This window comes from Micromonospora sp. RTGN7 (assembly GCF_033804645.1).
GTDB lineage: Bacteria > Actinomycetota > Actinomycetes > Mycobacteriales > Micromonosporaceae > Micromonospora.
Genome location: NZ_JAPZLF010000014.1, coordinates 115,344 through 169,637 on the forward strand (window position 1 = coordinate 115,344; position 54,294 = coordinate 169,637).

Here is a 54,294-nt window from a genome sequence, read left to right on the forward strand (position 1 = left end):
CACCGCCAAACCAGCGAACACACGGCTGTCCATCGTCGGCGCTGGCGGGATAACCTTGACCTGCATCTTCGTACTCCTTCGCTGGGAGATCCGTTGCTGCGCTGGCCTCGGCGGGGGTAGGAGCCCGCCGGGGCTGCTTGTTGAGCCATACGGTAGCCGGCTACCGGCTAGCTGTCTAGACGTGGCGCGTCTGGCCGCCCCGCGTCTACGCTTGTAAACATGACGACCCTTGAAGATCTGCGTGCGCTTGCAGAGCGCGTCAGGGAAGCCAGTAAGACACTGGATGCGCTGCGGTCAGAGCGTGATAAAGCGATTCGCGTTGTGCGTGGATCGACCAGCCACACCGTGCCAGAGATAGCGGATGCCGCAGGAGTTTCCCAAGCCACCGTCAAGACCGTTGTTCGCGGCATGCGGTGAGTGTGTGGAGGGATGTCGGTAGCGAGTGACTGCCATGCATCAAGAGAATCCGACAACGGTTGATGTCGACAGGTGTCACCGTGGGGACAACTGTTCGTCACCAGCGGTTGTCACCGGCTAGAGACGGAAGGTTGGTTGCGCATGGCGCCAGGAGAGGGACGGGATACTGATGACCGGCCGGTGTGGTCGCGTCGGATTAGGTCTGAACGGGCCGCCCGCCGTTGGTCACAGTCGGATGCCCTAGAAGCGCTTCGTGCCCACGCTGGCGACCAGCAGTTGCCAGGCCGATCAAGTCTGCTTCGGAACTGGAAGCGATGGGAGTCCGGCGAGACTGAGCCTGATGATTTCTACAAGGCGCTTATCTCGAAAACCTTCGGCACGGTAACCGCAGCGTTCTTTCCGCCGAGTCGGCCAGAACTCGAATCGCATTTCATTGCGGGCACCGGGCTGGATACCTTGGAGATTGTCTCTCGGTTGCAGGCATCCGACGTTTCTGCCAGTATCATCGAAGCGCTGCGTATCACTGCGGAACGGTTGAGTTGCGACTACTCTCACGTCCAATCAGAAGTGTTGCTAGTTGAGGGACGGGAATGGTTGCGTCGAATTACCGCATTGCGCGATAGTCGACTCACGCTGACACAACACCGCGAAGTCTTGTCACTCGCCGGGCAGGTGGCGCTGTTGGTGGGCTGTGTCGAGTACGACATGGGTCTACGGCAGGCGGCGGAAGCTACTCGCAAGGCGGCGTTATCGCTGGGAGCCGAGTCCGGCAACAGCGACGTTGTGGGCTGGGCTCACGAGATGCGCAGTTGGTATGCACTTACGCAAGGCCAATACCGATCTGCGATCGTGGCAGCCCAAGCAGGGCTGGAGGCGGTGGGACCGGCACACAGCGTGGTCGTTCAACTTGCGGCCCACCAAGCAAAGGCGTGGGCGCGCATTGGTGATAGGCGGCAGGTAGAAGTCATGCTGAATCACGGGCGTGACGTGCTGGAGGGACTGCCGTACCCGGATAATCTCGATAATCACTTCGTGGTCGATCCGTCGAAGTGGGACTTCTACACGATGGATTGCTATCGGCACGTCGGAGAGGATCAGATGGCCGCGACGTACGCCGCTGCGGTCATCGGCTCATCGACAGACCCGGACGGAACCGTGCGGAAGCCTATGAGAGTAGCGGAAGCGCATGTGACGTTGGGTGTCGTTGCTGCCCGTGCTGGTGACTTGGAGAAAGCGATTGGCGAGGGTAGGGCTGCTCTCGCCGGCGTGCGGCGCTCTATTCCTTCGCTTGCGATGCACACCCGCGAACTTGTCCACGTCCTTCGCGAGCGGTTTCCCCATGAGTCCGCCGTCGCTCAGTACGAGGACGAGTTGCGGGCGTTGCGTGCCTAGACCTGCGCGGAAGTGGGGCAGACCTATCAACGACAAACGTCGCGTAGCGCAGGGCGGGCTGGAGGGGCAGAGCGTTGGCACCCTGCCCCTCAGCCGTTAGGCGCCGAACAGCGCTGCGACAGTCGCGATGGCACCGGCGAGAGTTGCCAGTGCTGTGACCAGGGCAGTTGCGGCCGTGAGGTAACCAATTCGGCGAGCGTGCTGGTCGTCGCTTCGCTTGGTCCGTCCGTGTCGGGTTGCTAACCTGGGCACTCGATCTCCCTACCTGATTCCGTTGCACGCGGAGCAACACGGAGTTCGCTGCGGCACCCGTTCCTAGGCGGGTGCCGCTCCGTGTCTCTGGAGGTTGTACACGGCTTCAAGTCACGTCCTAGCGGCCAGGGGTGTCCGAACAAGTTCAGCCGTGTAGATCCTCCCGGCGCTGATCGAAGCACTCAACCGCCAGGCATTCAACCGCGCGGGTGGACGAGTTTCGGGACAACCTGTGGACACCGGTGGACGAACGTGTGTGCTAGCTGTGGATACGCAGGCAGAGCAAGGTAGGAACGTCGGGCGTGGCTCGTCCGCGACGTGGCCCTGTGTAGGTGAAGTGTTAACTACCCTTCGGGCGAGTGTGTCGCTATATAAGCCACGGAGCCGTCGCTTACCGTTTCCAGCGATACTTTCTCTGGGCGGCCTGTGCTGAAACTCCTAGGTCATTGCCTATCTCGTGCCAGGTAGGACCTGTTGATGGCAGCATCTTTTCTCCACCGCCTTCTGGCACTCGGTCTAGCAGCCCCTCAGCACCGCCGCTGATCTCAGCCCAGATGTTCCGCTCGACGGCCGCCTTGATGTCGGCAAGGGCCCTCAATGGAGTCCCACCGCTGTCCCTGACTATGCGAAGCGCTAGGCGTTCGATCGCAACCAGCAAGGTGGTTCCTTCTACTGGACGGTCCGGATCGGGTCTGCGGCGCGTCATCAACACATGTTGAACCGATGCTGGTCGATGGCGCAAGACGTGCAGGTCAGAGGCCAGGGACACTAGCTGCCAGGTTCACTACTGTCCCCGCCATGACGAACCATGAGTCCTCGGAGAGCCGCCCCAAGCCCCTCCTCACCCAGCGCTCTGCCTTGATCTTGATGACGGCTGCATGCTGCGGCGTCGTAGTCGGCGTGCTTACGGCGATGTCGGAAGTCAGTGAACCGACCGCCATTCTTGCTGGTCTCGCTGCTGGTGGAAGCGCCACCGTGGGCCTGAACAGCCTGATCGGCCCGTGAGTCAGCGAGAAGTCAGCGAAACCCTCAGCAAGGGCTGACAGGTAGCAACACCCGACGCCACTGTGAAAAAGACAACGGCACCCGCCCACACGGGCTGGGTGCCGTTGCTATGTCCGATCCGCCTTTGCAAGGCAGGGGTTAGGGGTTCGAGTCCCCTGGGCTCCACTCTTACCGCCTCTGAACAGGCGGTTTGTGCGAACAAGATCAGCGGGCACAAGTAGGGCACAGCTCAGCTTTGATCTTGTACCCGGCTGGTGGCCTTATCGGCACGTTGCGCCGCTGAACTCAGGACCGAGCCAACGACGCCGCTAGGCCGGTCTCGCTTCGGCAGCCAGTGCACGGATTGCCAGGAATGATCTTGTCGGCTACCGCGGGTCTGTATCGGCGATCTGCGCGTACGGCGCCAAGACCGGCATTCGGGCGGTCGCCGGATCCGCCCGGCACGATCACGGCGAGGATGATGTCCGCCCCGCGCCCGTGTGGTGTCCGGCTGCGGCGCCTGTCCGCAGACGGGCGCCGCAGGTCAGATAGCGCGATGGTGGCGGATAGCCGCCGGGCGGCCGCCTGTGATCAGTGCGCTACCGCCGGGCGGCGGCGGCCCGCTGGCGTGCCGATTCGTACAGCACGACAGTCGCGGCGGTCGCCGCGTTCAGGGAGCTGGCGGACCCGAACATGGGGATCCGGACGAGCTGGTCGCATGCCTCGCGCCAGCCGGAGCTGAGGCCGGTGGTCTCGTTGCCGATCAACGTCAGGGTGGGTTGTGTGAAGTCGTACTCGGCGGCGTCCAGGATGCCGCGCTCATCGGTTCCCATGATGCTCATGCCGATGCCGTCGGCGCGGACGTCGGCGACCCAGGATAGAACGGCCTGGTGGGAGGGCACCCGGACCACGGGCAAGGCGAACAGCGAGCCGGTGCTCGCCCGGACCGCCTTCGGGTCGTACACGTCGGCGGCGTGGCCGGTGACGATGACGCCGCCGGCGCCGAAGGCGTCCGCCGACCGAACGAGGGTCCCGATATTGCCGGGGCTGGTGGGCCGATCGAACACGACGGTGAGCATGGTCGGACCGATCGGGATACGGCGCAGGTTGTCCTCCGGCAGCGCGACCACGGCCAGCAGCTCTGGAACCGTGTCTGCCTTACCTCCCAGTTCGTGCATCAGTTCACGCGAGACGGCGAACTTCTCGGCCCGGACTGTATCCAGGGCCTCGCGTGCCCAGCCGGACAGCTGAGCGCTGGTGTCGTAGAGCAGCTCCCGGATCTGCCAGCCGTGTTCGACGGCCATGGTGATCGGGCGCACCCCCTGCACGAGGAACTCGCCGCGTCGCTGCCGCTTGGTCCGATTGCCGAGGAGAGCTTTCCATTGCTGGAACCGCGCATTGCGGCCACTCACTCGCAGAACCACTACCAACCCCGCCTCCGTCGCACGTAGCCCGCCCCTGCCCTGCCTGCCACACTTCACCGGCCTCGGGGCGCTGTGCTGGATGCCGGCCGGGATCCGCCGCGCACGCCTTCTTCCGGCACCGCACTGGCGACGGCAACCTCACCGGCGCCGCGCCTTGGACCTCACCCTGGCTCCCCGAGGTTTCCGACAGACCTTCGGCCAGGTGCTCAGGAACGGACGGAGCAAGTCGCCCCGGCGCCGCGGTCGGTGCCGTCCCCGTCCAGACCGAGGGCGTCCTGTCCGAGACCCCGACGGATCGCGATCTCTACGGGTGAGTACGCGCCGTCGGCCCGCTCCAGTTCGTACGGTGCGGCTGGCATCAGCGGCGGTTGGGCCATGAAGCGAGGCCGCGCTCCGCGGTGCGGTTGCGCCGCGTGCACCAGGAATGGGTGGCACAGGAAGACGTCGCCCGGAGATCCGGTGGCGAGGGCGAGCGGCCGGTGCTCGGACGCTGCCACCAGGTCGGGCGCAAGGGCCAGTCCGCTCGCTCCGTCCTCCCCGTACTTCTCCAGCACCTTCGGCACGTCGAGGTGTGAGCCGACCCGGATCCGGGTCGGGGCGTCCTTCTCACCGACCTCACTGAACAGGAACAGCATCAGCAGTGCCCGGCCCCGGGAGCGCACATTGGTGAAGTACCAGCTCTCGCCCTCCGGCAGATAGCTGCCCTCGATGTGCCAGCCCGCGTCGTCCGGCTCCTCTTCGTGCGGGAAGCGCAGCGGGAACGTGCCCAGCGAGTAGCGCGGCTCCCAGCGTCCCGTGCCGACGAGCAGGTCGTACGCGTGATGGAGGAACGGGGAGTTGGGAGCGGCGGCGAACGGCCCCTGCGCCATGCCGGGCACCCAGTGCACGGGCTGCGTCCACGTCGCTGGATCGTCCGGGTCGCAGCCCGTCTCCCCCCACAGCAGCCGCGCGCAGTCCGCTGCCACGCGCGGCGCGACGGCGCCCTCCAGCTTTACGAAGCCGTCGCGAAGAAAGCGGGATACCAAGGTCGTGTCATCCATGCCTCCCATCGTGCGGCGGCGCCGGTCTCGATCACCCGACATTTTCCGCGCCGCTTTTGTCGGGTGCCCACCGGTGCGCTGCGACCAAGGTTGACGTCGGACGGAGGCTTGATGATCTCGGCACTCCGTCTGACCGTCGAAGGGAGCGAACACGTGGACACTCGCATCGTCGACCATCCCGAGTTCCGGCTCGTGGGGCACGCGGCCCGCGTCCGGCTGGTCCGTCAAGGCATCAACCCGCACATCCAGCGGCACATCACCGCACTGCCGACGGAGGAGCACCTGCGCTTGAAGGCTCTCGGCAACACTGAGCCGAGCGGCCTACTCGCGGTCAGCGACGACCTTGACCCCGACTACGCCGAGGGCAGCGAGCTGACCTACCTTCACGGGGTCGCCGTGTCCCCGGGTACGCCGGTCCCCGGCGGCCTCGACATTATCGAAGTTCCGGCCGGCAGATGGGTGGTCATCCGGACCACGGGGCCGCATCCGCAGACCCTGCAGAAGGCCTGGGCCACGGCCGCAGCCGCGTGGTTCCCGTCCAACCCGTGGCGTCTGCGGCCAGGTCCGGAGATCGTCGCGGTGCTTGAGCCTACGAACGACTTCAGCACCGCGACCTGTGAACTCTGGCTGCCCGTCGAACCGGCGTAACGATCTGGCGAGCATCCAGACAGCATCAGGGGTCCGGCCCGGCGGCCAACAGGACGGCCCGGCCGCGGCAACCGAGCGCGAATATCCGGATCTGCCGCGATCCGCGCCGACCTTAGTCGAGCAGGTCATGCTCAAGGGTGACCTTCGAGCGGACCAGCACGCTACTGTAACGCCCGGCTTGCCGGGCGCTGACCTCCACCGCCCGGGCTGGGTAACCGTCCTGGCCTGGGACTTCGTGGTGGCATTGCACCTGCTGACCCGGTGCCAGGCTCCGGTGACCTTCCGCGGCAATGTGGCTGTAGTGCACCCAGACGGTCAGCTCGACGTGATCGAGAGCGACTGTTCCCCAACCCTCTTCGCTGTTCCAGGTCTTCACCACGCCGGTGTCCTGGAGAAGATCTCGGGCTCCGAGTTCAGCCAGGTTCCGTTATTCCGCGCCGGCGATGGTGGCGCCGCTGACGGTGTCCACATACCACCGCTGGTACTGCTCCAGCGGCCAGCCGCGTTGCCGGACGAGCCAGTCGAAGTTGCGGACGTCCTGGGCCAACCAGAGGATGTCGGCCACCTGTTCGACGTCCAGGTCGGGGCGGAGGGCTCCCGTGCCGACGAGTTCCGCGGCGAACATGGCCATTCCACGGCGGCGCTCGTCGACGCTTTTGCGCCAGATCTCGGCGGCGTCCGGATCGGCCGTGGCCGCTCCGACGAGCGCGAGCATCACCTGGGCCTGCCGGGCGTTGACCTCGGCCAGGTGGCGGGCGTAGCGGGCGAGCTTGGCGCGAGGGGCGGCGAGCGCACGGATCTCGGCGACAAAGGGCCGGTCCGGCAGGGCCACCGGTTCGTCGTCGCCGGCCAGGGTGACGTCAACCAGTTGTGAGAGCAGTTGCCGCTTGCTGCCGAACGCTGCGTACAGCGTCTGGACCGCGACGCCGGCTTCCGCGGCGACGGCGGTCAGCGGGGTGGCCGCGTAGCCGGGGTCGACGAAGAGCCGGCCGGCCGCTTCGAGTATTGCTCGCCGGGTCTGTCGGGATTGTTCCTGTCGCCGGGCGGAGTCATAGCGTCTCTTGACAACCACCGTCCAAGTGTAGTGATCTATTGGATAGGTAGTGGCTCTATCAAATGGAGGGACAGTCATGCCGTTTGGTGTGTTGCAGGAGATGCCCGGCGTCAGCGAGGCGGAGTACCAGCAGGTGGAGCGACACCTCGGACCGGACCGGCCGCCGGGCCTCGTCGCCCATGTCGCCGGCCCGACCGAGGATGGCTGGCGAATCATCAACATCTGGCAGGACGAAGCCGCGTTCCGTCGGTTCCAGTCCGAACGGCTGCTCCGGGCCGCCGGCTTGGCGGCCCAGGAGGGCGGCTTCGACCCGACCAAGGCGGCCAGCTTTCGATCGATGAGTGTCGACGGCGCCGAGATGCCGTTCTGATGGTCGACGCCGCCACCCTGCGGTCCCGCAACGCCGCCTTCTGGACGGGAGCGGCAGCTGGCTGGATCCGCCACGCCGATCGGCAGGACGAGATAGGCCGACCGCTGGGCGCGCCGGCCATGGATCGAGTGGCCGCGCGTCCCGCCGAACGGATCCTTGACGTGGGCTGCGGCTGTGGTGGCACCACGGCTGAACTCGCCCTGGCGGTCGGCGAGACCGGCACGGCGGTCGGTGTCGATATCGCCGAGGCGATGGTGACCGCCGCCCGGCAACGGTTCTCCACCCGCCGGTACCCGGGTATCCGGTTCCGCGCCGCCGACATCGAGACCCTCGATGTCGTGCCGGGGGCACCGTTCGACGCGGCGTACTCGCGAATGGCCCTGATGCTGTTGGCGGATCCGGTCGCCGGCTGCACCACGATCCGGCGGTCACTGCGCCCGGGAGGGCGCCTCGTCGCGACCGTCTTCCGTGACGGCAGCGTCAACCCGTGGCTGTTCGCGACGATGCTCGGCGCAGCACCGCACCTCGGTGCGTTACCACCGCTGCCGGTGGGCGAGGAGCCCGGTCCGTTTTCCTTCGCCGACCCGGTGCGGCTCACCCGGGTCCTCACCCGCGCCGGCTTTACCGCCGTCACGATCACGCCGTGTGACGTCACCCTGGATGCCCCGGATGAGGCCGATGCCGTTGCCGAATGGCTCATCGAAGTCGGCCCCGCCGGTGCCGCCTACCGGGCGGCTCCGCCGGCTGGGCAGGCTTCGGCCCGGGCCGGGGCGGTCCGGCTGCTCGACCGGTTTCGTGAACCGGGCGTCGGTTACCGACTGCCCGCCGGCCTCTGGCTCGTCACCGCGCTCGCTGCCGGGGCTGACAAGCCCTCCACCGCGGCCCGACCGCCGGTCACTTATCACCGACAACCACGTCAGGACGAGAACCGATGAGAACGATTCAAATGCTCGCGCCGACCCTCTGTCTTGTGCTCGCCCTGACGGCGTGTGCGGACAACGACGCATCCGAGCCCCCCGGGGCCGCGGCGCCGGGCGCCCCCGCAGCAGGCGACGCCACGTCCAGCGCGGTCGGATCCGCTCCGGCCGGCGACTCGACGTCGGTGACGGCGAAGGAGGTGTGCGCCTACCTGGACGGTCAGTTGCCGACGCTGAGGGGGATCGGGTCCGAGACGGGCACGATGGCCAACCTCACCGTGAACCTCTATTCCTGGTACGAGAAGCAGGGTGCCGTGCCGACCGGCCGTCAGATCGACGACCAGACCCGGCAGGAATGCCCGGCAACTCGGACCGAGGTGCTCGAACTCGCCGGGATGGCGAGCTTCGAACGGCTTTAGCCGCCGCGAGCCGGCGACGCCCGGATCGGTGTCCGGTCGCCGGATCCGCTGTCGGACCGTGTCGCGATCGAAGACGCCTTCCGCCGGCTAGTGCTCGGGTTTGCGGGCCATCAGGCTGGCCTGGGGCCGCTTGAGGCGCTGGCTGGGCTCCTCCCTGAGTCGCGCGGTGACGACCATTCCGGCCTGGTGCAGCTGCTCTTCGATGTCGTCGGGCAGTAGCAGATAGGCGTCATAGGACACGGGGTGGCCGTAAGAGCGTTCGGGGCGTAGATGCTCGTCGCCGACGTGGAATCCCACGAACAGCAGGCCGCCCGGGGCCAGCGTCCGGTGGAACTCCGCGAAGACCATCGGCAGCGCCTCCGGAGGCGTATGAAAGATCGACCACCAGGCGACGATGCCGCCGAGGTGTCCGTCGGGGAGGTCCAGGGCGGTCATGGAGCCGACGTCGAACCGCAGGCCCGGGTACGTCCGGCGGGCGATGTCCACCATCTTCGGAGAGAGGTCGACACCGAAGGCGGGAACGCCGAGGGAGTTCAGGTGGGCCGTGACGTGGCCGGGGCCGCACCCCAGATCCGCGACCGGCCGCCGGCCGTTGGCCTGTACGAGCTCGGCGAACGCCACCAGCATCCCCCGTCCCAATGCGTCCTCCGCGAACCGGGCCGGTGCGATCTTGACGTAGTCCTCTGCGACCGTGTCGTACGAGTCTCGAACAGCGGCGAGGTAGGACGGTTCAGTCACACGGGCGACCCTAGCTGGGCGCCTGGGCGGGGTTCTGTCGCACCTGCGGGACGACGTGAAGGGGGTGGAGCCGGTCGTCCGGCGGAACAGGTGATCCCCACCAGCCGCCCCCTCGGGGCGGGCGGTTAGCGTCGGGGCGTGAGTACCGGATCCCCACGCGTCCTGCCCGCCGAGGACGGCATCGCCGAAGCCGCCGCCGTCCTGCGGGCCGGAGGGCTGGTCGCGTTTCCCACCGAGACCGTCTACGGGCTGGGCGCCAACGCCCTGGACGCCCGCGCTACGGCGCGGATCTTCGAGGCGAAGCAGCGGCCGAGCTTCGACCCGCTGATCACCCACCTGGCCGACGTGGCCGACCTGACCGGGCTGGTGGGGCCGGTGCCCGAGGCGGTGGCCGCGCTGGCCGAGCGGTTCTGGCCGGGGCCGCTGACGCTGATCGTGGACCGGCCTGCCGCGATCCCGCCGATCGTGACCTCGGGGCTCGCGTCGATGGCCGTCCGGGTGCCGGACGAGCCGTCCGCCCGGGCGCTGATCGCCGCGGCAGGGGTGCCGGTGGCCGCGCCCAGCGCCAACCGGTTCGGCCAGCTCAGCCCCACTCGGGCCGAGCACGTGGTGGCCGGGCTCGGCGCGGCGGTGGACGTGGTGCTCGACGGTGGGTCGACCCGGTGCGGCATCGAGTCGACCATCGTGGATGCCCGGGGCGAGCACCCGGTGGTGCTCCGGCTCGGCGCGCTGCCGGTGGAGGCCCTGGTCGAGGCGGTCGGCCCGGTGACCGTGCGACCGGGCAGCTCCGGCCAGCCGGTGGCACCCGGGACGTTGGCCGCGCACTACGCCCCGCGTACCCCGTTGCAGTTGGTCGACGGCGTGGACCCGTTGGCCGGCGGCGGTGGCCGGCGAGGGCTGCTGGCCTTCCGGCAGCGCCCGGCGGGCGGCGACTGGGCGGCGGTCGAGGTGCTCTCCCCGTCGGGGGACCTGACGGTGGCGGCGGCCCGGCTCTTCGACGCCCTGCACCGGCTCGACGCGGCCGGGGTGACCGCGATCGTCGCCGAGCGGGTCCCGGACGTCGGGGTGGGGCGGGCGATCAACGACCGGCTGGGGCGGGCCGCCGCGACCTGGCGCGGGCACCGCTGACCCGGGGCGCGCACGGGCCGGCGCGGCGGGGGCAGGTACGGCGGGCTGCGGGTGATCGGCGGGCCCGACCTCGTCGCCGTCGTGGCCGTCGCCGACGTGGCCCGGTCGGTCCCGGAGCACCCCGCGGGCGGCCTCGTCTTCAAGCTGCTCCGGCGGAGCCGTCGTCCGGTGGCCGCTCCCCACCGTCGGTGAGTCCGTCGAGGAGGCGGGTGAGGGCGCCGTTGGCGACGGTGGCACCGAGGGCCGAGCCGGCGGCGATACCCCAGCCGACCGGCCCGAGCGGGGTGCAGCCGAAGAACTGGCTGACCCCCGGGGTCTGCACCACGAAGACCAGTGCCCCGACCGACGCTGCCGTCGAGGCCAGCACGGTCGGGCTGGTCCCGCCGGCCAGCACGGTCTGCCCGAGTTGGGTGCCGACCAGCGAGGCGAGCGCGACCGTCCCGGCCCGGCGTTCCCGCCCGGTGTACCGGGCGAGCGTCCAACCCACCGTCGCGCCCAGCGTGGTGGACGCCGCCCGCAACGCGATCTCCCGGGTGAGCGTCTCGCCGAGCGAGCTGTCCGGGCCCTCCCGCAGGAGCTGTGCGGCGCTGTCGGAGGCGGGCGGCCGGACCGCGATGGCCAGCGCCGGGGCCAGGTCGGTGAGCAGGTTGACCAGGAGCAGTTGCCGTCCGTTGAGCGCCGAGCGGCCCGTGCTGGCCGCGCTGAGCACGCTGAACGCGATCTCCCCGAGGTTGCCGCCGACCAGGATGCTCAGCGCGTGTCGGACGGACGACCACATGGCCCGCCCCTCGACCAGGGTGGCGATGATCGTCTCCAGCCGGTCGTCGGTCACCACCAGGTCGGCGGCGGCGCGGGCGGCCGGGGTGCCCCGCTGGCCGAGGGCGATGCCGACGTCGGCGAGCCGGATCGCCGGCGCGTCGTTGGCGCCGTCGCCGGTCATCGCGACGGTCCGCCCGCACGCCTGCAACGCCTGGATGATCCGGACCTTGTGCGCCGGGGTGCAGCGGGCCACCACGTCGGTGCGGGCGAGCCGCTCGGCGAGCGCGTCGTCGTCGAGCCGGTCCAGCTCGGTGGCGGTGACCACCCGCTGGTCGCCGTGGTCAGGGCTGATGGTCGCGGCGATCGCCTTGGCTGTCGCCGGGTGATCCCCAGTGATCATGATGGTGTGCACCCCGGCCTGCCGGATGCGCCGCACGGCGGGCGCGGCGGACTCGCGTACGCCGTCGGCGAGCGCCAGGAGACCGACGAAGACCAGGCCGTTCACCTCCTCGTCGGTCACCGCCTCTCGGGTGACCGGCCGCTCGGCGACGGCCAGGATGCGGTGCCCGGCCCCGGCCCGGTCGGCGAGCATCCGGTGCAGCTCGTCCCGGCCGGCGTCGTCCAGCGGTCGGTCGTGCCCGTCACCCGCGCGCCGGGCGGTGCACCGGGGCACCACGGTCTCCGGTGCACCCTTGATGCTGAGCAGCAGGCCGCCCCCGGTCGCCCCGACGGTGGCGTGATAGCCCCGGGACGGCTCGAACGGCAGCCCGCCCACCGCCCGCCAGCCGTCCACGCCGATTCGTTCGTCGACCCCGGCGACCCCGGCGCCCTGCCGGACCGCCCGGTCGGTCTGCTGCGGCAGCTCGTCAGGGTCGCCGGTCGGGGTGGCCCGAAGCGCGGCGGCCAGGGTCAGCCGCAGCGGGTCGTCCAGCCGGTCCGGCGGGGCGTACCGGGTGCCGCTGCCGTCGCCGACACCGGCCAACAACAACCGGCCCTCGGTGAGGGTGCCGGTCTTGTCGAAGCAGAGCACGTCGACGCGGCCCAGCGCCTCGATGGTGCGCGGGTTGCGGACCAGCGCGCCGTGCTCGGCCAGTCGCCGGGCCGCGGCGAGTTGGGCGGCACTGACCAGGAACGGCAGGCCCTCCGGCACCGACGCCACCGCCAGGTTCGCGGCGGTCGCCGCCGTCTCCGCCAGGGGTACGCCACGCAGCAGCCCCGCCCCGGCCACCGCCACCGCCGACCCGGCGGCCAGCGGGATCGCCAGTTCGGTCAACCGGCCGAGCCGGGCCTCCACCCCGTTGGACGGTGGTGACTGTCGGGCCAGCGCCAGGCTCCGCCCCGCCTCGGTGCCCGCGCCGGTGGCCACCACGACGGCGGTGCCGTGTCCGGTGGCGATCGTGGTGCCCTCGTACAACATGGAACGCCGGTCCGCGACGGGGTCGGCGACCACCGGGTCGGCGGTCTTCCCCACCGGCAGTGACTCGCCGGTCAGTGACGACTCGTCCGTCTCCAGCCCGTCCGTCGCCAGCACCCGGCAGTCCGCCGGCACGGCGTCCCCGGGGCCGAGCACGATCACGTCCCCCGGTACCAGGTCCTCGGCGGCCACCACCCGTTCCTCGCCGTCGCGTCGGGCCCGGGCGGTGACCGCCGAGCGGGACAGCAGCTCGGCCAACGACCGCTCCGTGTTGCGCTGGTGCACCGCTCCGACGAGGGCGGACCCGCCGACCACCCCGCCGACGAGGGCCGCGTCGATCAGCGAACCGAAGCTCGCGGAGAGCACGGCACCGGCGGCCAGCACCGGCGTGAGCGGGTTGGCCAGCTCGTCGACGAACGCCCGGAGCAGCCCGGACGGGCCCGGCGTGTCCCCCGTCTCCCCGCTGTGGCGGCGCTGCGCCTCGGCGGAGCTGAGGCCGTCGGCGTCGGTGTCGAGCCGGCGGAGCACCGCGTCGGCCGGCATCAGGTGCCACGCGGTCATGGGCGGGGTCGGGGAGTCGGCGCGGTCCGGCAGCCGCCCCGCCCGCCACACTCCGTGCAGGAAGGCCAGGACGCCGGCCCCGTTTGTGGCCATCAGCGACCGGCGCGGCAACTGGCGGGGGTCGGCGGTCAATGCGCCGAGCGCGCCCAGGCCGGTGCCGGCCATCGACAGCCGGATGTTCTGTGCGGTCATCCGGCGGGCGACCCCCGCCGCCTCGATGATCAGTGCGGGGATCCGCATGTCGGTGCCGACCAGCAGGTGCGCGCCCCAGGGCGGCAGGTCCTCCGGGCCGGCCAGCCCCAGCCCGCAGTCAGAGGCACCGAGCGCCGCCCGGTCGGCGGAGAGCAGCATCACCATCGCGCCGTCACGTTGCAGCCCGCGTACCGTCTCGGCGATTCCGGTGCCGCCGGGTAGCACGGCGTCGGCGAAGTCGTACCGGCCGTCGTCGTCGCCGGCCACCACCAGGCGCAGGCCGGCCCGCCGGGCGGCGCTCGGCAGCGCGTCCACGCCGGGCGCGGGTTCCGGTGCCACCCGGAGCAGGGCGACCAAACGGTCCTCCTCGGCGAGGCCGAGCAGGGCATTGCCGTCTGCGCGCAGCCGTCGGCTGTCGTCGGTGTCGCCCGGGTCGGTGGCGTCGATCTCGTCCAAGGGGCCGAGTCGCCACCCGTCCGCCCGCTGCAGCTGATTCGGGGCCGCCGGGTCGAACAGGGCGAAGGCGTGGGTCGCCACCGCCGCGGTGTCCGCCCCGGGCAGCGGGGCCAGGTCGGCCAACGCACCCCGGCCCGAGCCGAGCACCGCCGCGTCCAGCACCACCGTGTCGATCCGGTCCAGTTCCCGCAACACGCTGCGGTCCATCGCGATGACGCCGCGCTGGGCGAGCATCCGGCCGAGCTGGGCTCCGTACCCCTCGCGGCCACTGCCCGGGGCCTTGGGCAGGCTGGAGAGTCCGAGCGCCGCGGCCCGTTTCGGGCCGACCACCGGCGCTGCCGCCGCGCCGGCAGCCGCGCCCGCGGCCAGCATCCGGGTGGTGAACCGCTCGACGGGGCCGTCCGGCTTCGGGTTCGGGCGCTCGGCCGTGGGTGCCCGGGCGACGGCCCGGTCCGGGTTGCCGGTGAGCCGGGGCTCCGCCTTCGCCCAGGCCGCGAGCTGGGCGTGTGCCTCGCTCCACTGCACGACCCGCTGGGCGCCGTCCAGCATGATCGGTATCCAGCCCCCACTCAGGCCCTGCACGACCGCCTCGGCCAGCGGGAAGAGCACATCGGCGCGGGGGTCGGCGCGCACCCGCTGGCTGACCAGGGCGTGCAGCTTCGGGTGCAGGTCGATGGCGGCGAGGAGTCCGGCCACCTCGGCCGGGACCCGGGTGAACGGCAGGATCCGGGTGGCCGTCAGGATGCTCAGGCCAAGCGCGTCCGAGGCGAGCGCGCCGAGGGTGCGGGGCGTCCGCGGCCCCTCCTCCGGCGGGTGCGGGGGCGGGATCTCCGGGTCCGGTTCGTGGTCGCAGGTGTGCTCGCACCGGGCGATCGTGGCGATCAGTTCGCGCAGCTCCGGCTCCGGCTCCTCGACCGCCACCACCACCCGGCCGGAGGGTGCGTTGACGCGGGCCCAGACCACGCCGGGCATTCGCTCCAGCGCCCGCTCCACCTGACGGGCCAACATGTCGCCGCCGTCCTGGCAGACGCCGTGCACTTCGATGTGATGCCGCCCGGGACGGGACCAGACCCGCCGCCGGGTCAGGCCGGCCAGCCGGGCCAGCCGGGTCGCGGCGGTGCCGGCGGTACGCGTCGCCTCCCCGACCAGGTGTGGAACTGCCCGGGACGCGCCCCCGACGAGGTGGGGCACCACCACCGACGGCAGGAGGCGGCCGGCCACCCGACCCAACGGCGTCATCGAGGGGTACGGCCGGAGTGCCGCCGACCGGGCCGGCCGGTGCCGTCGTTGCCCCCGCCGTTCGCCATCTGGCCTCCCGCTCTCGGTCCCGGCGGGCTGGCTTCCCGCCCGGGCGGCCGTCATGCCCCCGGGGCCGGGGGAGTTTTCGCCGGCTTGACCTCAACCCGGGTTGAGGGCGGAGGCTGTGCCGCATGTCGCGCGAACTACTGAGGTCGGAGGCGAGCCGGGACCGGCCCCCGGGTCGACGTGACCGTCCTCTGGGCGGCACCGTGCCGGAGCCGGTCCGGGCATTCCGCGCGGTCGGCCGTCGGTGACCACCGAGGTCGCCTCCCCGGTCGTCGCGCAGCGGCTGTTCTCTCCGCGACTGCGGGCCATGACGGTGGGCGTGGTGGCCCTGATCTCGCTGCTCGCGTTCGAGTCGCTGGCCGTCGGCACCGCCATGCCCACGGTCGCCCGCATCCTCGACGGCCTGCCGCTGTACGGGCTGGCCTTCGGCGGCCCTTTCGCCTCCGGCGTGGTGGCGATGGTGGTGTCGGGGATCTGGTGCGACGCGCGGGGGCCCCGGGGGCCGGTGTGGCACGGGGTGGGCTGGTTCGTCGCCGGGCTTCTGCTCGCGGGCACGGCGTCCACGATGGGTGCGCTGGTGGTGGGGCGGGTGGTCCAGGGCTTCGGTTCCGGTCTACTCATGGTGGCGCTGTACGTGGTGGTGGGACGGGTGTACCCGGAGGAGCTGCACCGGCGGATCTTCGCCGCGTTCGCGGCGGCCTGGGTCGTACCGTCGCTGGTCGGGCCGGCCCTGGCCGGGCTGATCGTCGAGTACCTCGGCTGGCGCTGGGTCTTCCTGGCGGTGCCGGCGGTGGCGGTGCCGGCGATGTTGCTTCTCCAGCCGGGGCTGCGGACCATCGCTGCGTCGGCCGTCCGGCCGGCGGCGAATGCGCTGGCCCGGATCGGCTGGGCCTGCGGGGCGGGGGTGAGCGCCGCACTGCTGCACTACGGGGGGCAGCAGCGCGGCGCGCTCGCGGTCGGCCTGGTGGCGGCCGGAATCGTCGGTCTGCTGTGCTGCGCCCCGCGGCTGCTGCCGGCCGGCTTTTTGCGCGCCGGTCGGGGCCTGCCGACGGTGGTCGGGCTGCGCGGTCTCGCCTCTGCCGCCTTCGCCGGTGCGGAGGTGGTGATCCCGCTGATGCTCTCCCGAGAGCGGGGGCTGTCGGCGACCGGCGCGGGCCTGGTGCTGACCGTCGGGGCGCTCTCCTGGTCGGCCGGGTCCTGGTTGCAGGGGCGACTGCCCGCCCCGGGCGCAGCCCCGGGAGGCCGAGCGCGCGGGATCCGGCTGCCCGTCCCCGGTTCCCCGGCCACCCTCGTCCGCGCCGGTCTGGCCTGCATCGCCGTCGGGACCGCGACGGTGGCGCTCGCGGTGTGGCCGCAGGTGCCGCTGCCGGTCGGCGTGCTCGGCTGGGCCGTCGCCGGGCTCGGGATGGGGCTGCTCTACCCGTCGCTGTCGGTGCTCACCCTGGAACTCTCGGCCCCGGGCGAGCAGGGGCGCAACAGTTCCTCGCTGCAACTGGGCGATTCGCTCTTTGCGGCGACCGTGCTGGCGCTGACCGGCGCGGTGCTCGCCGTCGGCCCGGCCCCGGGCCTCGGCAGCTATGCCGTGACCCTGGTGCTGGCCGCCGGCCTGGCCACGCTGGGGGTCCTCCTCGCCGGCCGGGTGATTCCGGCTGCCCGCTCCCGGCCGGCCGGCTGAGGCCCGCGCCGGCCGCCGATACAGACGCGGACCGGGCCGGCTGCCCGGCCGACACGGATGGGGGAACCGGCGGGAGATGAGAACTTCGCTCGTCATACGTCCGCCTACCGTGACGCCATGCTGGTTCTCGTCGTTACCGTGCTCCTCTACGTCTGCGGGTTCGTCTTCCTCTACGGCGTGATCCGGCTCGCCGTCCGGCACGCCTTCGAGGACCTGGAAGCCCGCCGCCCCGGCCTGCTGCGTGTCCAGGAGATCACCGCCGCGCAGGACCGGTCCTTTGTCCGGGAGAACCCGTTCGTCGCCAACGGCTGACCTGCGGCCCGGTTCCCCCGGCACGGGAAAGTCCTGTGGCGTCGGGCCGGTCGCGCGGTGGGTGGTCCGGCGAGCGGCTGGCCTGCGGGGGTGCGAGGATCGCACCCGTGATGGGAACGCTGAAGACCGAGCCCGCCCGAGCCCGTCCGGACCTGCTGGCCCCGCCGGTGGCCGCGGCGATCGGGCAGTGGTCCGCCGACGCGCCGGTGGACGTTGGCGACGTGCTGGTCGCGCCGATCGAGGCGGGCCTCGCGGACACCGCGGCGTTCTGCGCCGCGTACGAGGTGGGGCTCGACGTGTCGGCGAACTGTGTGGTGATCGCCGGTAAGCGCGCGGGTGTGCTCCGGTACGCGGCCTGCGTCGTGCTTGCCACGACCCGGGTCGACGTCAACGGCGTGGCCCGTCGGGCGTTGGACGTGCGCAAGGCGAGCTTCGCCCCGATGGCGGACGCGGTCGAGGCGACCGGCATGGAGTACGGCGGGATCACCCCGATCGGGCTGCCCGAGGATTGGCCCGTCCTGGTCGACGCGCGGGTGATCGCCACCCCGCACGTGATCGTCGGGTCGGGCGTCCGGCACAGCAAGATCGCCCTGCCTGGCCCGGCCCTCGGCGCCCTGCCCGGCGCCCTGGTGGTGGAAGGCCTGGCCAGGCCGGTCTAGAGCGTTATCGATATCGATGTTGTTGCACGTGAAACATTCCGGTCGTCGATGTCAGCCGGCGGTTGACTCGCGCTGTTCCACCTCGGCCAGGGCGGCCAGTAGAGTCTGCGGCTCCTGCGCCCCGGTGACGGCGTACTTCCCCGCCAGCACGAAGGTCGGGACGCTGGTCACCCCGAGGCTCCGGGCGGCGGCCAGCTCAGCGGTGACCTCTTGGACCCCCTCGTTCGAGGTGAGGAAGGCCAGCACGGCGGCCTCGTCGAGCCCCACGCCGGCGGCGGCCCGGGCCAGCGCCGGACGCGAACCAATGTCCACGCCGTCGGTGAAGTGGGCTCGATAGAGGGCGTCCACGGTCTCGGCGGCGAGGCCTCGCGGGGTGGCGTACCCGACGAGCCGGTGCGCGTCGAAGGTGTTGGCGGTGACCGCCCGGTCGAAGTCCAGCCGTAGTCCCAGGTCCGCCGCGACCTGGGTCACCTGGGCGGTCATCTGCTCGACGCGTTCCCGGCTGCCGAACTTCGCGGCGAGTGCCTCCACGAGCGGCTGCGGGGCCGGCACCGGCGACGGGTCGAGCTGGAACGGCCGGTACCGGATCGTCACCTGGCCGTCGTGTGACTCCATGGCCTGCTCCAGGCGGCGCTTGCCGATGTAGCACCAGGGGCAGACCACGTCGGCGTAGATTTCGATCTCCATGACCGGGGACAACCCCGCGATCAGCCTGGCTGTTCCCGGAGGGGGCGCGGAAGCGGGCCGGGCCCGACTGTCACCCGAGATGAGCCGACGCCGGTCAGCCTGCCTGCTCGCGGACCTGGCGCTTCATCCGGGCCAGGATCGCTGTGCCGCCCCGGATCCGTAGCGGGCTGATCACCTGGGCGAGCCCCATCCGCTGGTAGAGGTCGTCCGGCACGGTGAGCACCTCCTCGACGCTCGCCCCGGCCAGGCCCTGGGCGAGGATGCCGGCGAAGGCCCGGGTCGTCGGTGCCTCCGGCGGACAGTCGAACCAGGTAATCACCGTCCGATCCGGGGCCACCTGGGCGCGCAGGAAGAACGACGTCTGGCACTCGGGAACCTGCTCCATGCCCTCCCGGCCGGCCAGTTCCTCCGGCAGCGGGGGGATGACGTCGGCGTACTCGAGCAGCATCTCCAGCACCACGTCGCGCGGCGCGTCGGCGAACTCGTCGACGATTTCGGCCAGTTTGGTCGGCATCTCGGGCATCCCGTCAGGTTACCGCCGTCGCGAGAGGCCCCCTCATCCGGCGGAGGCGCGCTGGGAAGGGGGCCTTCCGGTCTAGACGGTCGGGGATTGCTCGCTGATGTCGCTGAGGGCGGAGTGGGGATCGAGCTGCATGGCCAGGTCGCCGAGGGAGACGATGCCGACGAGCTTGCGATCGCTGTCACAGACGAGGATGCGGCGGATGCCGCGCTCGCGCATCAGCGAGGCCGCCTCCCCGGCGGTCGAGTGCTGCTCGATCATCACCACCTCACGGGTGATGATCGAGCCGATGGTGGTGGAGGCCGGATCGCTGCGCTCGGCCACCGCCCGGACCACGATGTCGCGGTCGGTCAGCATGCCGGCGAGGCTGGCCCCGTCGGTGACCACCACGTCGCCGATGTCCGCCTCCTTCATCACCCTGGCCGCCTCGTCCAAAGTGGTGTCCGCGGAGAGGTAGACAACTTGCTTGGTCATCACGTCGCTGACCCGGTAACCGGTCATGAGAGCCTCCGAATGTGTACCTGTGTCGATTTCGTAACCGGTACCCTGTGAGGCGGTCGCTACACCCTCTCTGCCGGTTGTCGCCACCGTGCCGCCTCTTCCCGGGCGCGCAGCACCTCGTCCCGCAGCCGGTCGACCACCCCATCCACCGGCAGTTCCACCCGCTCGCCGGTGGCCCGATGGCGCAGCTCGACGTACCCGTCGGCGAGGCGGCGGCCGACCACGACGGCGCGTGGGATGCCGATCAGCTCCGCGTCGGTGAACTTCACCCCGGCCGAGACGTGCGTGCGGTCGTCGACCAGCACCCGCAGGCCGGCGGCGGCGAGCCGCCCGCCGAGGTCGAGCGCCGCGTCGAGCTGCGGCCCCTTTCCCGCCGCCACCAGGTGTACGTCGCACGGCGCGACCGCCGCCGGCCAGACCAGCCCACAGTCGTCGTGGTGCTGCTCGGCGATCGCGGCGACTGCCCGGGACACCCCGATGCCGTAGCAGCCCATCGTGGGCCGGACCGGCTTGCCGGCCGGGCCGAGCACGTCGACGGCGAACACGTCGGTGTACCGGCGGCCGAGCTGGAAGATGTGCCCGATCTCGACGCCCCGCCGGATGGTGAGAGTCCCGGCGTCGCAGGCCGGGCAGGGGTCGCCCGGGCGCACCTCGGCCGCTTCGATCGTGCCGTCCGGGGTGAAGTCCCGGCCGCGGACCACGTGGGTGGCGTGCCGGCCCGGCTCGTTCGCCCCGGTCAGCCAGGCGGTCCCGGCGACCACCCGGGGGTCGACGAGGTGCCGGATGCCCAGCTTGGCCAAGATCTGCGGGCCGAGGTAACCGCGGACCAGCTCAGGGTGGTCGGCCCAGCCGTCGAAGACCGCCACAGTGGCTGGGGCGAGCGCCGCCGCCACCCGCTTCAGGTCCACCTCACGGTCACCGGGCAGGCCGATCACCAGCAGCTCGGCCTCGTCCGCGCTCGGCCGGCGGACGGTCAGCACGATGTTCTTCAGGGTGTCGGCGGCCGTCCAGTCGGCGCGACCGGCGAGCCGGCGGGCGTTGGCCAGCTCGACCAGGGAGGCGATGGTCGGGGTCTCCGGGGTGTCGTGCACGGCCGACGCCGGGTGCGCCGACGGGTCGCCGGCGGCCGGGGCCCGGGTCACGACCGCCTCGGTGTTGGCGGCGTGTTCGCAGGCGGTGCAGCCGACGAAGGTGTCCTCGCCGACTTCCGTGGCGGCCAGGAACTCCTCCGACGCCGACCCGCCCATCGCCCCGGACGTCGCGTGCACCACCGTGTGGTCGAGCCCGAGCTGGTCGAAGATCCGCTGGTACGCCCGCCGGTGCCGGTCGTACGCCGCCCGGAGGCCCGCGTCGTCCAGGTCGAACGAGTACGCGTCCTTCATCAGGAACTCGCGCCCGCGCAGCAGCCCGGCCCGGGGGCGGGCCTCGTCGCGGAACTTCGTCTGGATCTGGAACAGCGTCACCGGGAAGTCCCGGTACGAGGTGAACAGGTCCTTCACCAGCAGCGCGGCCAGCTCCTCGTGGGTCGGGGCGAGCAGGTGCTCGGCGCCCTTGCGGTCGGCCAGGGTGAAGATGTCGTCGCCGTACTCCGTCCACCGGCCGCTGGTGCGGTAGGGCTCGGCCGGCAGCAGCGCCGGGAAGTGCACCTCCTGGTCGCCGATCGCGGTCATCTCCTGCCGGACGATCTCGGTCACCCGGTCCAGCACCAGCTTGCCCAGCGGCAGCCAGGTGTAGCCGCCCGGCGCGGCGCGGCGGATGTAGCCGGCGCGCAGCAGGAGCCGATGGCTCGGGACCTCCGCGTCCGCCGGGTCCTCGCGCAGGGTCCGGAGCAGCAGGGTCGACATGCGCAGCAACATCAGCGCAGCGTACGACCGGTGAAACGGCTTGGCGATCCAATTCGGCTCGGCCGCCGGCTGATTCTCCCAGGGGCGAATTGCGAGGCCAGAGCTCAGCGGGTCTGAAGGTCGGGCTCGATCGCCGCGAGCAGCTCGTGGAAGGTCGACGAGGGGTTGTCGTCCGGGAACGGGGTCTGGTTGTCGGCGTGGCGCCTGCCGAGGGCCGTGGCCCGTCGTGCCGCGTCTCTCCGCATCTCCACATAACGGGTGCCGTCGATACGCTTGCCGGATCTCCCATCGAGAATGCGGCTCTGCCGCTCCGCCTCGTTGGTGGTCAGAAAGGCGTTCTGCGCCCTGAAGTGGAGGATGAGCCACAGCTCGAAGCAGGGATTGGAGATGGCGAGTCGGATGCCCTGCGTGGTCGCGAGCCGGACGGCCTCATCGAGGCGTGGATGGTTCTGCGGCCATTCGACGTCGAACACGCACCAACACTCGTCTACCTCGTCGTCCTCGCGGCGGTCCACCGCCCGCCGGACGAGTGTGACCGGCGTCCCCTGCTTGGGATCGATCTCGATCCTGATCGCGGTGTTGTCACGCACCCCCGGCAGGCTCTTCAGCGCGTTGATGTAGTCGGGCTCCGACGCCTCACCCTCGCAGAACACGACGATCGTCTTGCGTTCCGGTCTCCTGGCGACCGGCCTGCGAAGATCCTTGGCCCGGGTTCTTTTCGGTGACATCGGTCAGCCGATCAGGCCGAGTGCGCGGAGCACGTCAGTGCGGTCTACATCGGGCAGTGCACCGAACCTGCCGTGTAAGTACGCTTTCTCCAAGTTCTGTGACCGGCGCACCCGTTCACCGGCGAACTCCGCGAGAGCGCCGAGGCGGGTGGAACCGTCTTCACCCTTCTCGGTGAGCCACACCTCGTCGCGGTTGAGATGGTTGAGCAGGCTCGTGTCGTGGGAGCTGAAGACCAGTTGGGCGCCCGACGGATTAGTGACGGGGTCGCAGAACAGGCGGATCACCTCGGCGGAAAGCGTCGGATGGAGGCTTGCGTCCAACTCGTCGAACAACAGGAGGGAGCCGGCCTTCAGCGCGCTCAGGACGGGACCGATGAGCTGGAACCACGTGCGGGTGCCTTCTGATTCCGCCGACAGGTCGAACGGGACCCGTTCCTGGGCGGTGCGGTGTACCAGTCGGATCCGTCGCTGCTTGCGCATCCGGCCGGCCTCCAGGTCGGTGCTCGGAAAGGCCGCCTCGTGCTCGTCGATCACCACGTCGTCGATGCCGAGGTCCGCCATCCTCAGCAGGGCGAGCGCCTGGGCGCGGTCAGCCTCGAATTCCTCCCGTGGATCGGTGAATCCGGGCAACACCGGGTGGTCCCAGCCGTGCGGTTCCTCGAACCAGCGCCGGGTCGCACCCGCTCCGGGCGCGGAGGGGCGGTGGTTGAGACGTTGCCCGAACGTTTGCATGGACAGCATAAATCCCGCGAAATCGGACACGAGGGGCTCGCCGAACCGGCGGGCGATCGAGAGCACCAGGGCTCGATCGGTCAACAACTCGCGGGTGCCGGAGAGCCTGCCGAGACCGCGCTGAAGCGTCAGGTTCGTCCCTTCGCGTTCGAACACCCTCCGTCGCTTCTTCTCCGGGTAGTGGAACAGCGCCTCGTAGCGCACCGCCTGCTGGTCCACCTCTACCGCGTACTCGAAACGAACCCCGCGGATGACAGCCTCCAAGGTGAACTCGGAGGCGCGGTTCCGGCCATCGGTGAAGGCGAAGGGCTCGACCGGAATTCCGTCGTCCCAGAACCGGAGCGAATCCGCCACGGCGTTCCGCAGCCAGGTGATCGCCGCGAGGACGTTGGACTTGCCGGATGCGTTGGGCCCGAAGACCGCGGCGACGGAGAGCAGGCTCTCGTTGATGTTGGGTACATGGCGTGCCTCGACCCGATCCCTGTCGATCGCGACCATCGTCAGCTCGACGGGGTCGAGGATCGATCGGAAGTTCGCTGCCTCGAAGCGGATCAGCATCGTCGTCCTCTCGCATCTGCCGCGAGCATAGGTCGTTTCTCGTCAAAAATCCACGAAAATGACCTTGTGCCGACGCGCTGGGTGTTGGTGGTCGACCCGCCGACGGGCCACCGGTGATCCGGGCCTGGGAGCTTGGACACGTCCGCCCCGGTCCGGTACGCCGGGCCCCGACGGCGGTGCCAGACTGATCGTCGTTGGGCGATCGAAGGAGTGCGGGAGGGCGCGGTGCGCTGGCGTAGTTTCGTGGCGGTGGGGGACAGCTTCACCGAGGGGATGGACGACGCGTACCCGGACGGCGGCTACCGGGGCTGGGCGGACCTGGTGGCCACCCGACTGGCCGCCGAGGCCGGGCCCGACTTCCGGTACGCGAACCTGGCCGTCCGGGGCCGGCTCTTTCCCCACGTCGTGGCCGAGCAGGTGCCGGCCGCGCTGGAGATGAAACCGGATCTGATCAGCTTCGCGGCCGGCGGCAACGACGTGCTACGCCGGACCTTCGACCCCGGCGCCCTCGCGGAGCGCTTCGACGACGTGGTGGGGCGGCTGCGCTCCGGCGGTGCCGACCTGGTGCTGTTCCGATTCGCCGACGTGATGGCCCGGCTGCCGGGGCAGCGCCTCGTCGCACCCCGGGTCCAACTGCTCAACCGGGCCGTCGGTGATACCGCCCAGCGGCACGGCGCGATCCTGGTCGACCTGTACGCCGACGACACCTTCCTCAACCCGATGCTCTGGAGCACCGACCGGCTGCACCTGTCGGCGGCCGGGCACCGGCGGGTCGCCGGGCAGGTGCTGACCGCGCTCGGGGTGGGCTGCGAGGAGGACTGGTTGCTGGTCCCGCCGCGCCCCACGCCGACGCCCTGGTTGGCCGCCCGCGCCGCTGACCTGCGCTGGGCCGGCCGGCACCTGGCCCCCTGGGTCAAGCGCCGGCTGACCGGGCGGTCGTCCGGGGACACCGTCACCGCGAAGCGTCCCCGGCTCGGCCCGATGGCCGACTGATGCTCACCCTGCACACCGCACCGCTGTCGCGCAGCTCCCCGGACGCCTCGCCGGTCGGGCAGTGGGCGGTCGCCGTCGCCGGCGACCGGATCGCCGCGCTCGGGCCGCTGGCCGAGCTGGTCGGGGCGTACCCGGGGGCTCGGGTGCGGCGGTGGCCCGGCACGCTCGGGCCGGGCCTGCTGCACGACGGGCCGCTGCCGACGGCCGACACGCCCCGCGAGCGGGTGCACGTGCTGTTCCGGGGCGGGGTGACCGCCGTGCTGGCCGGGCACGTCGCCGACCCGGCCCTGCGGGCCGCCGCCGAACGGAGTGGCCTGCTGGTGCTCCCGGTGGCCCGGCCGCCGGAGCTGGTGGTCGGTGGTAGGGCCGATCTGGCGGTCCTCGACGCCGACGGGGCCTGTCTGGCCACCGTGGCCGGCGGCCGGATCGTGCACCGCCGAGCCTGATCTCCGATGCCGGTTCCGGGCCCGGGGAACCGGCGTACCTTGGGGCTCATGCCTGTGCCGAGTGATCCGAACTCCCGCCTCCAGTCGTACGCCGACCCGCAGCGGCTGGTCACCACCGAGTGGCTGGCCGAGCACCTGGGCGATGAGGGGCTGGTGGTGGTCGAGTCCGACGAGGATGTGTTGCTCTACAACACCGGGCACATCCCCGGTGCCGTCAAGGTCGACTGGCACACCGAGCTGAACGACCAGGTCACCCGGGACTACCTGGACGCCGAGAGCTTCGCCGAGCTCTGCGCAGCGAAGGGCATCGGCCGCGACGACACCGTGGTCTTCTACGGCGACAACTTCAACTGGTGGGCCGCGTACGCGCTCTGGGTCTTCTCGCTCTTCGGCCACGCCGACGTGCGGCTGCTCGACGGCGGCCGGCAGAAGTGGCTCGCCGAGGGGCGGGAGCTGACCCGGGAGAAGGTCGCCCGGCCCCGGGCGGAGTACCCGGTGCCGCGGCGCGACGACGCGCCGCTGCGGGCCTACCGGGAGCAGGTGATGGCCCACGTCGCCGCCGGCCGGCCGCTGGTCGACGTGCGTTCGCCGGGCGAGTACACCGGCGAGATGCTGCACATGCCGGACTACCCGCAGGAGGGCGCGCTGCGCGGTGGGCACATCCCCGGCGCGGTGAACAAGCCGTGGAAGTCCGCCGCGAACGACGACGGCACGTTCAGGTCCGCCGACGAACTGCGCGTCATCTACGCCGACCAGCTCGGGCTGCGCCCGTCTGACGACGTGGTGGCGTACTGCCGGATCGGGGAGCGGTCCAGCCACACCTGGTTCGTGCTGCGGCACCTGCTCGGCTACCCGCAGGTGCGCAACTACGACGGCTCGTGGACCGAGTGGGGCAACCTGGTCCGGGCACCCGTCGTGCGGGGCGACCAGCCGGGCGGCCTCGCCGACTGACCGCCCCGGCTCAGCCGAGGGCCCTGCGACCTGAGAGGTGGGCGATGCTGCCCGGAGCTACGGATGTGCTGGTTGTCGGCGCGGGGCCGGTCGGCCTGGCCACGGCGGTCACGCTTGCCCGCAGGGGCGTCGGAGTGACCCTGGTCGACGGGGCGCAACGCTCCCCGCTCACCTCCCGGGCGGCGGTCGTGCACGCGTACACGCTGGAGGTGCTGGACCGGATCGACGCGGCGGCGCCGCTGGTGGCGCGCGGGGTGCGGGCGGCGCGGTTCACCGTCCGGGACCGGGACCGCATGCTGCTCAGCGCCCGGTTCGACGCCCTACCCACCCGTTTCCCGTACGCGCTGATGGTGCCCCAGTCGGTCACCGAGACGGTGCTCGCCGACCGGCTCGCGGCGCTCGGCGGCGAGGCCCGGCGCCCGTACCGGCTCACCGGCCTGACCCGCGAGGACGCCGGCGCGACCGCCACCTTCGCCGACGGCGCGACGGTCCGAGCCCGGTACGTGGTGGGCGCCGACGGCATGCACAGCGACGTGCGCCGGCTGGTCGGCATCGGCTTTTCCGGCCCGGACGACGGGGCGGAGTCGTTCACCCTGGCCGACGTTCGGGTCGACGGTTCGCTGCCCCGCGACGAGGTGGTGCTCTTCTTCGCCCGGGAGGGTCTGCTGGTCTGGGCCCCGCTCCCCGACGGTTCGGTCCGGATCGTGGCCGCCGTGGCGGACGCCCCCGAGCACCCCGACGCGGCGTACCTGCAGCGGCTGCTCGACACCCGCGGCCCGGCGGGCGACCCCGGCCGTGTCACGGAGGTGCTCTGGGGCTCCCGGTTCCGGGTGCACCACCGGGTGGCTGAGCGGTTCCGCGACGGGCCGGTGCTGCTCGCCGGGGACGCCGCCCACGTGCACAGCCCCGCCGGAGGCCAGGGCATGAACCTCGGCCTGCGGGACGCGGTGGCGCTCGGCGAGGCGCTCGCCGACGTGCTCGACGGCGGCCCCGACCGGCTGCTCGACCGGTACGCCGAGCAGCGCCGACCGGTTGCCGAGGAGGTGGTCGGCCTCGCCGCCCGGATGACCCGGATCGCCACCGTCCCACCCGCCGCGCGACCGCTGCGCAACGCCCTGCTCCGGACGGTCTTCGCCGTCCCGGCCGCCCGCCGTGGTCTCGCCCTGCGCCTCAGCGGCCTCGCCCAGCGGCCGGGCGGCGAGGCCACGCCTGCGGCCTAGCGGCCCGCGTTCGACCCGGTCGGTGGCCACATTCCGGGCGTGCGGGGGCAGCCGGACGTCGGTGATCACCGGTACGGTGAGCCCCGGCACCGGACCGGGGAGTATCAGGCGTGGACCGTACCTTCCAGGTCGACCTCCGAGGCGTGGTCGATCTGCTCAGTCATCATCTCTACGGCAGCCCACGGGTCTACATCCGTGAGCTCATGCAGAACGCGGTGGACGCGATCACCGCGCGCCGGGCCACCGAGCCGGACGCCCCGGCGCTGGTCCGGATCGTCCCGCCCGAGCTGACCGGCGACGGCACGCTACGGGTGCACGACACCGGCATCGGCCTCACCGAGGCGCAGGTGCACGAGCTGCTGGCCACCATCGGCCGCAGCTCCAAGCGGGACGAGCTGGGCTTCTCCCGGCACGAGTTCCTCGGCCAGTTCGGTATCGGCCTGCTCTCCTGTTTCATGGTCGCCGACGAGATCCGGGTGGTCACCCGGCACGCCGACCAGCCGACCGTGTTCTGGACCGGGCACGCCGACGGCCGGTACGCCGTCGAGATCGCCCCCGTGGGGCAGCAGCGCCCGGAGCCCGGGACGACCGTGACGTTGGTGCCGCGCCGCGACGCCGACCAGTGGTTCGTCACCGCCACCGTCACCGACCTGGCCCGCCTCTACGGCTCGCTACTGCCGGTCACCGTCCGGGTTGGCGACATCGTCACCACCGCCGGGGACCCGCCCTGGCCGACCGCGCCGGGCCTGCCCGCCGACCGCCCGGCCCTGCTCCGGTACGCCCGGCGGCTCCTCGGCGTCGACCCGTTCGACGTGGTGCCGCTGTCGGTCCCGGAGGCCGGGCTGACCGGGGTCGCGTTCATCCTGCCCACCCCGGTGAACCCCGCCGCCCGCGCCGGCCACCGGGTGTACCTCAAGCGGATGCTGCTCGCCGAGCACGCCGACGGGCTGCTCCCCGACTGGGCGTTCTTCGCCCGCTGCGTGGTGGACGCCGGTGAGCTGCGCCCCACCGCCAGCCGCGAGGCGCTCTACGAGGACGCCCTGCTCACCGCCACCCGGGACGCCCTGGGTGAGCAGGTGCGCGGCTGGCTGGTCCGGCTGGCCCGGCACGACCCGCGCCGGCTCGGCGAGTTCCTCCAGGTGCACCACCTCGGGGTCAAGGCGCTCGCCCTACACGACGACGAGATGCTCCGGCTGGTCGACCAGTGGTGGCCGATGGAGACCAACGTCGGCACCCTCACCCTGGCCGAGTTCCGGCAGCGGCACCACGTGCTTCGGTACGCCGCAGGCCTGGACGAGTTCCGCCAGCTCGCCGCCGTCGCCGCCGCGCAGGACCTGGCCGTGGTCAACGCCGGTTACACGTACGACGCCGAGCTGATCGAGCGGCTGCCGACGGTGGACCGGTCGGTGCTCATCGAGCGGCTGGACCCCAGCGACCTGACCACCCGCTTCGAGGCCGTCGACCCGCGGGTCGAGTTGGCCCTGCGGCCGTTCCTCGCGGCGGCGCAGCGGGCCCTGGAGCGGCTCGGCTGCGAGGTGGTCGTCCGGGCGTACGACCCGGTGTCGCTGCCGGCGCTCTACCTGGTCAGCCGGTCGGCGGCGTTCAACGACCAGCTCGCCGCGACCCGGGACAAGACCGACGAGCTGTGGGGCGGGGTGCTCGACGCGCTCGCCGCCTCCGCCCCGCCGGACCGCCCGCAGCTGGTGCTCAACCACCGCAACCCGCTGGTTCGCCGGGTCACCACCCTCGATGACCCGGAGCTGGTGCGGCTCGCCGTCGAGGCGCTGTACGGGCAGGCCCTGCTACTCGGGCACCATCCCATCCGCGCGGCCGACGCCGCGCTGCTGAACAGTTCCTTCCTCGGCCTGCTCGGCCGGGCCGTACCGGGACGGGAGTGAGGGCACGATGAGCGAGGACGACCTGTGGCGGATGCTGCACGAGACCACCGGCATGCCGTACGGGGCCGGGCGGACGGCCGCACTGGAGCAGCTGCTGCGCCGGGCCGACGCCGGCGACGACCGGCGCCTGGCGTTCGCCGTGCGGATGGAGGCCACCGGCGCGTACGTCTCCGGCGGTGAGCCGGTCAAGTCCTTCGTCACCTTCTCCTGGTGCCTGGCCGAGTTCGACCGGGACCCGCAGCCCTACCACCAGGGCTACACCCACGAACTCCTGTGGCACTTCAAGTACATGGTCAACGCCATGTTGAAGTTCCCCGAGCTGCCGCTGGACCGCACCTACGCGGTGCTCGACGACATGGAACGCCGCTACTACGAGGCCGGGCACAGCCTCCAGGCCGTCTACAAGCACCGGTACCTGGTCGCCGGCCACGTGGGCGACGCCGAGGCCGCCGAGCGGTGGCACCGGGAGTGGCAGACCGCCCCGCGCGACGAGCTCTCCGACTGTGCCGGCTGCGACCCCACCACGCAGGTCGCGTATCTCGCCGAGGTGGGCCGGCACGACGAGGCGGTGGTGCTGGCCGAGCCGGTCCTCGACGGCCGACTGACCTGCATCGAGCAGCCGCAGACGATCCTCACCGCACTGCTCGTGCCGTACCTGCGCACCGGCCGGCGCGACGAGGCCCGGAACGCGCACCGGGAGGCGTACCGGCGGTTGCGGGGCAACCTGGCCGACCTGTGGGACATTGCCGACCACGTCGAGTTCTGCACCCTGACCGGCAACGAGGCCCGGGCGGTGGAGATCGTCGAGCGGCACCTGGACTGGCTGGACCGGGCGCCCACCCCGGCCGCCGCGATGCACTTCGCGGCCTCGGCCGCCGCCGCGTTGCGGCACGCCGCCGGTGCCGGCGACGTCTCCCTGCACCGGCGGGCGGCCGGTGACCGGCCGGCGGGCGAGGTGTCGGCCGCCGCGCTCGCCGCCGAGTTGACCGCCACGGCGACGGGGCTGGCCGCCCGGTTCGACACCCGCAACGGCACCGCGCACCAGTCGGAGTGGATCGTCCGCCGGCTGGCCGCCGAGCCCGCCGGGGAGCACCTCCCGCTCTCGGCCAGCCTGCGCCGCCGCCCGGCCGGCCAGGCCGAGGCGGCCCGGTCCCCGCAGCCGGCGACACCCCCGGAAGAGGAGGTGACCGTCCCGGCCGACGCCACCGCCGAGGAACTGCTCGACCTGGCCGACGAGCGCCTGCGCACCCACCGTCGGGCGGGTTTCGTGGCGGCGCTGGCCGCCTACGACGAGCGGTTCGCCGAGGCCGAACCGTCGCCGTCGGCGGCGGCCCGCCGGTGGGAACTGCGCGCGGGCGAGCTGAGCGACACCGACGGACCGGCGGCGCGGGACGCGAACCGGGCGGCGCTGGCCGCGTACCAGGAGCTGGGCGACCCGCTCCGGGCCCAGGCGGTCGCCGGTCGACTCGGGGTGCTGCTCTGCCTGATGGGGGAGACCGAGGAGGGGCTGGCGCTGGTCCGGGAGGCCGCCGACTTCCTCGCCGGGCACGGCGACGCCCGGCAGCGGGCTGCGGCCCACGATCGGCTCGGGCTGGCGTTGGCGCACCTGGGACGCTGGGAGGAGGCCCTCGCCGCCGCCGACCGGGCCCTCGACGAGGCGCACGATGATCCGTGGCTGGCCGCCCGGGCTGCGCTGCACCGGGCGCACATCCTGGAGGAGCTGGAGCGGCCGGAGGAGTTCCGGGCTGCGGCCGGCGAGGCCCGCCGGCTCGCCCGGGAGGTGGGCGTCGGCGAGCTGGTCACCGCCGCCGCACTGGCATACGCCCGAGCGGCGGAGGACCCGGCCGATCAGGTGGCCGCCTGCGACGAGGCGCTGCGGACCGCACCGCCGGAGGCCCGGCTCCCGGTGCGGGTGTTCCGTGGTCGGGCGCTGCTCTCCGCGAACCGGGCGGCCGAGGCGGCGGAGAACTTCGCCGAGGCGGTCACCCTCTGCGTGGAGCAGGGCGCCGAGGACGACGCCTTCCTGCGCTGGGAGCTGGCGACCGCGTACCGGGCCGCCGGGCGGCCGGCGGAGGCGGCCGAGGTCGCCGAGGAGGCGGTGCTCGGGCTGGACCGGCTCGGGGCGCAGGCGGAGGCCGACGGGTGCCGCCACCTGCTGGCCGGGATCTATGTCGACCTGGGTGAGCTGGAGCCGGCGTTGGCCCTGCTGGATCAACTGGCCCACAACCTGGACGGGCCGGACAACCTGCCGTACCGGGCGCAGGTGCTGGAGGAGGCCGGTGCCCTGCTCTACGACGCCGACCGGGACGCGCTGGCCGCGCAGCGGTTCGCCGAGGCGACGACGGCGTACCGGCTGGGTGGGGCGCCGCTCGACGAGCTACGCGCCCGCCGCCGGGAGGCGGAAGCGCTCTTCTGGTCGGGTGACGTGCCGGCGGCGCTCCACGCGGTCGAGGTCTGCGACGGGCTGGCCGCCGCGCTGACCGGGCAGCCGGAGGAGCCTCCGGCGGTGACGTACGAGGTGGCGATGGTCGCCGAGGCCGCGGCCCTGGTGCTGGCCGCCGCGACCCGAACGGACGAGGCGTTGGACCGGCTGGCCGGGGTGCCGGCCCGGCTCCGGGGAATCGAGGCGTTCGGGGAGGCGGCCCGGGTGGAGCTGCTCACCGGCGAGACGCTGGCCGGCGCCGGCCGCCCCGGCGAGGCCGAGCCGCTGCTGCGCGAGGTGCTGGGTGGGCTGCCCCCGGATTCCCGGTCGGCCTCCCGGGCCGCCTGGCTGCTGGCCGGGACCCTCGATGAGCTGGGCCGCCCGGACGACGCGGCGGCGATTCGCGCGGAGCACGGGCTGAACGACGACGGGAACGACTGACCGGGGCCGGGCGTCGGCGTTCCGGCCCCGTCACCTCCCCGTCCCCGGCTGCGGCCCTGGCGGTGCGCGGCCCCGGGCCCGGCCCGGCGGCGGCGAACCGCTGGTAACCGAGGCAACACGCCGCGACGGGCCGGGTCTAGGCTTGTCCGGTGACGGTGGGACAGCAGGCACGGGGAGCGGCGGGCGGCGCGGTGGGTGCGGGTCGACGGCGGTCCCGGCGGGACGAGATCCTGGAGATCGCGGTCGGGCTCTTCGCCACGCGGGGTTACCACGGCGTCTCGATGGACGACATCGGTGCCGCGGCGGGTGTCACCGGCCCGGCCCTCTACCACCACTTCGCCGGCAAGGAGGCGATGCTGGCCGCCGCGCTGATCCCGGTCAGCGAGGGGCTGCTCGACGGCGGGCGGGAACGCGTTACCGGCCGCCCGGAGGACCCGCGCGGCACGCTGGAGTCGCTGATCGACTTCCACGTCGAGTTCGCGCTGGCCAACCCGGCGGTGATCGCCCTGCACCTGCACGAGCTGGACCGACTGCCGGACGAGCCGCGGCGGCGGATCCGCCGGCTCCAGCGGCTGTACGTCGAGGAGTGGGTGACCGTGCTCACCGCGCTGCACCCGGGCCTGCCCGCCAGCGAGGCACGGGTGTTGGCGCACGCCGCGTTCGGCCTGATGAACTCGACCCCGTTCCTCGGCGGTGAGGTGGACCGGCGGCGCCGGGCCGCCCTGCTGCGCGCCGCCACGCTGGCCGCCCTGCTGGCCGAGACGAACGTCTGAGCCCCACTACAAGCGGGCCCCGGGGCCGCCTCCCAGGGGGGTGAGGCGACAGGCCCGGGGCGGTCAGTGGCGGTCGGTGCCGCGTGGCCGGCGGGTCGGGGAGAGCCAGCCGAGGAACCGGGCGTGCATGGTGGTTCTGGCGGGGCGGCCGCCGAGCCGGTACATGTCGTCCATGGCGTCGTGCATCATGGCGGCCAGGTAGAACGCGAGTGCGAGGGTGTGGCCGTGGAACTCGGTGGGCAGGTCGAGCTGCGCCGCTGGGCAGGGCCATTGGGCTGCGCAGACCCGGCAGAGCCAGGCGGGCCGCATCGGTAGGTGTGGGCGGGGCATCAGCGCACCGGGGTGGGGTTCGTGCCCCGGGCCGGGGTGGCTTGCCGCAGGGGCATGGCGAGGCGGTGCAGCCCCTCGCGGAGCACGAACAGTTCGCGTTTGGCGACGGCGTCGCCCGCGGCGTTCAGCTCGTACGCCTCGATCCACGTCCAGCCGTGGTAGGTGTGCTGGTTCTTCACCTCGCGGATGACCCGCACGGTGATCGGCGTGACGAACTGTGGGCCGGCGGCGCGGGTCAGGCGCAGCACGTCGCCGGGGTGGATCGGTCGGGCGGTCACTGGGGGCTCCCGGGGCCCCGTACCCGTAGTGCGACCGCTCGCGCCTCGTCGTCGGTGAGCGGGAGGAACCACAGAAAGCGCTGCACGATCTCCGGGGGCGTCGGGCCACCCGACCGGCCGCGAAGGTCACGGATGGCCGGGCCGAGCATTGCGGAGAAGTGGGGTAGCAGCGTGGCGCGGAGCGGCCGGTCGAGCGGGAGCGCGGTCCACACGGGGCAGGGAAATGGCTCGCCGCAGCGCTGACAGTCCCAGCCCGGCCCGTGGGAGAAGTGTTCCGCCAGGGCCGGCGTGCGGGTGCGCCCCGTGGTGGGCAGACATGGGTAGCGGTACCTCACCGTCGGCCCCCGTTCCCGCGCATCGCTTGCGCCGGGGTCAGCGACTCGCCGGCCATCTCCCACCCGAACCGGGGCGTCGCGTCGTTACGCGGCCCCCGGTACGGCGGGATCATCGGGCCGATCAGCGGCGGGTCGTACGGGACCGGGTCCCGGGGCGGCGGGGCCGGCCTCGGCTCACGCTTCGGCCTTTCCTCGCCTGCGAGAACCGGAGGCACGGCGTGCCGGCCTCGGCGGTTGTTGGCGCGGTGACGTCCTTCTCGGTGCGGCACGGTGTTTCCCCTGTCCGTGGAGATTGGAGAGGGGGCCGCCCGCGCTTCGTGCGCAGGACCGGCCGGGCGGCCCCCTCGACGAACGCGGGCCGGGGCGCACTCCTTGCCAGCCAACCCACGCCGTCCTGGAAACAACCTGCCGCATAGTGACGGGACGCAGACACAGCGTTAGGGTAGGACTTCGGAGCGTTCGGGACGTCGATGCAGGAGGATGCAGTGAATCATGGGCTCATAGCGGCCATGGCCCAAGCTGGCGAAACCGCAGAGAGCCTCGCGGCTCAGGTGGGGGTGGACCCAAAAACCGCTCAGCGATGGGTAAGCCGGGGACGCATACCGAGACCGCAACGCCGCTCGCAGCTCGCAACGATTCTCGGACGGGACGTAGAGGACCTTTGGCCGGATGTCCTGAAGCGCCGTGAGCCGGTGTGGTTCCGGCCATGGGTGGAAATCGAGCGCGAGGCCGTCGCGCTGCGCGGGTTTCAACTCGCGTGGGTGCCGGGTCTCCTTCAGACCGAGGCGTACGCGCGGGCGACGGTCGAGGGCGAGGGCCTGTCACCATCCGAGATTGATGAGTTGGCGGCGACGCGGCTCGCTCGTCAGGCGATCCTGCGACGGCACGGTGGCCCGCTGTACGTCGCCGTGATCGACGAGGGCGTCCTGCGCCGCGCCCGCCCCGGCGACCGCGCACTCATGGCGGCACAGGTGGAGTACCTGGTGGAGTGCGCGCAGCTCCCCTCGGTGCAGATTCACATCGTGCCGGCGTCCGCCGGGATGTACCCGGGCTTCGGCGGCCCCTTCACGCTCGCCGAGTTGCCTGACGCTGCGCGCGTGGCGTACGTCGACAGCCAGGCGCAGGCGCAGATTCTGGAGCAAGGGGCGGATCTTGTTACCCTGGAGCGACGGTGGGAACGCATCCGAGGTGAGGCCCTGTCTCGGTCGCAGTCCCTGGACCTCTTGAGGGAAGCGGCGGCAGCATGGACATGAGCGACGCGCAGTGGCGCAAGTCAACGAAGAGCGGCAACAACCAGGGCGACTGCGTCGAGGTTGCCGACAACCTGCCCGGCGTCGTCCTCGTCCGCGACACGAAGGACCGCGACGGCGGGACCCTCTCCTTCTCGCCAACCGCGTGGCGCGGCTTCGTCGGCCTGGCGAAGAGCATCGGCTGACCCCACTCGACCCGCTGTCCCTTCAAACCGCAGGCCCTCGGTATACGCCGGGGGTCTGTCTTGTTGCCGGACTGGAGTGACATACGTCGATAGTTAGGCATAGCCGCGAAGCCTGGAGCGAGGGGCGGATCTTGCTACCCTGGAGCGACGGTGGGAACGCATCCGGGGCGAGGCCCTGTCTCGGTCGCAGTCCCTGGACCTCCTGAGGGAAGCGGCAGCAGCATGGACATGACCGGTGCGCAGTGGCGCAAGAGCACCAAGAGCGGCGGCAACGGCGGCAACTGCGTCGAGGTTGCCGACAACCTGCCCGGCGTCGTCCTCGTCCGCGACACGAAGGACCGCGACGGCGGGACCCTCTCCTTCTCGCCAACCGCGTGGCGCGGTTTCGTCGACCTGGCGAAGAACGTCGGCTGACCCCACTCGACCCGCTGTCCCTTCAAACCGCAGGCCCTCGGCATACGCCGGGGGCTTGTTCCGTGGCTGGAACGCCACGCAGCGCCCACCGCCCGCGCCGAGCAGAGGTAGGCAGACTTCGACACAGCCCCAAACGCCAACCGGGGCCAGGCACTGCGGCGGGACGTCGAGCGAGTGTGTGAGCGCCTTCCCTGAACCCTCCCCGGCGCTGCGGCGCTACGGCGCTCGACTCGTGGGCGACGGGTCAGTCGTGGTTTCCTTGCCTCCGTCCCACCTTTTGGACGTTGGAGGAGAACATGATCGAGTCGCTGCTGGTCGCGAACCGGGGCGAGATCGCCCGCCGGATCATCCGTACCGCGAAACGGCTCGGGGTTCGCGCCATCGTGGTGCACTCGGAGGCGGACGCCGGCCTGCCGTTCGTGGCCGAGGCCGACGAGGCGGTCTGCGTGGGCCCGGCCAACCCGGCCCAGAGCTACCGCAACGTCGAGGCGATCCTCGCCGCCGCGAAGTCGACCGGCGCGCAGGCGATCCACCCCGGCTACGGCTTTCTGTCGGAGAACGCCGAGTTCGCCCGTACCGTCGCCGCGAGCGGGCTGGTCTGGGTCGGGCCCGGCGCGGACGCGATCACCGCGATGGGCGACAAGATCAACGCCCGGAACCTGATGGCGGCGGCCGGCGTGCCGGTCGCGCCGGGCACCACCGAGCCGGCGGCCGACCTGGACGCGGCGGTCGTCGCCGCCGCCGGGATCGGCTACCCGGTGATGGTCAAGGCGGCGGCCGGTGGCGGCGGGATGGGCATGGGCGTGGCGACCGACGAGGCCGCGCTGCGCACCGAGTACGACAAGGTGCGCGCGTTCGCCGAGCGGATGTTCGGTGACGGCTCGGTGCTGATCGAGCGGTACTTCCCCAGGGTGCGCCACGTCGAGGTGCAGATCCTCGGCCTGGCCGACGGCCGGGTGGTGGCGCTCGGCGAGCGGGAGTGCTCGGTGCAGCGGCGCAACCAGAAGTTGGTCGAGGAGTCCCCGTCCCCGGCGGTCTCGCCGGAGCTGCGCGAGCGCCTCCTCGCCGCCGCGGTGCGCGCGGGCGAGGCGGTCGGCTACCGCAACGCCGGCACGGTCGAGTGCCTGCTGGTCCCGAACCGGCGGGACGTCGAGGGTCCTGGTCCCGGCTCCGAGGAGTTCTTCTTCCTGGAGATGAACACCCGGCTCCAGGTCGAGCACCCGGTCACCGAGTACGTCTACGGCGTCGACCTGGTCGAGGAGCAGTTGCGCGTCGCCTCCGGCCTGGCCCCGACCTTCGACCCGGACGCACTCGCGCCGCGCGGGCACGCCATCGAGCTGCGGATCAACGCCGAGGATCCGAAGCGGTTCCTCCCCGGCCCCGGCGTGATCAGGACCTGGAACGAGCCCACCGGCGAGGGCGTCCGGGTCGACTCCGGTTATGTCGCCGGCAACACGGTGACCCCGTTCTACGACAGCCTGATGGCCAAGCTCATCGTGAGCGGCGGCGACCGGGCGGAGGCCGTCGAACGGGCCCGGGCGGCGGTGGCGTCCTTCGAGATCGCCGGACCGAAGTGCAACCTCCCGTTCTTCGCGGAGTTGCTGGAGAACGAGGAGTTCCTCTCCGGCGACTACGACACCGGCATCGTCGGCCGGATGCGCTGACCGTTCCGGCCCGCCGGTCCGTTGCCCTCGAGCCCGCCCACCGCGATGAACGGGACGGGCACGAACGCGATGGAGCCGGCGGGACGGGGGTCGCGTTGCCAGTAGTCAGGTATCGGGCGGCGACGGTGCCCGCCCGGGTGGCCGGGAAGCGGTCGAGCCGGCCGGAGCCTTGCGCCCGCGAGCGACCACGGTGCGCCGGGCGGGATCCGGACGAGGACGTTGACGACGTCCCGTCCGGACAGCTCAATGGCGGATCTTCCCGCAACGCTCGGCGACCCAGAAGTCGCGCCCCTTCTGGGTGGCGAGCACGATGAACGTGAGCGCTGCTCCCATGGCGTACACCCTCGCTCCCGGCCCCTTGTCCCAGTTGGTGGCGGGGAAGCTCGCGAGCAGCCATTCTCCTGCGGCCGAGAGCAGCAGGAGCCAGCCGAGGACGAGCCCGATGCGCTCCGTGGCGCGGCCCGCCGAGCGCTCGCCAGCGACGCCGAGGAAAATGAGCGTCGCGCCTGCGATCACGAGGAGACCGAGGAACACCACGGCGTAGAACCCGTCGGTCTTGCCTGCGGTGAATCCCATCGTCAGCAGGCTCTCGTTGTGCAGCTTTCCCTTCTCCTCGAAGGCAGCGTACGGAAGCAGCAGCCCGGTGATGACCAGGCTGGCAGCAGTCAGTGACACGAGGTGCAGCAGGGTCGTCTCGAGCCGGCTGACCTGCTGGCGCAGCTGTAACGCCTCGCGCCTCAGGTCCTCTTTTGTTGTGTCGTCCACGGCGGAGAGATTAGCAGCCATGCATGGATCCGAAGATCTCGTGGACGCAGCGATCCTGGGGGCGGCCTGGCGTCCGATGCCGGCCTTCTGGTTCCCTGGAGGGACCACCGGTCGGCCGGCTTCGGCTGCCGGCCGCCTTCACCAGAGGCGGCCCGGCACGACGACACCCCGGCGACCCGATGTCACAGCGAGGTGACCATGAGCCAGATGCCAGCGGCGGTGTCGATCCGCGAGGTCGGGCCGCGCGACGGGCTCCAGAACGAGGAGCCGGTCCCGACCGAGGCCAAGGTGCGACTGGTCGACGCGCTCTCCCACACCGGGGTACGCCGGATCGAGGCGGTGTCGTTCGTGCACCCGAAGGCCATCCCGCAGATGGCCGACGCCGACGAGGTGTGGCAGCGGGTCGCGAAGGCCCCCGGGGTGCGCTACTCGGCGCTGGTGCCGAACACCCGGGGCGCGCAGCGCGCCCTCGCGGCCGGGTTCACCGAGATCGAGGTGGTGGTCTCGGCCAGCGACACGCACAACCGGCGCAACGTCAACCGGTCCACCGACGAGTCCCTCGACGACATCGCGGAGCTGATCGACCTGCTGCACGGTGCCGGGGCGACGGCCGAGGTGATCGTGGCGACCAGCTTCGGCTGCCCGTACGAGGGCGACGTGGACCCCCTGCGGGTCGCGGGCATCGTCGACCGGGTGGTCCGCGACGGCGCGGACCGGGTCGCGTTCGGCGACACCACGGGCATGGGTACGCCCCGGCGGGTCCGCGAGCTGGTGACCGCCGTACGCGACCGCAACGCGCACGTCCCGGTGCTGCTGCACTTCCACAACACCCGGGGCACCGCGTTGGCGAACCTGCTGACCGCGCTGGAGCTCGGGGTCACCGAGTTCGACGCCAGCGTCGGCGGCCTCGGCGGCTGCCCGTACGCCCCGGGGGCCAGCGGCAACCTGGCCACCGAGGAGGCGGTGCACATGCTGCACGACATGGGCATCGACACGGGCATCGACCTGGACGCCCTGATCGGGGCGGCGGAGCTCGCCGAGGAGTTGCTCGGCAAGAAGCTCCCGTCCGGCGTGCTGCGCGCCGGCCCCCGTACCCGTCTCGCAGCCCTGCCGGCCTGAGGCCGTTCCGGGTCCTCGCCCCCGGCTGCGATCCGGTGGGGCGACTGCGGAGCGGCGGGTCGCAGGTGGGTGGGGGAATGCGTTAGCCTAACGATCGTTTAGGCAACATGTCGTGCGGCCGTGCGGCCACGCGGCCGGTCAGGCGGCTAGGGGGTCGGCGTGACGCTCGACGGTGAGGCACTGGAGCAGCTGCGCAAGCGCGCCCAGGCCGGCGGTGCGGACAAATACCATGCGGCGAACGCCGCCAAGGGCAAGCTCTTCGCCCGCGAGCGGGTGGCGCTCCTGGTCGACGAGGGCTCGTTCGTCGAGGACGGCCTCTACGCCAACGCGACGGCCGAAGGCCTGCCCGCCGACGGCGTGGTCACCGGCACCGCCACCATCGACGGCCGGCAGGTCTGCCTGATGGCCAACGACTCCACGGTCAAGGCCGGCAGCTGGGGCGCCCGGACCGTCGAGAAGATCATCCGAATCATCGAGCGGGCGTACTCGACCGGCGTGCCGATGGTCTACCTGGTCGACTCGGCCGGCGCCCGGATCACCGACCAGGTCGACCTCTTCCCCGGCCGGCGCGGTGCCGGGAAGATTTTCTGGAACCAGGTTCGGGCCTCCGGCTCAATTCCGCAGGTCTGCGCGCTGTTCGGGCCGAGCGCGGCCGGCGGGGCGTACATTCCGGCGTTCTGCGACGTGGTCGCGATGGTGGACGGCAACGCCAGCATGTACCTCGGCTCCGACCGGATGGTCGAGATGGTCACCGGGGAGAAGACCACCCTGGAGGCGATGGGCGGGGCGAAGGTCCACTGCGCCGAGTCCGGCGTCGGGCACTTCCTGTGCAAGACCGAGGCCGACGCGCTCGACGTGGTCCGGCGCTACCTGTCGTACCTGCCGGCGAACTGGACGCAGGCGCCGCCCGCCGCCGAGGCCGTCGCCGCGCCGGAGAAGGTCGACCTGGCCGCGCTCGTCCCGGCCAGCGAGCGGCAGGCGTTCGACATGCGCCGGTACGTGAAGGGGCTGCTCGACGACGGCTCGTTCTTCGAGATCCAGGCGCTCTGGGCCAGGGAGCTGACCATCGGGTTCGGCCGGCTGAACGGCGAGGTCGTCGGCGTGATCGGCAACAACTCGATGTTCAAGGGCGGGGTGCTCTTCGTCGACTCGGCCGACAAGGCGACCCGGTTCGTGCAGCTCTGCGACGCGTTCAACGTGCCGCTGCTCTTCCTGAGCGACGTGCCCGGGTTCATGGTCGGCAGCGTGGTGGAGCGGCAGGGCATCATCCGGCACGGCGCCAAGATGATCACCGCGATCTCCGAGGCGACCGTGCCGAAGATCTGCGTGGTGGTCCGTAAGGCGTACGGCGCGGGCCTGTATGCGATGGCCGGTCCCGGCTTCGAGCCGGATGCCACGATCGCCCTGCCCACCGCGAAGATCGCGGTGATGGGCGCGGAGGCCGCCGTCAACGCCGTCTACGCCAACAAGATCGCGGCCATCGCCGACGAGGCCGAGCGGGCCGCCTTCGTCGCCGCCAAGCGCGAGGAGTACGAGCGGGACATCGACGTCGTACGGCTCGCCAGCGAGCTGGTGGTCGACGCGATCATCGAGCCGCACGAGCTGCGCGCCGAACTGGTCCGCCGGTTCGCCGCCGCCCGGACGAAGGACCGGCACTTCTCCCGCCGCCGGCACGGCGTCACCCCGGTCTGATCCCCGCGCCCGTCGGGCCCGCACCGCCACCCCCACCCGGACCACCCCATCCGTCGGCGTCACGAGCGCCCGGCGGAGGAACCCGCACAGGAGGAACCGATGGACTTCCGGCTCACCGACGAGCAAGAGGCGCTACGGGAGAGCGTCCGGGAATTCGCCCGCGAGGTGGTCGCGCCGGTGATCGCCGAGCACTACGAGAAGCACACCTTCCCGTACGAGGTGATCCGGCAGATGGGCAAGATGGGCCTGTTTGGCCTGCCCTTCCCGGAGGAGCACGGCGGCATGGGCGGTGACTACTTCGCGCTCTGCCTCGTCCTGGAGGAGCTGGCCCGGGTCGACTCCAGCGTGGCGATCACCCTGGAGGCGGCGGTCTCCCTCGGGGCGATGCCGATCTTCCGTTTCGGCACCGCCGAGCAGCAGGCGCAGTGGCTGCCCAGGCTGGTCAGCGGCGAGGCCCTAGCGGGCTTCGGCCTCACCGAGCCCGGCACCGGCTCGGACGCCGGCGGCACCCAGACGAGAGCGGTGCTGGACTCCGCCACGGACGAGTGGGTGATCAACGGTTCGAAGGCGTTCATCACCAACTCGGGCACCGACATCACCGTCCTGGTGACGGTCACCGCCGTCACCGGCATCCGGCCGGACGGCTCCAAGGAGCTGTCCACGATCCTGGTGCCCTCCGGCACCCCGGGCTTCACAGTCGCTCCCGGCTACTCCAAGGTCGGCTGGAACGCCTCGGACACCCACGAGCTGACCTTCGACGACTGCCGGGTCCCGGCGGCCAACCTGCTCGGTGAGCGCGGCCGGGGCTTCGCCCAGTTCCTGCGCATCCTCGACGAGGGCCGGATCGCCATCGCCGCCCTGGCGGTCGGCCTCGCCCAGGGCTGCGTCGACGAGTCGATCAAGTACGCCAAGGAGCGTCAGGCGTTCGGCCAGCCGATCGGCAACTACCAGGCGATCCAGTTCAAGATCGCCGACATGGAGCTGAAGGCGCACACTGCCCGCCTCGCCTACTACGACGCGGCGGCCCGGATGCTGGCCGGCGAGCCGTTCAAGCGGCAGGCGGCGATCGCCAAGCTGCACGCCAGCACCATCGCGGTGGACAATGCCCGCGAGGCCACCCAGATCCACGGCGGCTACGGCTTCATGAACGAGTACCCGGTGGCCCGGTTCTGGCGCGACTCGAAGATCCTGGAGATCGGCGAGGGCACCAGCGAGGTCCAGCGGATGATCATCGCCCGCGATCTCGGCCTCTGACGGAAAGGAAGGGCCCCTTCTTAACGCCTCCGGTATAGAAGGGTCCCCCTCTCACCGCAACCGCTGGGCGGTGCGCTGTCGGATATCCGCGCCTCGGGGCGTCGGCAGGCCGACGATTGCCTGCCGGCAGTCACACCCGATCCGTACCCTTCCTGCCCATGGCTTCCGATCATGGTCGTTCGCCGGGCGCGGACGGCCGTACCGGACTGTCTGACCTGTTGTGCGCGTATCGACGCGCGGCCGGCCTCACCCAGGCCGAGTTGGCGTCCCGGGCGGGCGTCGGCGTGCGGACGGTCCGCGACGTGGAGCGCGGTCGGTCCGTGCGACCGCAGCGGACCACCGTCGAACTGCTCGCCGCCGCGCTCGACCTTGCCGGCCCGGCGCGTGCGGAGTTCGTGGCCGCCGCCCGGGGCGCGACCGCGCCCCGATCCGCCGGGCACCCGCCCTCCGTTTCCGGCCCCGGGCCGTCGTGGCGCCCGCCCCCGGTCCTTGCCCGGTCCGGCGGTACGCCGATCGCGCTTCCGCCCCCGGTCGAGCTGATCGGCCGGGAGCGGGACGTGGTCGAGCTGGTCGACCTGCTCACCGCCGACCATGGCCCGCCGGTGGTCAGCCTGGTCGGGCTGGCCGGGGTGGGAAAGACGGCGCTGGCCCTGGCGGTGGCCCATGCCGTCGCGGGTCGAGCGCCGGGTGCGGTGGCCGGGGTGCTCGCCGGGGAGGGCTCGGACGCCGCCGACGTGCTCTCGGCGGTGGCGGCCGTGTTCGGTGACGCACGTCCTCCGGACCTCGCCGTCCGGCTCGCCGGCCGTCCGGCGCTGCTGTTGATCGACGCGGTGGAGCGGGCGCCGGACCCGGTGGCTGAGGCGCTGCACCGACTCGGCCGGGCGGTGCCCACGCTGCGGGTGCTGGTGACCGGGCGGCATCCGGTCGGGGTGACCGGTGAACGGGTCTGGCCGGTGCCACCGCTGGACGTGCCCCCGCCCGAGCTCGACCCGGCGGAGCCGGACGCACTGGCGGGCTACCCGGCGGTGGCGCTGTTCACCGCCCGCCTGGCCCGGGTACGACGGGAGCCGCCGGCCCCGGCCGAGCTGCCGGCGCTCGCCGCGCTGGCCCGCCGGCTGGGCGGACTGCCGCTGGCCATCGAGCTGATGGCTGCCCGGGGGCGCATCCTCGACCTCAACGAGCTGCTTGACCGGTACGGCGACCGCGTCCTCGACCTTGCCACCTCACCGGCACCGGCGCCGGGGTGGGCGGTGGGCGGGGCGGCGGCGGTGGGCGGGGCGCCGGTCACCCTGCGGGACGCGGTGGCGGACAGCTACCGCCTACTCGCGCCGGACGAACGGACGGCGCTGCGCCGGCTCTCGGTGTTCCGTAACCGCTGGTCCGTGGAGTTGGCCGAGGAGATGCTGGCCGACGACGCCGATCCGGAGGGCACCGTGTCGGTCGACCCGGTGCCGCTGCTGGACCGGCTGCTCCAGCTCGGCCTGCTCAGCGTCCGGGGCGTCGGGCCGTTCCGGTTCGGACTGCTCGACGCGGTGCGGGAGTTCGCCGCCGAGCAGGCCATCGTCGCCGGCGAGCTGAGCGCCGTACGACGGCGGCACGCCGAGGTCTTCGCGGGCCTGGTGACCAGGACCGTCGCCGAGTTGGTCGGTCCCCAGCTCGCCTTGGCGGGACGCCGGCTGGACGAGGCGAGTGGCGACATCGCGGCGGCCCTGGCGCACGCGGCGCTCGACAACCCGGTCACCGCGCTGCAGTTGGCCGTCGGACTGGCCCGCTGGTGGCGGTTCCGGGGACGTGACGTCCTCGGGCGGCAGTGGCTGCGCCGGCTGCTGGACGACCCACGTACTGCGGACGCCGATCCGAGGTTGCGCGCGTGGGCGGCGCTCGGGGCAGCCCGGCTGGCTGCCGAGCATGGGGCTGCGGAGCAGGAGTTGCCGGCGGCGCGGGCCGCGTGGGCGGTGTTCCACCGGGCCGGCGACGTGTCGGGTGAACTGGAGGCGCGCACGGTGCTCGGCGTACTGCTGGTCACGACCGCCGCGCACGATGAGGCGCGGGAGCAGGCACTCACGGTCCTCGCCCTGGCCACCCGCCACGCCCGGGTACGCGACATGGCCGTGGCGCAGAACAGTCTCGCCTGGCACGAGACCCGGCTTGGTGATCTGGTCGGTGCCCGTCGCCGGCTGGCCGCGGTGGACCGGCTGGCCGCGCAGTGCGGCGAGCGGCGGCTGCGGGTGCTGGCCCGGGCGAACCTGGCCGAGGTGACCCGGCTGGAGGGCCGGTACGCCGACGCCGTGGCGCAGGGCCGACGGGTGCTGGCCGGGCTGGCGGAGCTGGGTGATCCGTTGCACCGGCGGCGGGCCCTCGGCACGGTCGGACTGGCCCTGGCCCAGGACGGGCGCCCGGACGAGGCGACCGAGGTGCTGGCCGGACTCCGCTCCTGCGTGGCCGAGGAGGTGGCTCTCGGCTCGGAATCGGCCGACCGCCGGACGGCACCCGGGTGTGCACCGGCCCGTGGTCAGCAGCAGTTCTTCGGGTCAGGTCAACCGATGGTCGGCCACCGGCCCGGGGAGGCCCGGCCCGAGGACACGGACTGCGCGCTCATCGAGGCGAACATCGCCCTGCATCGGGGAGACCGGACCCTGGCGACGGAGTGGTTCGCCGCCGCAGCCGAGTTCGGCGCCGTCGGCTCGGACCGTCGGGATGTGGTGGAGGCCCTGGTCGGGTTGACGGCGAGCACCGGTGACGCGGGTGTGCTGGACCGGCTCGACCAACTCTGTCAAGACAGCGGCATCAGCCTGCTGCCCCGGGAGGCCGCGCAGCTCGCGGCCCTGAGGGGCGGCGGCCGGACTTCCCCGGAGAACAGCACGGAGGTGGAGCGGTGAAGCCGAGAAAGAGAGATGAAGCCGAGGCGGAGAGGTCACGCCGAGGGAGAGAGGTGACGCGGGGGTGACGCGAGCGAAGAAGCCCCCTGGTGAAACCCCTCGCTCATCGCTCGCGCCAGCACCCCCCGGTGCGCCCCCGCTTGAGGTCAGCCTAGCCACCTCGGGTGGGGGAGTTCGTCCGTTCCGCCCGGATAGTTACCGCTGGTCGGGCGGGTTCTGCCGGTCTTTCTGCCGGTGTCGTCCGCCCGGAGCGGGCCCGGAGCGGGTCCGGAGCGGGCCGGGAGCGGGCCGGGAGCGGGTCCGGAGCGGGCCCGGAGCGGGCGGCGGATCAGTCGTCGCCCGTCGGGGCGCTCGGCTGACCCGAGGCCGGGTCGGCGCTGCCCGCCGTCGCCCCCGGGTGCACCGCGTCGCGCACCCGCCTGAGGCCGTTGAGGAGGGCGCGCAGCGCCTCCGGCTCCAACTGGCCGGTGAACCACTGCTCGATGATGCGCAGGTGCCCGGGGAGGGTCTTGTCCAGCCGCCCCAGGCCGGCCGCGGTGATCACGGCGTACGAGCTGCGCCGGTCGGAGGGACACGCCCGGCGGCAGATGAGCCCGTCGCGTTCCATCCGGTCCACCACCCGGGTCACGCCGCTGGTCGAGAGGGAGGTCTGCGCGGCCAGGTCCGTCATTCTGAGCTGGTTGCCGGGTGAGCGGGCGAGGCGGGCCAGCACCTCGAACTCGACCGAGGAGAGCCCGTTCTCCTCGAACTGGGCGGCGAACCGGGCTGACAGCCCGGCGTTCGCCTCGATGAGCAGGCCGACGGCAGTGATCCGGGGGTCGTTGAACACGTTCTGGTCCACCGGCCCATAGTATCAGTACTTGACACAGGGAATGTTGCTGTAGCTATAGTTGCTTTGTCAGTCATTAGGCTCCTGAACAAAATCTCCTGGAGGTAGCACCATGACCAGCAGCATCGGATCGGCCACCCGCGAGTGGGCCGGCCTCACCATCCCCGCCGCCGGCACCTACCTGCTGGACGCGGCTCACAAGCGGGTCGGTTTCGTCGCCCGGCACATGATGGTCAGCAAGGTCCGCGGTGAGTTCGCCGACGCGACCGCCACGATCACGATCTCGGAGGACCCGCTGCAGTCCTCGGTCGTCGCGACCATCCAGGCTGCCAGCATCAACACCGCCCAGGCCGACCGCGACGGTCACCTGCGCAGCCCCGAGTTCCTGGACGTCGAGACCTTCCCGACCCTGGAGTACCGGAGCACGGGCGTGAAGTCCCACGACGGCAACGAGTTCGTCCTCTCCGGCGAGCTGACCATCAAGGGCGTCACCCGCGCGGTGGAGCTGGAGGTCGAGTTCGAGGGCACCGGCCGCAGCCCCTTCGGCCAGGACATCTTCGGCTTCTCCGCCAGCACCGAGATCGACCGCGAGGATTTCGGCCTGACCTGGAACGTCGCCCTGGAGACGGGCGGCGTGCTGGTCGGCAAGAAGATCAAGCTTGAGATCGAGGGCGAGGCCGTCCGCCAGGCCTGATCCCCGGCCGCGAGAACCTCGCGCCCTCGTACCGGAACCCCGCCGGCCCGCGTCGCACCAGTCGGCGCGGGCCGGCGGCCGTCACGGGTGACGCGACGGGACGGGTGCGATTTCTCACGGGACGGGGGCCGCCGCGAGTGGTGGCGGGCAGGCCCACCTGGGTAGAGACCCGTCGGAAGCGCGCTCCGGCCCCGGCCGCGGTCGTCCGTCGCGGTGATCACCCGGCGTCGGCCTCTGGCCCGGCGCGTCGGCCGCTTTTACCGTGGATGGTTCACCACGCGCTGCGAGGCGACACCGCCCGTTGCGCCTCGCCCCGGGAGGACACATGGGCAGGGACGTCGAGCAGGACGCCTTCTCCCGAGACGACAGGGTCCGCTACCGGCAGAAGGTCCGACGGTGTCTGGACGTCTTCGCGTTGATGCTGGACGACTTCGGGTTCGACGCCGACCGGCCGATGACCGGGCTGGAGATCGAACTCAACCTGATGGATCCGGCGGCCGAGCCGGCGATGCGCAACGAACAGATCCTCGCGGACATCGCCGACCCGCTCTTCCAGACCGAGCTGGGGCAGTTCAACCTGGAGTTGAACGCCCGGCCCCGGCTGATCGAGGGCAGCGGCTTCGCCGACTACGAGCGCGAGCTGTGCGGCAGCCTGACCCGGGCCGACGATCGGGCGGCAAGGTCCGACGCCCGGATCGTCCTGGTCGGCATCCTGCCCACGCTCACCGAGCACCACCTGGTGGCCGACAACCTGTCCACCGCCGCCCGGTACCGGGTGCTCAACGACCAGATCGTGGGCGCCCGCGGCGAGGACATCGAGCTGGACATCCGCGGCGTGGAACGGTTGCGGACGCACAACGACTCCATCGCACCGGAGGCCGCCTGCACCAGCCTCCAGTTCCACCTCCAGGTCGCGCCGGACAGCTTCGCCGACTACTGGAACGCCTCCCAGGCCATCGCCGGCGTCCAGGTGGCGGTCGGGGCGAACTCCCCCTTCCTGTACGGCCGGCAGCTCTGGGCCGAGACCCGGATCGCCCTGTTCCAGCAGGCCACCGACACCCGCCCCGACGAGCTGAAGGCCCAGGGCGTACGCCCCCGAGTCTGGTTCGGCGAGCGGTGGATCACCTCGATCTTCGACCTCTTCGAGGAGAACGTCCGCTACTTCCCGCCGCTGCTGCCGATCTGCGAGGACGAGGACCCCGTCGAGGTCCTGCACGCCGGCGGCGTCCCCGAGCTGGCGGAGCTGCGGCTGCACAACGGCACGGTGTACCGCTGGAACCGGCCGGTCTACGACATCATGAACGGCCGGCCGCACCTGCGGGTGGAGAACCGGGTGCTGCCGGCCGGCCCGACCGTGGTCGACATGCTGGCCAACGCCGCCTTCTACTTCGGACTGGCCCGGGGGCTGGCCGAGGCCGACCGGCCGATCTGGAGCCGGCTCACGTTCAGCTCGGCGGAGGAGAACTTCCACACCGCGGCCCGGCGCGGCCTGGACGCCGTTCTGCACTGGCCCGGCCTCGGGGACGTGCCGGTGACCAAGCTGGTGCTCGACACCCTGCTACCGACGGCGGCGACCGGCCTGGACCGCTTCGGCGTCGCACCGGCCGAGCGGGACCGCCTGCTCGGCATCATCGAGCAGCGCTGCCGCACCGGGCGCAACGGTGCGGTGTGGCAGACCGAGGCGGTCTGGGCCGCCGAGCGTCATCGGGGGATGGATCGTGACGCCGCCCTGCACCACATGGTGCAGCGCTACGCGACGCTTCAGAGCACCAACGAGCCGGTGCACACCTGGCCGGTCGACTGATCCGAGCTCACCGGGTACGCCGGCCGCCGCGAGGCTTCGGCACCGTCGGCGACCGGCGCGTCGCGGCCACCTCCGTACCGTCCCCGGGTACGCCGTCCGCCTCGTCGGGCTCCGCCGTGCGTACAGCGCCCGGGTCGCCCCGCCCGGCCGCCCCGATCTCGTCCCCGGACCCGGTGCCCGCCGCGTCGACGGTCGTGGCCGGCGGCTCGGCACCCGCACCGACGTTCAGGGCGAGCGGTGCGGCGGCGGGCGTTCCCGGGGCGTCGCCGGTTCCGCCGGGGCGTTGCCGGGGCACCGCCACCGACCCGCCGGTTCCGCGCGTCGGCTCCACCGTCACCGGCGCGGGCATCGGCGGCCCGGCTCGCCGGGCCGCCGCGCGTTGGGCCAGCGCGGCGGTCAGCATCGACCCGGCGAGCCCGGCCAGCACCGCATACGGCGCGACGAGATGTGCCGACACCTGCTCCCTCCCGATCGCGGCGATGCCGGGCGTGGCCAGCAGGTAGGCCAGCGCGACGAGCAGCGGACCGGCCGCCCCCGAGGCCGCCGCCCCGAGCCGGTGCTGCGGAGACCGGGCGGCACGCCGCGCGGCCAGCGCCCCGATCAGCAGGGCCGAGGCCAGCGCCAGGAGTGCCCCGGGCCAGTAGAACCAGTCCCGGAGCCAGAAGCCGGGTCGGTCCGCGCTGAGCTGCCAAATGCCGAGCTGGGCGGTGGTCAGCCCACGCCCGGCGAGCACCCCGTCCACCACGGCGACCACCGCGAGCAGCCAGAGCCAGCCGGTGGTGGCGATCACGGCGAACGCCGCTGCCGATGAGCGCAGAACCCACCCGGCAATCAGCACCCCGATCAGCACGCCCGCCCCGGCGTACGCGGCGGCCGTGATCTGCGGGGCGGAAACGGCCGGAACGGTCGCCACCCGGGCCGGCACGGCCACCAACAACACGGTGACCAGCGCGCCGAAGCCGCCGGCGAGCGCCAGCACCGCCGATCCGAGCCCGCCGTCGCCGCCCCGACCGGAGCCGGCACGGGCCGGCGTGGATCCGGTGGCGTCGGAGCCGGCGGCGAGCCCGTCACCAGGCACGCCGGCCGGGTCGAGCACGCCGGTCGGGCTTACGCGGTCCGGCCCGACGACCACGCCGATGGAACCGGGCTGGGCGACCGGGTCGACCGGCCCAGATTCGGTGAGGGGATCGGCCGGGGCGGAGCCGTCCGGCGTCTTGGTGGCGGAGGCGTCGACGGTCGTTGGCCGTTGCGGGTCGCCGGAGTGTGGCGCGGGCCGGGCCGGCGGCACGGCGGGAGCGTCCGGGGCTGATCCGTCAGCGCCTCGCTGTCGCAGTCGTTGGGCGCAGACCGCGCCGGCGATCGTCGAGGTGCTCGCGATCCAGGTCGCCCAGGCCAGACTGGCCACCCAGGCCGTCTCGCCGGCGCCGACGTCCGTCGCCGCCCAGTTGATGATGCCCAGCCCGTAGCCGAAGCCCAGCTGGGCCGCGCCCGCGCCGGCAGCCACACCGACCGCCGTGGCGATCGATCCTTCCCAGCCTCGTCTGGCCATGCCGGGGAGCGTAACGTCCCGAGGTCGGCCCGGCGAGTCGTGGCGGAGAGCCCGCTCCCAGGTGCTTGGTGCGGCCCGGTACCGTCGCCGGTGATGAGGTGGTGGGCGCGATGACGGACGGGAACACCGCTCGGGAGACGTACCCCGACGAGCCGGGCGGAGACGCCGGGTCGGGGCGAAGGGCCAAAGTGCTCGGCGGCGGCCTCGCCGTCGTGCTCCTGGTGACCGCCGGCGCGGCCGGCGGTTGGCTGCTGGCGGGCGAGGACGCCCCCTCCTCCGGTCCGCCGGTGGCGGACGCCGTCACGATGGCTCCGACCACCCCCTCCGACGCCCCGCCGCCGACCTCCCGGGCCGCCGAGCCCACTGTCCGGACCACCGCGCCCGCCTCGCCCACCGGTCTGACCGTCCCGCCCGTGGTGGGCACGGACTTCGAGGACGCCCGGGACGAGCTACGGGACCGCCGGCTCGGTTGGCGGCTGGTCTTCGGCACCGAATCGGGGCGGGACGTGCGGCGCACCGAGCCACCGGTCGGGGCGGACGTGCGCCGGGGCATCACCGTCGTGCTGTACGTCGCCGGGCCGGCACCCCAGGTCAGCGTTCCGGACGTGTTGGACGACGACTGCTCGGACGCGGCCGACGACCTGGTCGACGAGGGCCTCTACCCGCGCTACCGCACGGGCCGGACCGGCATCGTCACCGCCCAGGACCCGGCGCCCGACAGCCCGGCGTACTGGAACGGCGAGGTGGCCCTGACCTGCGGCAGTGAGCCGGCGCAGCCGAGCGGGGAGTCGACCCCCACCCCCTGACCGCGGCTCGCCGCGCTGATCCCGGCCGATGTCGGCGACAGCGGTTAGCGTGGACGTCGAGGGCCAGGCCGCCCGCCCGGTGGGGAGAGGACGTGCGATGAGCGACGACCGACAGGACCCGCCCTCCGCCGGCGCCGACGACCACACCCGCCCGTTGCCCGGCCCGGGCGACGAGACCGGGCCGCTGCCCCGGCCCGGGGAGACCGCCCATCAGCCGGCGACCCCACCGGTCTGGTCCGGGCGGGCCGGGGTCCCGCCGCCGCGCCCGGCGGACTACCGCGAACCGGCCGGCGACGACTGGTACGCCGAGGAGCAGCGCGGTCGGCGCTGGTGGCTGCCGATCCTGCTCGGCATCCTGGGGCTGCTGCTGCTCGGCCTGATCGGGGCCGGCCTCTGGCTGGCCCTGTCGGCCGACGACAGCCCCGGCCCCGGGGGCACCCCCTCGGTGCGGCCGACCACCGCCCCGGCCACGACCGGGGCACCGACGACCGAGGCGACGACCGCCGGGCCGTCCACCACCCCGCCGTCGACCACCGCGGCGGCGGTGCCGATGCCGCCCCTGGTCGGGCTGTCCCTGTCGGCGGCCGAGCGGATCCTGGACCAGTTCGGCATCGAGCACCGGGTCACCGACCGGGAGTCCGACCGGCCGCCCGGAACGGTGATCGGCACCGATCCCGGTCCCGGCGAGTCGGTCCCCGCCGGTCAGGAGGTCACCCTGGTGGTCGCGGTGGCCCCCGCACCCACCACCAGCGCGGTGGAGCCGACGGCGACGACGACGGCCACGCCGACGCCATGACGGATCGGCCGGCGGCCTCCTGAGGGCCGGGCTGCTCACCACCTGCGGCGTCTGGCCCCGACCAGTCCGAGCCCGGCCAGCGAGATGGCCAGGCCGAGGATTCCCGTCCAGAACAGCGAGCGGCTGACGTCGTCCCGGAGGTCGGCTGCCCCGCCCGGTGCCCGGCGGGCCTCGAAGAGCGGGTCGGTTCCGGCGCCGGCGCCCGCCCCGGCCGGGCCGGGGACGTCGATCGCCCCGGCCGGGGCGGGCGTCGGCAGGTGTGTCGGGTCGTTCCGGACCGGGTCGGGATCGGGCCCTTCGTCCACCACTGTGATCTCCGGCGCCGGGACCGGAGCGCCCAGGTCGGTGGCGGACAGGCCCGGATGGCGGACCACCACCAGGAGCGTGGTGACGGCGCCCAGGAGCGCCAGCAGACCGAAGGCGTAGAGGGTGCGGGACCGGTGGTGCCGCCGCGCGGCGGGCAGTATGACCATGACCATCCCAGGTTCAGGGTCCGGGGCGCGCGGGGTGGAGACGTTCGCCGGGGTGGGCGTATCGAGCCTATGCCGCCGACACGGTCCCCGACCTGGGATTGCGGCGGTCAGCCCACCCGGACCGGCGTGCGGGCCACCGGGCGGCGCGAATGGGCGGTGTGCTGCCGGGGCTGCGCCGCAGCCTGGAGCTGACGAAGCCCGGCCGCCTGAACGAAGATCGACCGCCGGTTGACCGCGTCCCCCGTCGCGTCCAACTCGTAGCCGTCGAGCCAGACCCAGCCGTCGTACGTGGGCCAGTCGTGCACCCGGATCACGCGGAACATGATCGGTTTGAGGAACTGGACACTTGCCGCGCGAGTCACGTGCAGTACGTCACCTGAGCGGGGAAGCACAGTGGGCTCCTGGGGAGGATCGGCCGGCACGTAGCCAGCGGGTGATTCGGGGATGTCGCCGCCGGCGATGGGGTCGTGCCCCCTGAACCGGCCGGGCGGGGTGTGATGGTCGGGTTGTGCCCGCTGGTGGCGTGCCGACACCCGACCATCACCCGACTGCTCCGCCTCGTCGCGCCCGCCGTCGCAGCCGTTCGGCATGCGGCGACGGGGTCTTGAGCCGGGGCAGGTCCGTCGTGTGGTGCCCGGACCAGGTGCCTCGACGGGACGCTCCCCTTGCGGTGGAGCGCCCACCTCCGGCCGGTTGACCGGAACAGCGAGTCACCTGATCCCTACGGACAGAGTGCATCAGCGGCGTGCCACATGCAAGTTGCATGTCGACTTTTGCCGATACGTGAGCGGCTCGCGGAAATAGGCGCTTGATGCCGCCGTCCCCGGGGCGGCACACTGGACGCCGGTTTCGCCGTCGCGGCCGGCCGACGACCGGCACCATCGACTTGCCGCGAAAGCTCGCCCGCCGCCTCGACGGTCGCGCCCCCGGCGGGCGTCGACCCCGGGCGCGATCGACCGGAGGTAACCGGGTGAGCGCGAGCAGCGATCGGTCCGGCCCAGTGGCCCGTGGGGGGACACCGTGAGCGAGCGGCGCAGCCCCACCATTCGGAAGCGCCGGCTCGGCGCCGAGTTGCGCCGTCACCGCGACAGGGCCGGCATCACCATCGATACGGTCGCCGAGCAGTTGGAGTGCTCCGCGTCGAAGATCTCCCGAATCGAGACCGGCCACACCACCGCCACCCCGCGCGACGTCCGCGACATGCTGCTGATCTACGGGGTGTCCGGCGCCGAGAGCGACGAGCTGGTGCAGATCGCCCGGGAGGCCCGGCAGAAGGGGTGGTGGCACCCGTACAGCACCGTTCTGGTCGGCGCGTACGTCGGCCTCGAGTCGGCCGCGAGCTCCATCCGGGCGTTCGAGCAGCAGGTCGTGCCGGGGCTGTTGGAGACCGAGGAGTACGCCTCGGCCATGATCCGGTCCGCCCGCCCGGACTTCACGGCCGACCAGGTCGCACAACGGGTGCGTGTCCGACTCGGCCGCCAGTCGTTGTTGACCCAGGACGATCCGGTCGATCTGTGGGTGGTGCTCGATGAGGCGGTGCTGAACCGGCCGGTGGGCGGCGACGCGGTGATGCGTGGTCAGCTCAAGCGGCTGGTGGAGGTGGCGGAGTTGCCGAACGTGACGCTCCAGATCCTGCCGTTCTCGGTAGGGGCGCACGCCGGCATGGACGGCACGTTCACCATCCTCAGCTTCCCAGAAGCGGGTGATCCCGATGTCGTGTACGCGGAGAACGCCACGGGTGGGCTCTTCCTGGAGAAGAGCGACGAACTGCAGAAGTACAGCTTCATCTTCGATCACATTCGAGCAGCGGCCACACGCCCGGAGGAATCCATCGCACAAATCGCAAAACTGGCAGAGGAGCCGTTGTGGAAATGGCGACCAAGGGGTCCCGTGGGGACCTGACGCGGGCGACGTGGTTCAAGAGCTCGAAGAGCGGGCCGAACTGTGACAACTGCGTAGAGGTGGCGTACGTGACCGAGGCGGTCGGAGTACGGGACTCGAAGGACAAGAGCGGTCCCGCCCTGATTTTCGCTCCGGTGGAATGGCACGCCTTTGTCGCTGGTACCAGGGACGGCATGTTCGTGCGGGAGTGATCGAGAAGACCCAAGACGCGACGGGCGCGGGCCCCCCCCCCCAAATTTTCGCGCCGGCCCCCCCCCCCCCGGAAAGCCCGGGCCGGAACCCCCCCCCCGGCCCCGGGGGGGCCCCCCCCCCGCCCCCCCCCCCGCCCGGGGGGGGGCGGCGGGGCGAGGTCGACTCCGCCGACATCAGCGACCGCTGCCCTCGCCGTCTCACGTTGGCCTATGTCGATGTCGATGTCGATGTCGATGTCGGGGGAGAGGGTTTGG

At 72.2% G+C, this 54,294-nt stretch carries 52 protein-coding genes and 1 pseudogene; 33 read left to right on the forward strand and 20 right to left on the reverse strand.

Translation table 11 applies throughout. The features are described 5' to 3' along the window. The first annotated feature begins 219 nt into the window (after positions 1-219). The 3 genes from SNR22_RS21100 (at position 220) to SNR22_RS21110 (ending at position 3,066) form a co-directional block, all read left to right on the forward strand. Positions 220-417 (forward strand): hypothetical protein, encoded by a 198-nt coding sequence (locus SNR22_RS21100; RefSeq protein ID WP_320068349.1) that lies wholly within the window; start codon positions 220-222, stop codon positions 415-417. Positions 418-558: 141 nt separating this feature from the next. Continuing rightward, on the forward strand, positions 559-1,809 hold the full coding sequence (locus SNR22_RS21105; RefSeq protein ID WP_320068350.1) for an XRE family transcriptional regulator: 1,251 nt from the start codon (positions 559-561) through the stop codon (positions 1,807-1,809). Positions 1,810-2,859: 1,050 nt separating this feature from the next. Next, positions 2,860-3,066, forward strand: a complete 207-nt coding sequence (locus SNR22_RS21110) for a hypothetical protein (protein ID WP_320068351.1) — start codon at positions 2,860-2,862, stop codon at positions 3,064-3,066. A gap of 578 nt (positions 3,067-3,644) precedes the next feature. Here SNR22_RS21110 and SNR22_RS21115 read toward each other — a convergent pair. Together SNR22_RS21115 and SNR22_RS21120 are read right to left on the reverse strand one after the other, a co-directional pair. Then, complete coding sequence (locus SNR22_RS21115; protein ID WP_320068352.1) at positions 3,645-4,475, reverse strand: TrmH family RNA methyltransferase; 831 nt, start codon at positions 4,473-4,475, stop codon at positions 3,645-3,647. A gap of 200 nt (positions 4,476-4,675) precedes the next feature. After that, entirely contained in the window at positions 4,676-5,509 is an 834-nt protein-coding gene (locus tag SNR22_RS21120) for a phytanoyl-CoA dioxygenase family protein (protein WP_320068353.1), read from the reverse strand. A 153-nt stretch (positions 5,510-5,662) separates the two neighbouring features. Here SNR22_RS21120 and SNR22_RS21125 point away from each other — a divergent pair, with 153 nt between their 5' ends. Beyond that, a complete protein-coding gene (locus SNR22_RS21125) occupies positions 5,663-6,157 on the forward strand; it encodes a GyrI-like domain-containing protein (RefSeq protein ID WP_320068354.1) in 495 nt (164 codons plus the stop codon). 112 nt (positions 6,158-6,269) lie between these two features. Here SNR22_RS21125 and SNR22_RS21130 read toward each other — a convergent pair whose 3' ends face one another. After that, entirely contained in the window at positions 6,270-6,536 is a 267-nt protein-coding gene (locus SNR22_RS21130; RefSeq protein ID WP_320068355.1) for a cold-shock protein, read from the reverse strand. 48 nt (positions 6,537-6,584) lie between these two features. Then, on the reverse strand, positions 6,585-7,229 hold the full coding sequence (locus SNR22_RS21135) for a TetR/AcrR family transcriptional regulator (RefSeq protein WP_320068356.1): 645 nt from the start codon (positions 7,227-7,229) through the stop codon (positions 6,585-6,587). Positions 7,230-7,287: 58 nt separating this feature from the next. Between SNR22_RS21135 and SNR22_RS21140 the strand changes: the two genes are divergently transcribed. From SNR22_RS21140 to SNR22_RS21150, 3 genes are read left to right on the forward strand one after another with little or no spacing between them, the layout of a single operon-like run. After that, positions 7,288-7,581: a hypothetical protein gene (locus tag SNR22_RS21140; RefSeq protein WP_320068357.1), complete on the forward strand. Its 294-nt coding sequence runs from the start codon at positions 7,288-7,290 to the stop codon at positions 7,579-7,581. Further along, the gene (locus SNR22_RS21145) at positions 7,581-8,516 is read left to right on the forward strand and encodes a class I SAM-dependent methyltransferase (protein ID WP_320068358.1); all 936 of its coding nucleotides are present in this window, start codon (positions 7,581-7,583) and stop codon (positions 8,514-8,516) included. The genes SNR22_RS21140 and SNR22_RS21145 overlap by 1 nt, the downstream gene beginning before the upstream one ends. Then, positions 8,513-8,917 carry a hypothetical protein gene (locus SNR22_RS21150; protein WP_320068359.1) on the forward strand — a complete coding sequence of 135 codons (405 nt, stop codon included), beginning with the start codon at positions 8,513-8,515 and terminating at the stop codon, positions 8,915-8,917. The genes SNR22_RS21145 and SNR22_RS21150 overlap by 4 nt, the downstream gene beginning before the upstream one ends. A gap of 87 nt (positions 8,918-9,004) precedes the next feature. Here the strand turns inward: SNR22_RS21150 and SNR22_RS21155 are convergent, their stop codons facing one another. Further along, positions 9,005-9,655, reverse strand: a complete 651-nt coding sequence (locus SNR22_RS21155) for a class I SAM-dependent methyltransferase (protein WP_320068360.1) — start codon at positions 9,653-9,655, stop codon at positions 9,005-9,007. Positions 9,656-9,817: 162 nt separating this feature from the next. Here SNR22_RS21155 and SNR22_RS21160 point away from each other — a divergent pair, with 162 nt between their 5' ends. Next, positions 9,818-10,783, forward strand: a complete 966-nt coding sequence (locus SNR22_RS21160; RefSeq protein ID WP_320068399.1) for an L-threonylcarbamoyladenylate synthase — start codon at positions 9,818-9,820, stop codon at positions 10,781-10,783. 139 nt (positions 10,784-10,922) lie between these two features. Here SNR22_RS21160 and SNR22_RS21165 read toward each other — a convergent pair whose 3' ends face one another. Beyond that, positions 10,923-15,404, reverse strand: a complete 4,482-nt coding sequence (locus SNR22_RS21165; protein WP_320068361.1) for an HAD-IC family P-type ATPase — start codon at positions 15,402-15,404, stop codon at positions 10,923-10,925. 310 nt (positions 15,405-15,714) lie between these two features. On the opposite strand from SNR22_RS21165, the gene SNR22_RS21170 reads away from it, so the two are divergent. From SNR22_RS21170 to SNR22_RS21180, 3 genes are all read left to right on the forward strand, one after another. Continuing rightward, positions 15,715-17,145, forward strand: a complete 1,431-nt coding sequence (locus SNR22_RS21170) for an MFS transporter (protein ID WP_320068362.1) — start codon at positions 15,715-15,717, stop codon at positions 17,143-17,145. Between the two features lie 117 nt (positions 17,146-17,262). Then, complete coding sequence (locus SNR22_RS21175) at positions 17,263-17,457, forward strand: hypothetical protein (protein ID WP_320068363.1); 195 nt, start codon at positions 17,263-17,265, stop codon at positions 17,455-17,457. 110 nt (positions 17,458-17,567) lie between these two features. Continuing rightward, positions 17,568-18,116, forward strand: coding sequence for a YbaK/EbsC family protein (locus SNR22_RS21180; protein WP_320068364.1), 549 nt, complete (start codon positions 17,568-17,570; stop codon positions 18,114-18,116). Between the two features lie 51 nt (positions 18,117-18,167). Here the strand turns inward: SNR22_RS21180 and SNR22_RS21185 are convergent, their stop codons facing one another. The 6 genes from SNR22_RS21185 to SNR22_RS21210 all read right to left on the reverse strand — a co-directional run bounded on the left by SNR22_RS21185 (position 18,168) and on the right by SNR22_RS21210 (position 23,686). After that, positions 18,168-18,803, reverse strand: a complete 636-nt coding sequence (locus tag SNR22_RS21185) for a DsbA family oxidoreductase (RefSeq protein ID WP_320068365.1) — start codon at positions 18,801-18,803, stop codon at positions 18,168-18,170. Between the two features lie 94 nt (positions 18,804-18,897). Beyond that, the gene (locus SNR22_RS21190) at positions 18,898-19,326 is read right to left on the reverse strand and encodes a SufE family protein (protein ID WP_320068366.1); all 429 of its coding nucleotides are present in this window, start codon (positions 19,324-19,326) and stop codon (positions 18,898-18,900) included. Positions 19,327-19,398: 72 nt separating this feature from the next. Then, a complete protein-coding gene (locus tag SNR22_RS21195; protein ID WP_320068367.1) occupies positions 19,399-19,824 on the reverse strand; it encodes a CBS domain-containing protein in 426 nt (141 codons plus the stop codon). A gap of 59 nt (positions 19,825-19,883) precedes the next feature. Further along, on the reverse strand, positions 19,884-21,680 hold the full coding sequence (locus SNR22_RS21200) for a proline--tRNA ligase (protein WP_320068368.1): 1,797 nt from the start codon (positions 21,678-21,680) through the stop codon (positions 19,884-19,886). 92 nt (positions 21,681-21,772) lie between these two features. Continuing rightward, positions 21,773-22,321, reverse strand: a complete 549-nt coding sequence (locus SNR22_RS21205) for an RloB family protein (RefSeq protein WP_320068369.1) — start codon at positions 22,319-22,321, stop codon at positions 21,773-21,775. A gap of 78 nt (positions 22,322-22,399) precedes the next feature. Beyond that, positions 22,400-23,686, reverse strand: a complete 1,287-nt coding sequence (locus SNR22_RS21210) for an AAA family ATPase (RefSeq protein WP_320068370.1) — start codon at positions 23,684-23,686, stop codon at positions 22,400-22,402. A 225-nt stretch (positions 23,687-23,911) separates the two neighbouring features. On the opposite strand from SNR22_RS21210, the gene SNR22_RS21215 reads away from it, so the two are divergent. From SNR22_RS21215 to SNR22_RS21245, 7 genes are all read left to right on the forward strand, one after another. Further along, on the forward strand, positions 23,912-24,679 hold the full coding sequence (locus SNR22_RS21215; RefSeq protein WP_320068371.1) for an SGNH/GDSL hydrolase family protein: 768 nt from the start codon (positions 23,912-23,914) through the stop codon (positions 24,677-24,679). Continuing rightward, positions 24,679-25,125, forward strand: coding sequence for an imidazolonepropionase-like domain-containing protein (locus tag SNR22_RS21220; protein ID WP_320068372.1), 447 nt, complete (start codon positions 24,679-24,681; stop codon positions 25,123-25,125). Before SNR22_RS21215 ends, SNR22_RS21220 begins: the two co-directional genes overlap by 1 nt. Positions 25,126-25,173: 48 nt before the next feature. After that, positions 25,174-26,076, forward strand: coding sequence for a sulfurtransferase (locus tag SNR22_RS21225; protein WP_320068373.1), 903 nt, complete (start codon positions 25,174-25,176; stop codon positions 26,074-26,076). 44 nt (positions 26,077-26,120) lie between these two features. Next, positions 26,121-27,296: an FAD-dependent monooxygenase gene (locus tag SNR22_RS21230; RefSeq protein ID WP_320068374.1), complete on the forward strand. Its 1,176-nt coding sequence runs from the start codon at positions 26,121-26,123 to the stop codon at positions 27,294-27,296. A gap of 110 nt (positions 27,297-27,406) precedes the next feature. Further along, positions 27,407-29,194: an HSP90 family protein gene (locus SNR22_RS21235; RefSeq protein ID WP_320068375.1), complete on the forward strand. Its 1,788-nt coding sequence runs from the start codon at positions 27,407-27,409 to the stop codon at positions 29,192-29,194. Positions 29,195-29,201: 7 nt separating this feature from the next. Further along, positions 29,202-32,057 (forward strand): hypothetical protein, encoded by a 2,856-nt coding sequence (locus SNR22_RS21240; protein WP_320068376.1) that lies wholly within the window; start codon positions 29,202-29,204, stop codon positions 32,055-32,057. 191 nt (positions 32,058-32,248) lie between these two features. Continuing rightward, complete coding sequence (locus SNR22_RS21245; RefSeq protein ID WP_320068400.1) at positions 32,249-32,830, forward strand: TetR/AcrR family transcriptional regulator; 582 nt, start codon at positions 32,249-32,251, stop codon at positions 32,828-32,830. Positions 32,831-32,893: 63 nt separating this feature from the next. Here SNR22_RS21245 and SNR22_RS21250 read toward each other — a convergent pair whose 3' ends face one another. From SNR22_RS21250 to SNR22_RS21260, 3 genes are read right to left on the reverse strand one after another with little or no spacing between them, the layout of a single operon-like run. Beyond that, complete coding sequence (locus SNR22_RS21250; RefSeq protein ID WP_320068377.1) at positions 32,894-33,160, reverse strand: hypothetical protein; 267 nt, start codon at positions 33,158-33,160, stop codon at positions 32,894-32,896. After that, positions 33,160-33,438 (reverse strand): hypothetical protein, encoded by a 279-nt coding sequence (locus SNR22_RS21255; protein WP_320068378.1) that lies wholly within the window; start codon positions 33,436-33,438, stop codon positions 33,160-33,162. Before SNR22_RS21255 ends, SNR22_RS21250 begins: the two co-directional genes overlap by 1 nt. After that, positions 33,435-33,650, reverse strand: a complete 216-nt coding sequence (locus tag SNR22_RS21260) for a hypothetical protein (protein WP_320068379.1) — start codon at positions 33,648-33,650, stop codon at positions 33,435-33,437. The genes SNR22_RS21255 and SNR22_RS21260 overlap by 4 nt, the downstream gene beginning before the upstream one ends. Before the next feature lie 608 nt (positions 33,651-34,258). Between SNR22_RS21260 and SNR22_RS21265 the strand changes: the two genes are divergently transcribed. The 5 genes and pseudogenes from SNR22_RS21265 (at position 34,259) to SNR22_RS21285 (ending at position 37,286) form a co-directional block, all read left to right on the forward strand. Further along, on the forward strand, positions 34,259-35,026 hold the full coding sequence (locus SNR22_RS21265; RefSeq protein ID WP_320068401.1) for a helix-turn-helix transcriptional regulator: 768 nt from the start codon (positions 34,259-34,261) through the stop codon (positions 35,024-35,026). Next, complete coding sequence (locus tag SNR22_RS21270; protein ID WP_320068380.1) at positions 35,023-35,208, forward strand: DUF397 domain-containing protein; 186 nt, start codon at positions 35,023-35,025, stop codon at positions 35,206-35,208. The genes SNR22_RS21265 and SNR22_RS21270 overlap by 4 nt, the downstream gene beginning before the upstream one ends. A 127-nt stretch (positions 35,209-35,335) precedes the next feature. After that, positions 35,336-35,440: pseudogene (locus tag SNR22_RS21275) on the forward strand (XRE family transcriptional regulator); the annotation flags it as partial. After that, on the forward strand, positions 35,437-35,622 hold the full coding sequence (locus SNR22_RS21280; protein WP_320068402.1) for a DUF397 domain-containing protein: 186 nt from the start codon (positions 35,437-35,439) through the stop codon (positions 35,620-35,622). The pseudogene SNR22_RS21275 and the gene SNR22_RS21280, both read left to right, overlap by 4 nt. Positions 35,623-35,918: 296 nt before the next feature. Next, positions 35,919-37,286 (forward strand): acetyl/propionyl/methylcrotonyl-CoA carboxylase subunit alpha, encoded by a 1,368-nt coding sequence (locus tag SNR22_RS21285; protein ID WP_320068403.1) that lies wholly within the window; start codon positions 35,919-35,921, stop codon positions 37,284-37,286. Between the two features lie 243 nt (positions 37,287-37,529). Here the strand turns inward: SNR22_RS21285 and SNR22_RS21290 are convergent, their stop codons facing one another. Beyond that, positions 37,530-38,051, reverse strand: a complete 522-nt coding sequence (locus SNR22_RS21290) for a hypothetical protein (RefSeq protein WP_320068381.1) — start codon at positions 38,049-38,051, stop codon at positions 37,530-37,532. Positions 38,052-38,258: 207 nt separating this feature from the next. Here SNR22_RS21290 and SNR22_RS21295 point away from each other — a divergent pair, with 207 nt between their 5' ends. From SNR22_RS21295 to SNR22_RS21310, 4 genes are all read left to right on the forward strand, one after another. Continuing rightward, entirely contained in the window at positions 38,259-39,170 is a 912-nt protein-coding gene (locus SNR22_RS21295) for a hydroxymethylglutaryl-CoA lyase (RefSeq protein ID WP_320068404.1), read from the forward strand. 159 nt (positions 39,171-39,329) lie between these two features. Continuing rightward, entirely contained in the window at positions 39,330-40,862 is a 1,533-nt protein-coding gene (locus tag SNR22_RS21300; RefSeq protein WP_320068382.1) for an acyl-CoA carboxylase subunit beta, read from the forward strand. A gap of 99 nt (positions 40,863-40,961) precedes the next feature. Further along, positions 40,962-42,116 carry an acyl-CoA dehydrogenase family protein gene (locus tag SNR22_RS21305; protein WP_320068383.1) on the forward strand — a complete coding sequence of 385 codons (1,155 nt, stop codon included), beginning with the start codon at positions 40,962-40,964 and terminating at the stop codon, positions 42,114-42,116. A 158-nt stretch (positions 42,117-42,274) separates the two neighbouring features. After that, positions 42,275-44,995 carry an ATP-binding protein gene (locus SNR22_RS21310; RefSeq protein WP_320068384.1) on the forward strand — a complete coding sequence of 907 codons (2,721 nt, stop codon included), beginning with the start codon at positions 42,275-42,277 and terminating at the stop codon, positions 44,993-44,995. Positions 44,996-45,323: 328 nt separating this feature from the next. Here SNR22_RS21310 and SNR22_RS21315 read toward each other — a convergent pair whose 3' ends face one another. Beyond that, complete coding sequence (locus SNR22_RS21315; protein ID WP_320068385.1) at positions 45,324-45,836, reverse strand: MarR family winged helix-turn-helix transcriptional regulator; 513 nt, start codon at positions 45,834-45,836, stop codon at positions 45,324-45,326. 100 nt (positions 45,837-45,936) lie between these two features. Here SNR22_RS21315 and SNR22_RS21320 point away from each other — a divergent pair, with 100 nt between their 5' ends. Next, positions 45,937-46,518, forward strand: coding sequence for a YceI family protein (locus SNR22_RS21320; RefSeq protein ID WP_320068386.1), 582 nt, complete (start codon positions 45,937-45,939; stop codon positions 46,516-46,518). A 325-nt stretch (positions 46,519-46,843) separates the two neighbouring features. Beyond that, positions 46,844-48,322, forward strand: coding sequence for a glutamate--cysteine ligase (locus SNR22_RS21325; RefSeq protein ID WP_320068387.1), 1,479 nt, complete (start codon positions 46,844-46,846; stop codon positions 48,320-48,322). A 7-nt stretch (positions 48,323-48,329) separates the two neighbouring features. On the opposite strand, the gene SNR22_RS21330 is transcribed toward SNR22_RS21325, so the two are convergent. Beyond that, entirely contained in the window at positions 48,330-49,871 is a 1,542-nt protein-coding gene (locus SNR22_RS21330) for a hypothetical protein (RefSeq protein ID WP_320068388.1), read from the reverse strand. A gap of 110 nt (positions 49,872-49,981) precedes the next feature. Between SNR22_RS21330 and SNR22_RS21335 the strand changes: the two genes are divergently transcribed. Both SNR22_RS21335 and SNR22_RS21340 read left to right on the forward strand, forming a co-directional pair. Then, positions 49,982-50,677 carry a PASTA domain-containing protein gene (locus SNR22_RS21335; RefSeq protein ID WP_320068389.1) on the forward strand — a complete coding sequence of 232 codons (696 nt, stop codon included), beginning with the start codon at positions 49,982-49,984 and terminating at the stop codon, positions 50,675-50,677. Between the two features lie 97 nt (positions 50,678-50,774). Next, on the forward strand, positions 50,775-51,473 hold the full coding sequence (locus SNR22_RS21340; RefSeq protein WP_320068390.1) for a PASTA domain-containing protein: 699 nt from the start codon (positions 50,775-50,777) through the stop codon (positions 51,471-51,473). Positions 51,474-51,508: 35 nt separating this feature from the next. Here SNR22_RS21340 and SNR22_RS21345 read toward each other — a convergent pair whose 3' ends face one another. Continuing rightward, complete coding sequence (locus SNR22_RS21345; protein WP_320068391.1) at positions 51,509-51,952, reverse strand: hypothetical protein; 444 nt, start codon at positions 51,950-51,952, stop codon at positions 51,509-51,511. Positions 51,953-52,053: 101 nt separating this feature from the next. After that, positions 52,054-52,338 (reverse strand): hypothetical protein, encoded by a 285-nt coding sequence (locus SNR22_RS21350; RefSeq protein WP_320068392.1) that lies wholly within the window; start codon positions 52,336-52,338, stop codon positions 52,054-52,056. A gap of 628 nt (positions 52,339-52,966) precedes the next feature. Here SNR22_RS21350 and SNR22_RS21355 point away from each other — a divergent pair. Continuing rightward, positions 52,967-53,848, forward strand: coding sequence for a helix-turn-helix transcriptional regulator (locus SNR22_RS21355; protein WP_320068393.1), 882 nt, complete (start codon positions 52,967-52,969; stop codon positions 53,846-53,848). Next, positions 53,818-54,039, forward strand: coding sequence for a DUF397 domain-containing protein (locus tag SNR22_RS21360; protein WP_320068394.1), 222 nt, complete (start codon positions 53,818-53,820; stop codon positions 54,037-54,039). Before SNR22_RS21355 ends, SNR22_RS21360 begins: the two co-directional genes overlap by 31 nt. Positions 54,040-54,294 lie beyond the last annotated feature (255 nt).

Bases quoted from the DNA above. Each gene is read 5' to 3' on its own strand.
- SNR22_RS21100 (WP_320068349.1), top strand. From the start codon at position 220: ATGACGACCCTTGAAGATCTGCGTGCGCTTGCAGAGCGCGTCAGGGAA.
- SNR22_RS21105 (WP_320068350.1), top strand. From the start codon at position 559: ATGGCGCCAGGAGAGGGACGGGATACTGATGACCGGCCGGTGTGGTCG.
- SNR22_RS21110 (WP_320068351.1), top strand. From the start codon at position 2,860: ATGACGAACCATGAGTCCTCGGAGAGCCGCCCCAAGCCCCTCCTCACC.
- SNR22_RS21120 (WP_320068353.1), bottom strand. From the start codon at position 5,509: ATGGATGACACGACCTTGGTATCCCGCTTTCTTCGCGACGGCTTCGTA.
- SNR22_RS21140 (WP_320068357.1), top strand. From the start codon at position 7,288: ATGCCGTTTGGTGTGTTGCAGGAGATGCCCGGCGTCAGCGAGGCGGAG.
- SNR22_RS21145 (WP_320068358.1), top strand. From the start codon at position 7,581: ATGGTCGACGCCGCCACCCTGCGGTCCCGCAACGCCGCCTTCTGGACG.
- SNR22_RS21150 (WP_320068359.1), top strand. From the start codon at position 8,513: ATGAGAACGATTCAAATGCTCGCGCCGACCCTCTGTCTTGTGCTCGCC.
- SNR22_RS21165 (WP_320068361.1), bottom strand. From the start codon at position 15,404: ATGACGCCGTTGGGTCGGGTGGCCGGCCGCCTCCTGCCGTCGGTGGTG.
- SNR22_RS21175 (WP_320068363.1), top strand. From the start codon at position 17,263: ATGCTGGTTCTCGTCGTTACCGTGCTCCTCTACGTCTGCGGGTTCGTC.
- SNR22_RS21180 (WP_320068364.1), top strand. From the start codon at position 17,568: ATGGGAACGCTGAAGACCGAGCCCGCCCGAGCCCGTCCGGACCTGCTG.
- SNR22_RS21185 (WP_320068365.1), bottom strand. From the start codon at position 18,803: ATGGAGATCGAAATCTACGCCGACGTGGTCTGCCCCTGGTGCTACATC.
- SNR22_RS21190 (WP_320068366.1), bottom strand. From the start codon at position 19,326: ATGCCCGAGATGCCGACCAAACTGGCCGAAATCGTCGACGAGTTCGCC.
- SNR22_RS21195 (WP_320068367.1), bottom strand. From the start codon at position 19,824: ATGACCGGTTACCGGGTCAGCGACGTGATGACCAAGCAAGTTGTCTAC.
- SNR22_RS21200 (WP_320068368.1), bottom strand. From the start codon at position 21,680: ATGTTGCTGCGCATGTCGACCCTGCTGCTCCGGACCCTGCGCGAGGAC.
- SNR22_RS21210 (WP_320068370.1), bottom strand. From the start codon at position 23,686: ATGCTGATCCGCTTCGAGGCAGCGAACTTCCGATCGATCCTCGACCCC.
- SNR22_RS21220 (WP_320068372.1), top strand. From the start codon at position 24,679: ATGCTCACCCTGCACACCGCACCGCTGTCGCGCAGCTCCCCGGACGCC.
- SNR22_RS21225 (WP_320068373.1), top strand. From the start codon at position 25,174: ATGCCTGTGCCGAGTGATCCGAACTCCCGCCTCCAGTCGTACGCCGAC.
- SNR22_RS21230 (WP_320068374.1), top strand. From the start codon at position 26,121: ATGCTGCCCGGAGCTACGGATGTGCTGGTTGTCGGCGCGGGGCCGGTC.
- SNR22_RS21240 (WP_320068376.1), top strand. From the start codon at position 29,202: ATGAGCGAGGACGACCTGTGGCGGATGCTGCACGAGACCACCGGCATG.
- SNR22_RS21250 (WP_320068377.1), bottom strand. From the start codon at position 33,160: ATGCCCCGCCCACACCTACCGATGCGGCCCGCCTGGCTCTGCCGGGTC.
- SNR22_RS21270 (WP_320068380.1), top strand. From the start codon at position 35,023: ATGAGCGACGCGCAGTGGCGCAAGTCAACGAAGAGCGGCAACAACCAG.
- SNR22_RS21280 (WP_320068402.1), top strand. From the start codon at position 35,437: ATGACCGGTGCGCAGTGGCGCAAGAGCACCAAGAGCGGCGGCAACGGC.
- SNR22_RS21285 (WP_320068403.1), top strand. From the start codon at position 35,919: ATGATCGAGTCGCTGCTGGTCGCGAACCGGGGCGAGATCGCCCGCCGG.
- SNR22_RS21295 (WP_320068404.1), top strand. From the start codon at position 38,259: ATGCCAGCGGCGGTGTCGATCCGCGAGGTCGGGCCGCGCGACGGGCTC.
- SNR22_RS21305 (WP_320068383.1), top strand. From the start codon at position 40,962: ATGGACTTCCGGCTCACCGACGAGCAAGAGGCGCTACGGGAGAGCGTC.
- SNR22_RS21310 (WP_320068384.1), top strand. From the start codon at position 42,275: ATGGCTTCCGATCATGGTCGTTCGCCGGGCGCGGACGGCCGTACCGGA.
- SNR22_RS21320 (WP_320068386.1), top strand. From the start codon at position 45,937: ATGACCAGCAGCATCGGATCGGCCACCCGCGAGTGGGCCGGCCTCACC.
- SNR22_RS21325 (WP_320068387.1), top strand. From the start codon at position 46,844: ATGGGCAGGGACGTCGAGCAGGACGCCTTCTCCCGAGACGACAGGGTC.
- SNR22_RS21330 (WP_320068388.1), bottom strand. From the start codon at position 49,871: ATGGCCAGACGAGGCTGGGAAGGATCGATCGCCACGGCGGTCGGTGTG.
- SNR22_RS21335 (WP_320068389.1), top strand. From the start codon at position 49,982: ATGACGGACGGGAACACCGCTCGGGAGACGTACCCCGACGAGCCGGGC.
- SNR22_RS21340 (WP_320068390.1), top strand. From the start codon at position 50,775: ATGAGCGACGACCGACAGGACCCGCCCTCCGCCGGCGCCGACGACCAC.
- SNR22_RS21345 (WP_320068391.1), bottom strand. From the start codon at position 51,952: ATGGTCATGGTCATACTGCCCGCCGCGCGGCGGCACCACCGGTCCCGC.
- SNR22_RS21360 (WP_320068394.1), top strand. From the start codon at position 53,818: ATGGCGACCAAGGGGTCCCGTGGGGACCTGACGCGGGCGACGTGGTTC.